Here is a 43,436-nt window from a genome sequence, read left to right as displayed (position 1 = left end):
GTGTACAGAAAGCGCCCAGCCACGGGGCGGCTGGGCGCTAATGATAGCTGATTACCAACAACAGTTGACAAAGAGCCAGTTATTGTTGATTGGGCTTTTTTTGGTACACGCGTTTTTACGCAAGCCATACATAAACTTTACAGCAAGTCGACACGATTGAAACGTTCATCTGGCATGATTTAGGAAGTGGTTGATTTGTTCAGACCACTAATAAATTGTTTGAGGGAGTAGGACAGATATGGGAATTGAATTGAAAGGCATCACTAAGACTTACGATCATAGCGACAAGCCAGTATTGAGCGAGGTAAACGCTGAAGTTCAAGACGGTGAATTATTCGTGATCGTTGGCCCTTCTGGTTGTGGGAAAAGTACTTTACTACGAATGGTTGCGGGGATCATTCCTATCTCGGACGGCATTTTAAAAATTAATGGTCAAGTGATGAACAATGTCCCGCCCAAGGATCGTAACTTATCAATGGTTTTCCAAAGTTACGCCTTATATCCATTTTTAAGTGTTGCAGATAATGTGGCCTTTGGTTTAAAAGCACGAAAAATGGCTGCGACTGAAATCACACAACGTGTTGATGATGCCTTGAAAATGGTCAATTTAACGCAATATCGTGACCGCAAGCCGCGTGAGCTTTCTGGTGGTCAGCGACAGCGGGTCGCGTTAGCACGAGCAATTGCGAGTGACTCAAAGATTTGTTTGATGGATGAACCACTGTCTAATTTAGATGCCCAATTACGGGTGCGGATGCGTTCAGAAATTCGTGAATTACAACGCAAGCTCGGTTTGACTTTAATCTATGTGACCCATGATCAAACTGAAGCAATGACGATGGCCGATCATGTCATGGTCTTGCATGACCAACATGTGCAACAAATTGACTCACCGTTAGGCATTTATAATCACCCAGCTAATCACTTTGTGGCGCAATTCTTTGGCACACCACAAATCAACCTATTAACTGCGACAACGAGTGGCAAAGCAGCGACGACACAACTAATCGTGGATGAATTCTTACAAGTTGAATTGGCAGCGCCAATTGCGACTGGGACTTACACCGTCGGGATTCGACCAAACCAACTCGATCTGAAACCCGTCACTGGCAATGAGGGCAATGCGACTGTGGTTAACGTCGAAGCGCTTGGTGATCAGACCATTATTGAAGCTGTATTGGATAACGACGTTGAAGTTCGAATTGTCAAAGATGGTCAAGTCCACATTGCGTTAGAACAACGCATCGCAGTTACCGCCATTGGGCCAGCCTTTGTCTTCGACGAAAATGAAGCCTTAATTGCGGAACAAGGAGGGGTTAAAGATGATCGAATCGTTGCCGTCAACTAAGCAACAACCAAAAGGCCCAGAAGCCAACGATAAACTTACGGCTAAGGTCAAAAGTTTCGAGTTAAAGAAGAATGATAAGTATTATGCCTGGTTGTTCTTAGGTCCTTCAATCTTGTTATTAACGGTGTTTGTGTTTTTCCCGATGTTACGGACTTTATATTTAAGTTTATTTTTGACGGATACATTTGGTAAGCCAACCGTTTTCGTAGGACTTAAAAATTATACGATTTTGCTGAAATCTGCCTCTTATATTGCTAGTTTAAAGGCCACTGGAACTTATGTTGTGAGCGTTTCTGTTTTTACCATTATTTTTGGACTACTGCTCGCGGCAATGGCTAACCAAAAGTTGCGTGGGATCGGGTTCTTCCGCAATATTTTTACAGCGACGATGGGTGTATCAGTGTCCGTTTCAGCCGTTTTCTGGTTATTCATGTTTAATCCGACACTCGGTATTTTAAACAAAGTAGTTATCGCGTTTGGCTTCCATCCAATTAACTGGCTAACAACGCCAGGGTGGGCAATGGTGGCAGTGATTGCAACGACTGTCTGGATGCATTTAGGGTTTACATTCTTGCTATTCTTCGGTGCGCTACAAGCAGTTCCTAAGAGCTTGTATGATGCAGCCGATGTTTCAGGTGCCACATCACGCTATCAATTCTGGCATATCACATTGCCGATGATCTCACCAACGATGTTCTTTGTCGCAGTGATCACTTTAATTTCTGGCTTCAAGAGCTTCGGGCTGATTGACTTGATGACTGGTGGTGGGCCAACTAATGCGACAAACTTATTAGTTTATCGGGTCTACAAGGATGCCTTTATGAATGGTAATTATGCACAAGCTAGTACGGAAGCAATTATTTTGACCGTAATTATTGCCATTATTACTTTTGTTCAATTTAAGTTGTTAGCAAAGCGGGTGAATTACTAATGGAAAATTCCATGATGAAACAAGTTGCCAAGAAACGGCTGCTTGGTAATAGTTTGAAATATATTCTTTTGGCACTGTTAGCGTTTATTGTGATTTTTCCGTTTGCACTTGGGATTTGGACGAGTTTCTTACCATCCATGGATATTGCCAAAGGGACACTTTGGGGTGGCGGGCAATTAACCTTGCACAATTACGTGACGGCTTTCACGCAAACTAAGATTTTACGTTACTTGTTGAATAGTTTGGTCATTGCGAGTCTAGTAACGATTGCCCACTTGTTTTTCTGTTCATTGGGCGCTTATGCGTTTGTATTTTTAGATTTTAAATATCGTGACTTTTTATTCTATGTCGTCTTAGGGACGATGATGTTGCCATTTGAAGCGGAAGTGATTCCAAACTTTGCAACGGTTAAAATGCTCGGGTTATTGAACCATTATTCCGTCATGGTCATTCCATTTTTAACCTCGGCATTTGGTATTTTTATGTTGCGGCAGACATTTAAACAAATTCCACGGGACTTAAAAGAGGCGGCGGATGTCGATGGTTTGTCACATTGGCAATTCTATTGGAAAGTGGTGATGCCATATTCCAAGATTAGTTTATGTACATTAGCAGCTTATAGCTTCTTAGGTGCCTGGAATCAATACCTCTGGCCAATGCTGACGACCTTTAGTGATCATTTACGCCCAGTTCAAGATGGACTGCGGCAACTCCAATCAGAAGAAACTTTCAATGATTGGGGCATGGTCCAAGCCAGTGCAGCAATCGTTGTGGTACCAACACTGATTGTCTTGTATATTGGTCAACACTACTTTAAATCAGGCTTAAATGAGGGATCCGTCAAATGAAAAAAATTAGTCAGTTCATTAAACGTTATTGGCAACTTTTTAGTGCTGCTGCGGTTATTCTGGTTATTGGACTCGGTGTTTTCGGTTATTCAAGGTCACAAGTACATGATGCGTCTGGCCGGACGCGGGTGGTATTCTGGCATGAAATGAAAGGCCCTGGCCAGAAAAAGCTAGTGACTTTTATTAATGAATTCAATAAATCACAATCGAAGTATGAAATTGTTCCTCAATTTCAAGGCGGCTACAATGATGTGATTCAGAAAATTATGAACACACATGGAACTGATGCCTCGCCAGCAATTTTTCAATCAATGGATATTTCAACGAGTCAAATGTATCACAGTGGTTTTACTGTCCCAATGCAAAAGTTCGTTGATAAAGAAAATTATGATGTCAGCAAGATTGCTTCTGTTGCCCGAGGCGTTGCAACGCGAAAGGGGACATTATTAGCAATGCCTTTTAATACGTCTCAAACGACGTTATATTATAATGCTGGGCTATTGAAAAAGTATAATATCACGCCACCACCGGTTGATCCAACCTATAGTGATATTACCAGAGTTTCGAAGCAACTTTATGATCGGTCAAATCATAAAGTGAAGGGAATTAGTGTTGAGTCCTATTCATGGTTGTTTGAACAATTTCTTTCAAATGCCAATGAAGAATTTGCGAATCAGCATGATGGTCATACTGGGATTTCAACAAAGGTAAACTTTACTGGTCCAACTGCAATTAAATCAATGACGTGGGTACAGGACCGCGTTAAATATGGTGATTTCATGAATTTTGGGTCCCATAAAAATGAAATGGCTGCCTTCTTGTCGAACAAGTTAGGAATTTACATGCAGACTTCAGCGGATATGAGTGTCTTGGCGAAAGGCTTAGGCAAAAATCTGGGAGTCACGTACTATCCACGGCCTGATGGCGTTAAAGCCAATGGTATTTCTGTTGGTGGTGCCTCACTTTGGATTTCAAATGATAAATCGGAGGCCGTTCAACAAGGTGCTTGGGAATTTACGAAGTTCTTGATTAATCCGAAAAACCAAGCACGTTGGGAAAAGGCTACTGGCTATCTGGCAATCAACCAGGATTCTGCAAATGAACCAATCTTAAAGCAGTCATACGAGAAGTTGCCAATGCTTAAGGTACCTAGTGATCAATTGAAGAGTGCCAAGGCAAATTACACGAACTCAGGGATTTTTGTGGATGGCGTGGTTGCAGCACGTTCATTGATTCAAAATGCCATGCAACAAATTTATGCTGGCAAAGATGTCTATAAATCACTCAAAGCTGCCGAAGATTCTTACAATAAAGTGTTAGAATCAAATAACCTGGCCAATGGCTGGACGAAATAACCGAAAAGAGTTGAAAGATGATGACAAGTCAATCGTTAATTTATGGTCATCGTGGCGTACCAGTGAAGTTTCCAGAAAACTCATTAGCTGGGTTCGCCTACGCGGTCGGTCAAAAGATTGATGGTTTAGAGTTTGATGTGCATCTGACAAAGGACAATGTCCCAGTCATTATGCATGATGAGAAAATTGACCGTACCACGGATGGGCAGGGCAAAATTTCAGCGTATACTTACGATGAATTGCGCCAATTCTCATTGGCAAATGGGGAACCAGTCCCGGCTTTGACTGAGTTACTAGAATTGGTAGCTGGTGAACCTGTACATTTGAATCTGGAGTTCAAAACGGATAAACATTATTATCAAGGAATTGAACGGATTGTTTTACGATTAGTACGACAAGCTGATCTCGTTTATCCGGTCGTATTTTCATCATTTAATCTGCATAGTTTAGAGCGGGGATACAAACTAGACCCAACCCAGAAGTACGCTTTTCTATCTTCTGCACGGATTGGTGATCCTGAGGGCTTCTGTGCAAGTGAACATCTGGAAGGCTTGCATTTAGAACATTATCAGGCGATGCCGCACGTTTCGGAACGGGTCTGGACTGTTGATGATCCAGATGAAATGCGTCAATTATTTAACAAGCAAGTGAGTGCCGTCATCACGAACGATTTTGAATTAGCTCGCGATGTTCGTGCCGTAAGTTAGATCGGTTCAAAAAAGCACTGTCGTTTACGGGAAATCCCGTGACGGCAGTGCTTTTTGCGTTAGACATTAGCTGGGTTGCGAATCTTGCCGAGTTCAGCATCAATTTGTGCCAACACAGCGTCTCGATTCTCAGGTTTTTCTAAGTTATATTTTTGTAAATCAATCTTCATCTTAGGACTGGCATCGTATTCATCGAACCATTTGCGATAGGCTGTCCACATCTTGTAGTAGTAAGATTCCAATTCAGGATTATTATCGAATTGTTCATAATCACGACCACGTTTTTTGATGCGATAAAGAATCGTTTCAAAATCGGTTTCTGAATAAACCATCAAGTCTGGTGCCTTTTTAGGTAATTCAGTTAGTTCAGTCATCATGTTGTCTAATAATTGCAGATAGACGTTTAGTTCGGTATCTGAGATATTGCCTTCAGCATTGTTTTCTTTAGTAAACAGGGCATCTTCATAGATTGAACGGTCGAGGACGTTGTTATCGTCTGCCAATGCCTGTTTGATCATGCCAAAACGTTTGTTTAAAAAATAAATTTGTAGTAGGAAACCGTAGTTCTTTGGATCCGAGTAATATAGTGGCAAGACTGGATTGTCACCAACGGGTTCGTAAAATGCTTTTGTATCAAGGTGGTCGGCGATTAAACCAGTTAACGTGGTTTTACCGACCCCAATCATTCCTGCTGTTATTATCACCATGATAGCCCCTCTTTATAGAAAATTGCACTACATATTGTATAACAAAAAAAGTTTCAATACCATATAGACATTTGGCAGAAACTTTGCTTGGCGTTATTTTTTAGCTTGTTCTTTCAATAAATCACGGATTTCACTCAGGTATTGTTCCGATAGGTCGGGGCTTTCTTCAACTTCTTCATCAGCAGGTTCAGTGCGGACAACCCGATTAATTATTTTGACCAAAAAGAAAACGACAATCGCAACAATGAAAAAGTTGATGACGGAATTCAAAAAGGCACCGTATTTAAAAGTTGCTTCACCGATGGTAAATTTTAAGTTAGATAAATCAATTTTGCCTAAGAAAATCCCAATCAACGGATTAATGAGATAATCCGTCAAAGATTTGACGATGGCAGTGAAGGCTGACCCGATGATGACCCCAACGGCCAGATCAATCACATTGCCGCGAGCAATAAAAGTTTTGAATTCTTCAATCATAGTTTGTAACTCCCTTCAGTTTTTGTCTTATTAAGTATAGCGAAAACACTAGGCGGCCTCAACCGCTTTGCTTAAAACCCGTCGATTCAAGTTAGTTTGCATGGTATCCAGTCAAATCGGCAATAAAAGCGGTTGCATTTATAACTTGAGTTCGCTAGAGTGAAAGTATGACTAAGAATTGAGAGGGACTTTTTGATGTATAAAATGATCGTATGTGATTTAGATGAAACGCTCATGAATGACGATGGCAGTTTGTCGGCAAAAAACGCTGCAGCTATCCAAGCAGCAACGGCTAAGGGTGTTTATTTTGTGCCTAATTCTGGCCGCAGTTACACGTCTTTTCAAAATGATTTGGAAAAAATGCAATTACGGAACCAACCCGGCCAATATTCAATTTCTTATAATGGTGGCCTAGTTTTAGAAAATGCCGGTAATCGTCCAATTGCCGTCAATGCCATGCCATATGACATGGCTAAGGCTGTTTTCGCCGCTGGTGTGGCAGAACCCCAGGCGGCAACGCATGTTTACACGCAGGACGTTTTATATATTTACAATCCACAGCCGGATGACTCGGCTTATTTGACCAACCGCGGCGTGTCTTTCGAAATTATGACCGAGCCCGATTTTGAGCGATTCAAAGATATGGCTGTCATGAAGGTGATTATGGCACTGCCAACAATGCCGGCGAGAAAACAAATGCAGCGCGCAGTTGAGGCACAAGTGGATCCAACGGAATTGGCAGTCACTTATTCTTCTGATCGCTACGTTGAGTTTAATCGTGCCGGGGTGAATAAAGGGTCGGCATCCGTCCAGTTAGGAAAATTGCTTGGCATTAAGGCTGACGAAATCATTGCAGCTGGGGATAATGGCAATGATTTGCCAATGTTAGCGGCAGTCGGTCTGCCAGTTAGTGTCGCTAATGGGATTGATAGCGTTAAAGCGGTGGCAAAATATGTGACGACTGCGGACAATAATCATGATGCGATTGCCGAAATAATTAATAAGTTTATTTTGTGAGATGCTAATGGTGTTAATGATCGGTATTCTCTGTTTGAATTGAAGCTTTTACAAGTGGTATGATAGACACTGAAAATATAATATAATATTTTTTGCCAGTGGTGACTCACTGGACATCAGTGAATGGGGGAACGCGCAATGAGTGCGATTCGAGACGATTTAGCCAAAGCAATCAAGACTAAGAACCTCGTTGAAATCTATGCAAAAGGGACCAACGAACAGTTCAGTGTCGGCTATGTCCTGCAACAAGACGAAAAGTTTGTCTTAGTCGAAGCCATTAATGTTGACGGTGAGTTAGATGGATTGGTTGTTTTCCGTAAGGCATCTTTAGCTAAGGTGGTCGCGACTTCTGATTACTTGAAGAGTATCACGACGATTGTTAGCTTAGCGCAACAGCGTGGCTACTATGACATTTGGAATACGGAACGCTTGGTGACTAAATTCCTGAAAAAGGAAGCTGAACACAAGCATTCATTGTTGAAAACCATGTTGAAGTTGGCCTTTAAGAAAGATCAAGTCATTCAGTTATCTGGGCGTATTAAAAAACACGGTGATACTTATACTGGCTTTATTCATAGTGAACATAAAAAATATTTGGAATTCAACTACGTCGATACTTTCGATTTAGCCAAGCGGCCACAAATTGCTGTTCGGTATGCTGAAATTGATGAAGCAAGTTTCCACAGTTTTGAAACGTTCAACATCACTGCAGTAATCGAAAGTTACATGCCGGGTGATTTTCATTAAATTAAATTGATTCTTAAGTACGCCAAGTTGGTTGAGTCCGCTTGGCGTTTTTATCTGTCAAAAATTGGGCAATTTAGGCAAAGAAACGCTTAAGTTTATTAAGTTTCACCAGATGAAATATACAAATGACGTCGATTTCGATACAATAAGAGTATTGAACTATCGGGTTACTGGGGAGGGGCGCACCATCGTTTATGTGTATTGGTACATCGCCGCATTTGACCATTGGTATTCGGTCATGCTGGTGTTTATGCTACAAATCTTAATCAATCGAGAGTTACGACAGCGGCGCGTCTACTTTACCGTTGTGATGATGGCCCTATTTTTAACAGGATTATATATGTGGTATGACGATTATTCGGATATTGCCACGTTCATCGTTAATTTGGGACTGTTGTGGTTTGTGCGCAATAAAAAGTATTTTATTGTGACCAGCTTGACGGCGACACTCTCCTATATTTTATTTAGCTTTTTTGGAAACTTTGCGACGGAGACCATTTTTCATCTCTTACATTTGGGATTAGATCAGTGGAGTGGCTGGTTATTTGAAGTGATTGGTGAAACAATCGTCACGGCTTGTATGTTGGCGGTGGCAATTAGCTTTCAAATTTTATACAAACGTCACCCACGTCAATTCAACGATGAAGTGTTATTGAATGTGATTGTTAGTGCGTTGGCAGTGGTCGCAATTGCGTTTTTTGCAGTCACGACTGCAGCGGATAATTATAATATTGGGTCTGGATTTTTAGGAATTCTCATGATTATCTTGGTGGCTATTTTGATCATCAACGGTGGCACGTTTATTTACTTATTTTATAGTTATACCATGCGAGTCCAGGCACATCGGCAATCGTTGGAGCGCAAACAGTATGATATTTACGTTAACAATTTAGAGAGTAGCTATCAAAATTTAAGAAAATTTCGGCATGATTACCAAAATATTCTGTTGTCGTTAGGGGAATATGTGCATGCGACGGATAATCCTGAGCTCATGCATTATTTTGATGAAGTGGTGGATCAGTCTAAAACGAGCTTGACCCGTGATTTTGGCCATTTTGACAATTTGGAACGGCTAAAAGACCGTTCATTAAAGGCGATTATTCAAAATAAATTCTCCGTGGCACGGCAAGCGGGCATCCAAGTGAGATTGGAGGCCAGTGAACCGGTTGACCAGTTGGCCATTGATCCGGTCACCTTGGCACGCGTGAGCGGCATCTTGTTAGATAATGCCATTGAAGCAGTCACAGGCGAAAGTGATGGTCAAATTGCCGTTGCCGTTGTAAAATATCCTAGAATGGTTGAATTGATGTTTACCAATTCACTAGCGTCACCAATTGAGTGTCCGGCAAAATTAATGATTGCCGGTCGGACTTCCAAGGGTGCTGGACATGGACAAGGACTAGCGACCGTCCGCGAATTGTTGGACCCGTTGGAAAATGTCACCTATGAACTGGGAACGAATACCCGATTTGAATTCATTATCAGTATTGAAAGTGAGTGAGGGGCTTGTTGAAGACCTTTGTTGTTGAAGATGATCCAGAGCAATTAGCAACCTTAAAAAAAATCATCACCAACCATATTATGATCAATGATTTTGATATGGCGTTGACCGTTGCAACCGGAACCGCACAGACCTTATTGGACTATGTGGACGCGCACACGGACATCGAAGGACTCTATTTTTTGGATATTGAGTATTCCGGTCAGCAATTAAATGGGCTTGAACTTGCTAGTAAAATTCGTGACCGCGATGTTAATGCAAAAATTGTCTTTGTGTCAACCCATGCTGAGATGGCCTTTTTAACGTTTGAGCGACGGATTGAGCCATTAGATTTTATCGTCAAGGATCTGGGGCAAGAAGCAGTCAAAGCTAAAGTTGAAAAAGACATCCGGATTGCTTATGAACGGTACAACAAGCAAGGGGTAGCGAGCAAGGCCATGTTTTCTTATTCGAAGGGCGGGCAGTTGTTCAATTTACCCCTGGCTGAAGTTTTATTTATCGAAACTGGGACGAGCCGGAATAAACTGGTTTTACATCTGGTTGACCGAATTGTGCAATACAACGGCAAAATAAGTGACGAAACGGTGGCACATCCGGAACTTTTTCGCGTGCATAAAAGCTTCTTAGTGAATCCCAAGATGTTAGTCCGCGTTAATAAGCAGCAGCAACTGGGTTACTTTTCGAATGGTGAAACTATTGATATTGCGATTCGCAAGATGCATGATTTACTGGCATTAATTAAGCAGTCGCAACTGCCGGTCAAGTTGAATTAGCGACTCTTATGTAACAAAATCGTTTAAGCAGGACAACTAAAGTTAACGTTGGTGCAAGCTATTTTAGGCTTTGCACCTTTTTTAGTTACTGGGAATTGGCCTCGCGTATGATAGCACTATCGACATAGTCAGTCATGGGGACTGATTAGAAGGGGGAGACATTAATGAAGCAATTTTGGTCGCTCGCATTGATGATCCTCGCTGGATGCTTATTAATTTTAGGTTCAGAGTATAGTTTACAAGGCGATAGTCATCGTTATCGCCATCAAGTGACCGCTACCATGACCTATGATGCAGCCAACGAGACTGCTACCATACATGGTCGTACTAAACATGGTGTGATTGTCACGACTAAAGCCGGTAAGAATGTTCGTCATGTGATTTCTAATAAGCAAAATGGCCTTTTTGCAGTGAAGCTGGTGGTCAAGAATGAACCGCGAGTTTTGGTGCAAGTGACAGGACTAAAAGAAAAAGTATTAAAAGTACCAGTAGCGTCAAAGCGTTAGGCAGCTATGGGGTTGATCCGAAAAGTCATTTTACGGATCTTTTTTTGCTAAAAAAGGGTTAAGCTTATTCTGGATTGGTAGGCGGCTTGCTTGAAATAGCGTATGGTTAATTTGACTTTAAAAAAGGAGTCGTGAAAATAAACCATGTTAGTCGTTAGCTTGATATTGGCCGTTGGTTTGATTGGTACCGGAATTTTGCGTTTTCGCTATCATTATCGGTTATCAATGGGGACGATTACTGAGACGGCCTTCGCATGTTCATTATTGAATATTGGTGTTTTTTTATTTTTTGTTTTATGGGGACAACTTTCCGGTCCAGTGGTGACGGGTTCCTTTTATTTGCCGATATACCGGTTATTACAAGGCGGCTTGATTCCATTGATTGGGCTAGTTTTGTCAATTTTTGGGATGGTTCGTGAAAAGGGATTAATGAATTGGTGGTTATTGCAATTTAATTTGTTGTTTTTAATCTTTGATATTTTGTTAGTTTGGTTCGGTGGCTATGCCAGTTAATCAGATATTATTATAAAAATTATCTTACAAAAGAGATTTTATTTAAAAATAATCAGGAAAAATATATGTTTGTTGATAATCTTCACACTTTCTTCACAATTATGTAATAGTATATACATGTACCTAATAATTATACACTTGTTCATTTTACTCCCCCAAAGTGGATGAACAAGTAAGTACAATCCCCCATATTGTACTTAAACCTAACTCTTTGGCCCTACTGCGACAAGCGGTAGAGTCATTTTTTTATGCTTGGTTGGTAACCAGCTGTCATTAGCACCCAGCCGCGCCGTGGTTAGGTTGCTTTCGGTATACCAAATACCAAATGAATTTGTAATCAGTAGTTTAAAAAGGCACAAGCCGACTCGCTTTTATTTATACTATACGGCATAAAAGGCACATAAAAAATCTATTGCCAGTAATCAATATTGATCTTGATTACCAACAACAGATATTATAGTGCTAAGTTTTTAGTCTCCTGTAATTTGAGTTAAAAAAGATTCGGAAAGCCTTCTGGTTAACGGGGACTTTTTAGTTAATGTCAGCATGCCATTTTGTGTGAGTGCAATTAGGCATTGCTTCACTTGAGTCCAATGGAAATCTTTAGTATATTGTTTTAGCTCTCTGTCCTCAATGCCAAAGCCTGTGTCGTTAAATAAAAATGCTTGTGCATACAGAAATAGGATTAATATTTCTAATTTATTAAAGGTGGAAGAAGAAATACTTTTGAAAAAATAATTCAATAGATCTTGCTTTTCTTTTAAATCATGAATAAGTGATTTTTGGCCGTTTGCCAATATTTCCATCATGGTTAATATGAAAAAAGTCATCTCCCCATAATTTCTAGAGTCACCTGCCTCACTAAATGCCTTGTAGTATTTTGTGCGATTTTTGTTGATTTCACTTGAAAAAGTGATCGCAGAAAGTGAATCTAACTTATACCCTAGATAAACACAAGCAATATATCTTCCAGTTCGACCGTTTCCGTCGTTAAACGGGTGCACATATTCAAAATAGTAGTGGGAGATAAAAGTTTTGATTAAAAAAGGTATACTATCGTCATTTATAAAAGAAATCCAATCTAACAAATCAGGTAAAAAATCATTTTCATGTATTTTAGGCTGATGTACTGTCGATAACTCACTTCCGATTCTTGCAAAACGGTTTCTAAACATTTTTCCATCAGGCATTTTATTGTCAGGAATTTCTCCTTCAAGCAAATAATCATATGTTTTTCTAATATCATCTATATTTTGGATTTGTAAATTTTCTTTATCCTTAATTTTAAGATACATGCGAGCAAAGGACTTTAACCTGGTCTTCCTTTTTGTGTTACTTTGTGCGCTAGCGATTGCTTCGTTGACTTCAGCATTAGTTGTTTTTACATCTTCAATTTCATTGGTACTTCTGATTTCATTTTTTAATGTATTAATAAAGAGCTGATTAGATGCAATCCCGGGTAGTTTATCCATTAACTTTGAAATCTGATTTGAATTTTGTTGAATAGTATCTTGTAGTTGTAAAAGTTGTTTTATCGGCATCGCAAACAGATTAAATGTTGTGCCTTGCCTGATGCCACGCTGCATAGGATTGATCTTAAGGTGAGTATTTATAGTTGCTGGAGAATCTATTCTTGCCTTATATTGAATATTAACATCTTCATCTGGATGTGAATACTTAAAAATTTGCAAGCTATGATAATTTTCAGACATTATATTACCTCAAAGTTTTGAATAAACCGCATTTTTTTAATTGTTGACTTACATACTACTACAAAGTCTTAAAAAACTACAGATAATTATCTGAACACGGCTTAAAAATCCTCGAAATTTAAACAACTAAGTTACTTTTATAAATGAACCGGAATCAGTTGATGAAATTTTACACATGTGAAACCGTGTAACTTGTTAACGGCTGCGGTAAAATTAATACAAAGGGGTGAAGTCCAATGCAAGTTGTTGATCGTGGTCTAAGTTGGGTATGGCGAGTGGGATTATTGATTGGGTTAATTATTGGCATTATTTTGCCGCCGATGTTATTACGACTGTTGAATGAATTGAGCGAAAATGATGGCTTTATCGGTTGGCAAATTGCGTTAGTCGTTGCTTATTTTGCAATTTTCGGCATTGTCATCGTTGCGGCTGGCATGGCTTATCGGCATTATAGTGGTGAAGTTCAATTGAAAAAGTTGCAGCATCAAGATATCGGTTATATTTTTGGTGGGTATTTAGCAATTCTAATCAGTGAGGGACTCTTTCAACTGATCAATCATCTTATGTATCAACAAAGCCAGACGCAAAATAATGCCGCGATTAAGAGCTTAATGAGTGGCAGTCCGATTTCGATGTGGATGATGGCAATTAGCGCCGTCTTTTTGACGCCAATTGTGGAAGAATTGGTCTTTAGAGGTGTGCTGACTAATTTATTTTTTAAACAAGAATGGTTAAAAATTGGGCTCAGTGGCTTGGTGTTCGGAAGCTTACATAGCAGTTCCACACTCCCAAGCTTTATGATTTATGTCGCGATGGGGCTGATCTTAGCGGCCGTTTATCGTTTTTCTGGAAAAATACAAAATTCAATTATTTTACATTTTTTAATTAATGCGGGTGCTATGAGTATTATGTTAATTAGTCTATTAAATTAAAAAAACAACTCGCAAATTGAAACGTTTGCGAGTTGTTCTGCTTATAATTCTGTGCCAGTGTAATCAATCTTCTTAGGATCAGCATTTTTAATGCGGTCAGAAGCAAAATTGACCGTGTCACGAGTATTAGCGTATGTTTCGGCATCCATATTCAGTAGTTCCATGCAAGAGTTAACATGTGCGAAAATATCTAATTTGGCGTCGATTGCTTTTTGTGAAAGTGAAATATTCACTTGGCGTTCATCGTTTTCATCACGATTACGTTCTACCCAACCTTGTGTTTGCATCCGTTTAAGCAGTGGCGTTAAAGTTCCACTATCCAAATTAACGTGTGAACCTAACTCGCGTACGGTCATTGGGCTATTTTCCCAAAGGGCTAAAAGCGTAATGTACTGCGGGTAGGTAAGCTTAAATGGCGCTAGTGCATCAGCATAAAAATGATTAAAACGTTTGCTAGCCGTGTATAAGGCAAAGCAAAGTTGCTCGTCCAGCAAGATATTCTTGGTTGGCGTTGCCATTAAACCAGCCTCCTTTTTTGTTATTCTAGTATATTGTACGCAATTAATTAGGCTTTTGCAATATGTATTAGTATTGGTAATAAAATAATTAAATTAATTGGACGATATAACCCATAGAAAAACAATCGGAGAACGATTTCGCCAGAAGATTGCGGTTAACGCGTTTTTCAAGTAAAATTAAGGCTAACAGGGGGTTATCGACATGTTTTTAACAACTGGTGATTTACAACGGTCACATATGATTAAGTCAGTCGTTTCTGCGACTGAGCATTTGATGTTTCAATCAGATGAAATTGATCAATTTGACCGTTTTGATGGTTTAATTGAAAAAGTAAAGCAAGACTTGATGGATAAAGCTGAAGCACAAGATGGTGATGGCTTAATTTATGTCAATTTCAATACTGAAATTGCACAGGTGAGTGTGGCACCACGTTACTTGATTGTGACGGGGTATGGCACAGTCGTGAAACTAGCCGAATAGCGCTATAACAACTAACAAGACAGCCAATTCAGTGCGAATTAGCTGTCTTGTTAGTTATCCTTGATTTCAAACATTGGGCTGCTGATCTAATCTTTATTGCAGTTCCGTCGTTCAGTGACATCGACTAGTGGGTCAAAAAAACAAGTTCCATTAAACCGAAGTTTAACAGAACTTGTCGATGCGAATTATGCCCCAGGCAGGATTCGAACCTGTACATTGTTGCCAATACAGCGACCTGAACGCTGCGCGTCTGCCAGTTCCGCCACTGGGGCAGCGGTTGTTCAACAACATATATAATTATAGCTAAAGTTGGGTTAAAAATAAACCTTTTTCTATTTTTAGCCACTAATTTACAGAAAATTCATTGGAAACAGGTCACAGTGCGTTATTTTAGTGTATACTAGTTGCTGTTGGGTATTTTAGATAACCCTGCTGGCGGTATTGGCGAAGTGGTTAACGCACCGGATTGTGGCTCCGGCACGCGTGGGTTCGATTCCCACATACCGCCCTAAGTAATCATGATTTAGTCATAGTAGTAATTCTGATGGTACAGACATTGGAATTACTTTTTTATTGTCAGCAATCAAACAGGAGACCGCCACGTGCCTAATTGCACGCGTGACGGTCTCCTGTTGTTTTCTAATTAGCTTGTTTAGTGGTGATGATGCCATCTGGATAAACAAAGTAACTTTGTAAAAAGGCCCCACGCTGGTTGCCGGCGCGCTTAGTGAAGGCATCGACTTGATAATAATGATGTCCTTGACCATCGACATTGACGCTAGGAATAGCTTGAAATAGTTCATCTTGTGGGGCTTTCAAAACTTGTTGCACGGCTAATGCCGCCGCGTCAGCACCTGTGATGTGATCATTACTAGCTTGGTATTGCTGGCCAGTTTGTTTTTCGGCGCTAGCGTCTTTCGCCTTTGCCTGTGAGTTTGCGACAGACTGACGGTTCGCCGCAGCAATTTCGTTAGCCTTCTGAGAGGTGATGGTTGGCTGTGCTTGGGCAGCGCAACCACTGAGCAAGCTGATTAGCGCCAAACTCAATACACTGACGAGCCCGACCAACTGCCGTCGCACAGTTCTGCCCGTCATTTAAGCTGACCTTGTGAGAGACTTGGATAGCTACTCTGATGGATCAATTGTACGTCAACGCGGGCCATCACAAGAATACTAATAATCAAGAGGGCAGCAATTAAAATTTTTTTCATGTTTAAGACCTCAATTATTTCCAATTAGGGACCCAGATAATCCGATCAATCTCGGTTGGCACTACGCTGATCTGTTGACCAGCATCGGGTCCAGCCTCAACGGCGACAATATAAGTGGTTGGTTCGGCTTCAACGGTCACTACCGAGCCACGCTGTCCCTTAACGGTATCAATCAAACTATACAATGGAATCTGATTAGTCGGAATCTCCATTTCGTATAACGTAAATTGTAAGAAATAAGATTTTTGTCCCGTCTTAATCTGCAAGGGGGTATCAACGGACCCGTAATCTGGCAAACGTCGATTCTGGGCGTTGGGATCATTCAGATAGTGCATTTCGTCCACGGCGTCAATTGCCATCTTCCATTGACCACCGGTAAGATGGGTTTTAGAAGAGAGTGTCATGACTGAGTTGGCGTAGATGTCAATCACGTTAAAGGCTTCGTTAACTTGCTTCTTCGGCAAATAGCCAATCACATAGCCATGTTCGGCGACTTTAAGTTCAACTCGGACGGAGCGCTTAGCGCCATCGACTTCTTCAACAAGTTGCACTTCACCAATGTTGGCATCTGCGTCGACGCGATACTTTTTATCATATAAATAATCGGCTTTTAGTCCTGAGTCGTTATAATCATCATAAGGTTTAAAATAACCCCGACGACTCGCGTCAGCTAAGGCTGCCTCAAATTCTTTTTGATAATAATCTAGTCCGACGACGTATGAGCGGAAAATAGCCCGAGAATTCGCGTTAATTCGCCGATTTTGGGGCACACTGACTGGCTTTGGACCAGGTTTGAGTAGCTTTTGCTTGTAGGCGTCGTTTTCGTCCTTAAGCTGGGCCATCGCAGTGTCTTGTTTTTGATTGGTTAAAGTTTGCCGCACTAAGCGTGTCCGAATGGATTTGAGTAAACTGGCTTGCTCTTTAGCAGACTGTTTTAAATGGTGGACATGGACCAGTAATGCGATTAAAATAATGCCTAGGATCAGACATCCCCCGGCCAGGCCGAGGACAATTGTTAAGGCTGTCATAAGTATTCACTCCAAAAATAAGTGCAGGTTAAGTTTCATTATAGTTGACCGCCAGACGTAACGCCAATATTGCGCTTGTCAGCGACCACTGAAATAGGTTATGATGTTCCATAAATGACTTTTTGTTATTTGCAAATTAGAAGAAACGGCGGCGACAACGGTGCAGGTGTTGATAAAAATTTACCGGCGATACCGATATTTTTGGAAATATGCAATTTTTGGCTTCATTGCCGCATTAGTGAACGTATTCGCCTTTTGGCTCTTACACTCAGTTTTATTGGAACATTATTTGTTTTCGAATACGATTGCGTGGATCTTAGCGACGTTATTTAGTTTTTACGTCAACAAAGCAGTGGTGTTTCAGTCTAAATCAAAAAATTTATGGCACTGGTGCCGGGAGTTCGCTGGCTTCATGCTAACGCGGGGACTCTCTTATTTATTTGATACTTTCTTAATGTTCATTGGTATTTCGGTGTTCTTCTGGGCACCGATGTTAGTTAAAATAATTGATCAAGTTTTAGTCGGAATTTTTAATTATGGGACCTCACGACTCATTTTCATGGAGCATAACCAGAAGATGCGAATGCGCCGTCAAATTTTAAAACGACTCAGTAATCGTAACGATTAGCGTTTGGCAAGCTTGCCAAGCGCTTTTTTTAGAACAGGTGACCGGCCAATAAATAATGTAGACCGAATCCACAAGCCACCGTCAGCACTAGTCCGGCCACTAATAAGGTAATCAATTGCGGACTAAGCCGGCTTTCTTGCTTGCGGGCAAAGGCAATTTCGATGAGGCCAATCGTTCCGATACCTAAGAGACCCTTTAAAATCGTGAGTCCCCAGGCAGCGCCGAAAGTTTTAGTACTAAGATAAACGCCACTGATAATTAATAGCAAATAACCGAGCCGACCTAAAATGAGATAGCGGTTCGTCGCCTTGACCGAATGACGGGTGAGTCCTGCGATGACCATAATCAGTAACCACAGCCAGCTAATCAGATGAATACTTAAAATCATTAAAACGCCTCCGTTCAACACTTCGAGTCTAATTTTAGCATGAAAGTGTTGAACGGAGGCGTTAAGTTTTTATTTGGTTAAGGTTAAATTTTTAGCTTGGACGTAATTGACGAGTTCAATGACAGTTTTGAAGCGATTGAAAGGGGTCACAATGTGGACGCCGTTAAAGCGGTCACAAATACCATCAATCAATTCTTTGGCAATTTGGAGTCCCACGGCGCGTTCGTTGCCATCAAGTTCAGCTTGCCCCATCCGTTCAAGCACGACTTTAGGTAGCCGAATGCCATGAACTTCATGATGTAAAAATTCGGCATTCCGTTTAGAAACTAAGGGCATGACACCGATAAAAACGGGAATATGAACTTGATTGGCTGCGAGGGCGTCTGCCAAGGCATCAACATTTGCGAGATCAAAGACTGGTTGGGTAATAATGTAATCACAACCATAACTGATTTTGCGTTCAATTGACTTGGTAGAGACATTAGTCCGATAGGCGTTCGGGTTAAAGGCACCGGCGACACGAAAATCGCTGGCTTGTTTTAACGAGTTACCGGTTGGTCCAATCCCACTATTGAATTGTTTAATCAATTTGATCAATTCTACCGAACGGACATCGCCAACCGAAGTCGCTCCCGGAAAGTCACCCAATTTAGCTGGATCACCCGTCACTGCGAGAATATCTTCAATTCCGAGACTGTGAAGGCCCATAATTTCAGATTGCAAACCAATCAAATTATGATCACGCGTGGTCAGATGGACGATTGGCGTAATCCCATAAGTTAGCTTCAGCTCTGCGGCAATCGTGGCATTGGCGATGCGGACTGTGGCCAGCGAGTTATCCGATAAGGTGATACCATCAACTCCGGCGGCCTTTAAGCGTTGAGCGCCTTTGAAAAATTTAGTCGTCTCAAAATCCTTCGGCGGGTCTAGTTCGACTAACGCCGTTTTTTGAGTAGCCACTTTTTGCAAAAACGGATGTTGTCCCACGGCTGGCGTGAGCTGAGTCGCTTTTTGCTGAACCACTTGCGACCGATGGGAAACGATGGCACGACTACTCAAGCCACGAACAAGCGCCGCGGTATGCAGCGGGGTGGTGCCACAACAGCCACCAATAATGTTTAAGCCGAGTTGACGAAAGCGTTCGGCGTATTCCTCAAAGTAACTCGGTTCACCATCATAGACCACGTGACCGTCTTGATCCGTACCGGGTAGGCCAGAATTGGGATAGACAGCCAATTTGACCGTTGCCGGAACTGTGAGGGTTTCAAACGATTGCGCAAGGTAATAAGGGCCCAGTCGACAGTTCGCGCCAATGACATCTGCACCGGCAGCCGCCAGTTGGCTAACCGCGTCAGCGAAAGTCGTCCCGTCTCGCAGCACGCCTGGCGCTAGCATGGAAACGTTGGTGATGACTGGCAAGTCGGTCTGTGTCTTGACGAATTTCAAAGCGGTTAGCAACTCAGCTAAGTCGTAGTAAGTTTCTAAGAGAAGTCCGTCGAGTTGCTCAGTGGCTAAGAGGGCCGTTAACTGTTCTGTTAAGCTGGCGGTTCTTTGAGCAGGCGTTGCCTGCAAGACCGTTTGATCGGTATCACCAGCGAGGCCGCCGATGGTCCCCAAAATGTAAACCGGGTGATCCGCCTGTGCGCGGGCTTGAACGGCCAGTTTAACGGCAGCCTGGTTAATGGCAGACACTTGGTCTTGCAAATCATAGCGGGTTAATTTAAGGCGGTTCGCGGCGTAAGTATTCGTCTGAATAATGTCGGCACCGGCGTTAATGTAAGATTGATGCACCCGTAAAATTGTATCTGGATGGGTCAAATTTAGATTTTCAAAGGCGGAGGAGATGCCATAGTTACCATATAAGAGGGTACCCATGGCCCCGTCCGCAACTAAAACGCGTTGTTGTAAAGCTTGTCGTAGCTCCATGGTGCCACCTCCTAATGGGTTGCGGTGCTGAGTTGTGCTTGAATCGCGTTACGGGCAGCAACCATATTTTTCAACGCGGCGAGTGTTTCGGGTTCTTGACGTGTTTTTAGGCCACAGTCGGGATTAATCCAAAATTGTCTTGGGTCAATCACACGTAAGGCGCGTTGAATGTTTGCTTCGATTTCGGCGACAGTTGGTACCCGTGGACTGTGAATGTCGTAGACCCCAAGCCCGATTTCTTGATCGTAGCCCGTTTGTTCAAAGGCGGAAATAATTTCACCGTGACTACGCGAGGTTTCAATTGAGATGACGTCAGCATCGAGTGCTTTGATCGTGTCAATAATGTCCCCGAAGTTCGAGTAGCACATATGCGTATGAATTTGGGTGTCATTGGCGACGCCAGTCGTGGTAATTTTAAATGAATAGACGGCTTCGTCTAAGTAAGCTTGCCAGTGGCGTTGTTTCAGGGGTAGCCCTTCACGCAAGGCTGGTTCGTCCACTTGGATAATTTTAATGCCCGCCTTTTCAAGATTTTGGACTTCTTGGCGTAAGGCTAAGGCAATCTGATTTTGCACTTGTGCTTTTGAGATATCATCACGGACAAAACTCCAGTTGATAATCGTTAGCGGTGCGGTCAGCATGCCCTTGACTGGCTTGTCTGTGAGACTTTGGGCGTAGACGGATTCCGCAACTGTAATAGGTTTAGTATAGGCAACATCGCCGAAGATGACCGGTGGCCGCACGCCCCGGGAACCGTAAGATTGCACCCAGCCATTTTGAGTGGCGTAGAAACCAGTCAACTTTTGACCGAAATATTCAACCATATCCGTTCGTTCAAATTCACCGTGAACTAAGACGTCTAGGCCGAGGTCGGTTTGCAAATCAATCCAGCGTTTGGTTTCGGCCTTGAGAAAGGCTTGATAGTCCTTGTCAGCCAGTTTACCTTTACGCCAGGCTGCCCGTTTAGTCCGCACGGTTGGACTCTGTGGGAAGCTGCCAATGGTCGTTGTCGGTAGCAGTGGCAACTGAAGCCGATCGTGTTGTAATTTGATGCGCGTCGCGAATGGGGCTTGCCGTTCGAACGTTTGGGTTGGCAAGGCCGCTTCTGCAGCGCGAACCGCGGCATTGTTACGATGGGTGGAGGCGTTGAGTGCGGTTAAGTTGGCCTGGTTACGATCAAAGGCCCCTTGTACCGCAGCGACACCTTGATTCGCGGCTTGCGTTAAGACGGCGAGTTCCTGTAGTTTTTGGTCAGCAAAGGCCAAACCACCTAATAAGACCGGATCAGCCTTAGTTTCATTTGCGGTGGTGATTGGGACATGTAGTAACGAGTTTGCTGGTTGGAGCCACAAGCGATCAGAGGTCACCAGTTGTTGTAATTCTTGAACCAATTGAAATTTCTGAGTTAAGTCGCTCGCCCAAATATTGTGGCCATCAATGAGTCCGGCCGCTAAAATCTTATCGGTTGGAAACCCACTTTGACGTAAATGCGCCAAGTTTTCACCATGATCATGAATTAAGTCGAGACCGATTGCCTGAACGGGGAAGTTGATGATTTCATCATATAAATCCAGACTGTCAAAATAGGTTTGGAGTTCAATTTTTAAGCCCGGCACGGCATCATGCAAGCGGTGCAAGGCGGTCCGATAGGGAACTAGTTCAGCCGAATCGGTGGTTTTAACTAAGGTCGGTTCGTCTAATTGAATCCATTGTGCCCCGGCCGCGGCAAGTTCTTGGAAAACTTGTTGGTAGAGCGGTAAGAGTTGCGGTAAGAGTTCCGCGACGGCGGCATCATCTAAATAGGCGCCGTGACGTTTGCCAAGCTTTAAGAAGGAAACTGGGCCGAGAATGACCGGTTTGCCATCAATATTGAGCGCGTCTTTGGCTTCCTGATAGTAGCGAAGCCAGCGATTGTCTAACAATTTAAAGTTGATGTCATCGAATTCGGGCACAATATAGTGATAGTTAATATTGAACCATTTCGTCATTTCGGCGGCGACAGCTGTTTTAGTTCCTCTGGCAATGGCATAATATTCTGATAGATTTAGCGCGTGATCAAAGTGCCCAAAACGAGTTGGTACCGCGCCAAATGCGGCCAAGGTGTCGAGCACATGATCGTAGTCCGAATTGTCGGCAACCGGAATGAGATCAACCCCCAGATCGCGTTCCTTTTTCAGGTTGGCCAAGCGTAACTTTTTGGCCGCGACATGAAATTCGGCATCAGTGAGTTTGTGCTGCCAATAATGTTCCAATAGATGTTTCCATTCGCGATGTTCACCTAAACGGGGATACCCTAAGTTGCTACTGATTACTGCCATATTGACCACTCCTTCGTATTAACTGATTAAAATAAAATTAGACGACAAAAAAACGACAACTTCTTCCGAAAAGGACGAAGCTGCCGTTCGTGGTACCACCTTAGTTTATCAATACCTCACGATATTGAACTTATCCCGTACATCTCATACGGTAGCTGGTTAACAGTAGCTGACTGTCATCACCTAGCATGCGCTCAGTGGTGCCGTTTAGAGGCCATTTTTCGGAAACAACAGGCTAACTTGGTTCACACTGGTCCAAGCTCACTTAGTAGCCGTCGTAACTTACTTTCCTCGTCAAGACGTTGTCATTGTTTTTTGTGATTGATTAGAAAATACCACCAATTTTGGTTGACGTCAAACCAAATTCTCATAAATTTGTCAGACTTATCATTTTAAATTAATTTAATTGTTCAAGGCAATTCGTTGTAGCCACAGATAAGACAGGTGGTCGAGAACCAGCAATGGGCTGACAAAAACAATTGTCTATCAGTTAATTAATTTTTTGAGCCAACCGGCCGATTTGAAGGAGTGTCACTAGAAATTTGAACCGTAGTGATTGCTAGAAAATTTGGTCAAAATCTTTCGAAAACAAATACTTTTATATTTTGGGGTAAATGACTAGTATTGCTAAGGTAAAGTTGTTATACTAACAAAGTTTGCTTGCGAACTGACGGGAAAGAAAACGGTTACCAAGTGACAAGTCTAATTAACGAAAGGAGCGTAAAAATGAACGATTTAACGAAGGGGAAACCGTTAAAACTAATTTTTTGGTTTACGATTCCATTATTGATCGGAAATATTTTTCAACAATTTTATAGCTTATCAGATACATTGATTGTCGGACAGACTTTAGGCGTTAAAGCCTTAGCTGCCGTCGGGTCCACAGGGAGTGTCCAATTCTTAATTATTGGCTTTGCCCAAGGGTTAACGGCGGGGTTGTCAATCTTAACTGCCCAACATTATGGCGCGAAAGATTATAAGGGCGTGCGACGTAGTTTTGCGATCAGTATCGTGGTTAGTTTGATTGTTGGTCTCATTTTGACGGTTATTTCATTGATTTTTGTTGATCATATTTTAATTTTAATGCAGACACCAAAAGATATTATCAATGACGCGCGGACCTTCTTACAAATCATGTTGGGTGGGATGTTGGCGCCAATTGCGTTCAACTTGCTCTCAAATATCATTCGTGCGCTCGGAGATAGTCGGACACCCTTGTGGTTTCTGATTGTGAGTTCGTTAATTAATATTGGACTGGAATTACTGTTTATCTTGGGCTTCCACTGGGGAATTGCTGGTGCTGGCTGGGCGACGATTTTGGCGCAATTAATCGCCACCTTGATGTGTGTGGTTTATATCATTGCGCGGGTGCCGATTCTGCATATTGGCCGCCGGCATTTCAAACTGCGGCGTCCCGAAGTGTCTGCCCATTTGAAGGTTGGCTTGCCAATGGCGTTTCAGATGTCAATCATTGCGATTGGGACCATTGTGTTACAGGCCGCGTTAAATAGTCTGGGAACGAATTCCGTCGCAGCGACGACCGCGGCACAAAAAATTGACCAAGTTGCGACGCAACCGTTAATGTCTTTTGGGGTGACCATGGCAACTTTTGCGGCGCAAAACTTTGGTGCCCATAAGTATGATCGCATCGTCAAAGGGGTTAAGCAGACGATGTGGCTTTCTGGTAGTTTTAGTGTTGCGGCTGGGTTAATTGAAATTATTTGGGGCAAGCAATTGGTCGGCTTATTTGTGGGCCATCAAGATATGGCCGTGCTTAATTTGTCACAAACTTATTTTAATGTCATCGGGAGCACTTATATTTTGCTCTCTATGTTATTCATCATGCGAAACACCCTCCAAGGTTTGGGTCGAAGTGCCATTCCAACCTTGGCCGGGGCGGCAGAACTGTTTATGCGAGTCTTTGCGGCCCTGATCATGGTGCGGCTGTTCGGCTACACGGGCGCTTGCTCGTCTGAACCTTTGGCGTGGCTAGGGTCGTGTGCGGTGCTCTTACCGGCATACGTGAAAGCGGTGCGTGAACTGCGAAACTTAGCGCGTTCAGAACGGCATATTCACGAAAACGTTGTTTCAACTGCGGAAACTTCTGTAAAAAATTAATCTTTGGGCTTGCAACTGTGGCGGTTATTTGATAATATTTGTTATCAATTTGAATGAGAAGGAGCTTTCTAATGACGGTAGAATTTAAAGTTGGCGATTACGTCCAAGGTAAAAAGTTTGCTTCACTTGAACATGATTTTAAAGGTGAAATTGAAAAAGTCTATGAAAACTCAGTTTTGATCTTAATCAAAGAGTTTACAAAATCTGATGAACCAATTGTTAATGAATACAATCATCGTGCGGTGGTCCGTAAGGCCGATGCTAAGATGATTAAAGCCGCACCAGCTCCGGTCGAGGTTCCAGAACCGGAGGCATAAATTTTTAAATTTGGCGATGACAAGGCAGAAAATATATGCTATACTATTTTCTGTTGTCAATGCGGGTGTAGTTTAGTGGTAAAATACAAGCTTCCCAAGCTTGAGTCGCGAGTCCGATTCTCGTCACCCGCTTAACATCCAAATCGGTTGACTAGTAACGCTGAGATCAGGTTACTAGTTTTTTTATGCCATTTTTTAGAGGAGTCCTCAAAATGTTAGCTTTTAAAACGATTCAGTTTGATCAATTAACGCCGCGACAACTGCAAGCAATTTATAAATTGCGTGTTCAAATTTTCGTTGTTGAACAAAATTGTGCCTACCAAGATGTTGATGATACGGATTTAACGGCAAGCCATTTGATGGGAACCGCTGCTAATGGACAACTCGTTGCCTATGCCAGATTAATGAAAGAACCCGATGATCAAGCACGGTTCGGGCGAATTGTGGTTAGTGCCGCAGCGCGTGGCAACGGCAATGGTCAAGCCCTAATCCGAGCCGCCATCGCTGAAATTCAACGGTTATGGCCGGCCACGACACAGATTAATATTCAGGCACAACATTATTTAGATCGTTTTTACCGGTCATTTGGATTCAAACCAGTTTCGGCAGTTTATTTGGAAGATGGGATTCCACATCAAGATATGATCTTAAAACTTTAGTGCCAAGAAAGTTTTCTAACTTAAATCACAGCCTAAATGCGCCGACACTAACTTGTGCCGGCGTTATTTGGTTGTGATTGCATGCTTAAGACCAACCGAAAGTGGTTGATTATGAGGCTGTTTTCCCACAAACTTGTTAGCGCTTTAATTATCAACAATTTGGAAGTCATCTTGTTAGGCCTAATGGGTAAATTATGCTATATTTGAAGTCGTTTTGTCACTGAAGCCGACTACGAGGAGGGCACAATGTCTAATTCTGATTTTATTGAAATTGTCAATGACCGGGAGAATAATCTCAAAAATGTGAGTTTACGGATTCCTAAAAATAAGTTGACGGTTTTCACTGGTGTTTCTGGGTCTGGAAAATCATCAATTGTGTTTGATACGATTGCACAGGAAGCCGGGCGTCAATTAAATAGTACTTATGATGCCTTTACTCGTTTGTATTTGCCAAAATACCATCGTCCGGATGTCGATGAGGTGCATAATTTGTCGACAGCAATTGTGATCGACCAAAAACCAATTGGTGGTAATGCACGGTCGACTTTAGGCACGGTGACAGATATTAATTCGATTTTGAGAATTTTATTTTCTCGGTTTGGTCAGCCGCATTATGGGACTTCAAGTGATGCCTTTTCATTCAATTCACCAACCGGGATGTGTCCGACTTGTGAAGGAATCGGTCAGACGTACGTGGTTAACCGCGCGGCAATTATTGATCAGACGAAGTCGCTTAATGACGGGGCAATTCAGTTGCCCGGCTACGGTAAGACGACGTTTATGTTTAAGCTATTAGCTGCCACGGACTGGTTTGATTTGGATAAACCGATTGTTGACTACGATGCGACTGAATTAGACCACTTATTAAATGGTGAGAAAAAAGTGACCGTTCAGTATAAAAATTCTGTTTTAGACGTTAACTTTGAAGGGGTCGAGCAAGGGTTTTATCGGCAAAACTTAAAAGTTGGCAAGGGCGTCAGTGAGAGCGCACGTAAACGAATTCAAAAATTTGCGATTATGGCGGCTTGTCCAGATTGTCAAGGTAAACGTTATCGTCCAGAAGTTTTAGCCACTAAAATTAATGGGTATAATATTTTTGAGTTGACTGAGATGCAACTGACGGATCTACAACAAACTTTGACGAGCTTTACCTTACCAGGCATGAGTAATTTGGTAGCCGAGGTACAGGCGCGTGTTGGTGGCTTAATTGATATTGGCCTGGACTATTTGAGCTTAACCCGTGAAACGACGACGCTTTCCGGTGGCGAATCGCAACGTGTGAAAACAGTCAAATATTTATCCAATAGTTTGACGAATTTACTCTATATTTTGGATGAACCAAGTACTGGGTTGCATCCGCGTGATGTTCATCGATTAAATGAGTTGCTGCTGAAATTGCGTGATAATGGTAATACCGTCTTGGTCGTCGAACATGATCCTGATGTCATCAAAATCGCCGATTATATTGTTGATATGGGTCCTAAAGCTGGGGTGCATGGCGGCGAAGTTACCTTTACAGGGACCTATTCGGAGCTGCTTGCTTCAAAGACGTTAACCGGTCGTTACCTTAACCGACATTTGCCGATTAAGCAAGCGCCCCGGCAACCGCAAGACTTTTTAGTCAGCCAACCTAGTGAGCGGCATAACTTAAAAGCAGCGGTGTTGAAGGTGCCCAAAGGTTTGTTTACGGTAGTGACTGGTGTTGCAGGTTCTGGCAAGAGTACCTTGGTCGAACAGGTTTTTGCCAAAGAGCATCCGGAAGCCATTCAGATTACACAATCGGGACTGCATGCGAATAGTCGGTCAAATGCCGCCACTTATCTAGGCGTCTTGGGCGATATTCGGAAGTTATTAGCGACAGCCAATGATGTTAGCGACAGTTTATTTAGTGCTAATTCCAAAGGCGCCTGTCCAAAATGCGCCGGCAAGGGTGTTTTAGAATTAAATCTCTCATTTATGGAAAATGCGACAATTACTTGTCCACTTTGCCACGGTGGGCGGTTTGATTCAGCAGTTTTAAACTACCGTTATCAAGATAAAAATATTCAAGAAATTATGGCGTTGTCGATTGAAGATGCGGTGAGCTTCTTTGGCGGCACGAAGATTGCCAGCAAGTTGAAACATTTGCAAACCGTTGGCTTAGCCTATATTACGCTAGGACAACCGCTGAGTACGTTATCTGGTGGTGAAGGGCAACGACTGAAAATTGCGAAGGAATTGACGCGACATGGTCAATTGTATATTTTAGACGAACCGACCACCGGGCTACATCCCTCTGACATTGAATTAATTATTGGAATTATTAATAATTTGGTTGATCGCGGTAATACGGTCATTGTCATTGAACATAATTTAGACTTGATGCGTTGTGCGGATTGGTTGATTGATATTGGTCCTGACGGCGGTGAAAATGGCGGTCAGGTATTATATGAAGGGCCAGTTGCCGGGATTAAGGCGGTCAAAAATTCAGTCACCAGTCAGTATTTATGAGTGTAGTGGGGCCTGAGTTTCATTAGCAGTTGCTGTTTTTTTACACGCACGGTCGTAAATTAGTAAACTGGTTTTACAAAATCGTTTTCGGCATAAGCTGTAAACGATTTTTTTGTAGCCGCAATTGATTGAACTCGGATAAGTGAGCGTTACACTTAAATCAACAATAAAGCTCGTCGGAGGGGATAACTGATGACTAGAAGAACCCAAGTGATGACAACAACCGAGATGCAGACTTTGGTGGCACAGCTCAGAATGGTGGGGACGGCTGTGAATCCAGCGCCCATTGTACAATTGAAAATTAGTTTTAAAACTGTTGAGACGGTCTCGATACCAGGAACGGCGATCAGCCGATTGGTGATTGTGCAAGGAAAACAAACGACGGAAAAGCCGTGTTTGGCCGGCTTCGATTTAATACTCAAAACGGAACAGCTTTCCACAGCGACCAATGACCGGCTGCAGAAGAATGCGGATATTGTGACATTAACGGTGATTACGCAACATCAAACCGTTGATTATGACATACCATGGTCACCGTTGTCTGCCGGCCTTTTCGAGAATGTGGCTCAGTTTTGGACGGTCACTTCGGGACAACTTGAAATTGCCACGAAGATCAGACGATTTTATGACTGGCACGAAATTTTAGTAGCTGCAGCTAACTCGGTTGTTCTGCAAAAAATGGCGGTGACATTGTCAGCTAAGACCAGTTATTCTGAGAATGAGTGTGTTGTGCTGCTTCAAACGATCATCACAGCTATGCAATCGGAACGAGCCGAGGTGGGTTCAACTGCTTATTTAGTCGTCCAGCATGCGCCAACGAATTCGGCCGAGTGGATAACCGTGATTTGCCAACCAGATGGGGCTGGGACTACTGGTCATGACGTTGTTGAGCTTGAAACTATTTCGAATGCCCAATTGTTGGCGATGCCAGTACGGGTGGCGGCGTCAACGGCTCAATTTTGGGAAGGTCTAGCTTGGTTGTTTTATCGGCGCTCATTGGACCGCATGACTGAAACGACAAGTCGATGAGACGATAAATCAGCATAAGCGGATGCAATGCCAGATATCACAAGGTTAATGTAAAATTTTTCTCAGTAGGAAGATTGGTTGATAAAGAAGCGCCAGTCTTCTCTAATTATGTTAATACACATCAAATAGCGCGAATCAATCTTTCATAGAAAAAGGTTAGCTATTCAATTTGGCAATTACGACGTTGTAAGTTTCTTTGTGCCTGTATCAACTACTGGCATGTAGACAGACGAACATTGACTATTCTATTGGCGACGATTACTTTTGAATGTTGATTTGTTCAGCAGTTGGACATCTAGTTAAGTTTTTTTGGGGGGAACTGGTTAATCAAAATAATGCACCTTTTTAGCCGTGAGGGGGTTTCGTTTGGGGCTCAGCCGTGGCATTTGACTTAGCGCGGTGGGTTGATCCGCGGTTAGTCAAAAACCAGCTTTTGAGACCGCCTTTTGGCTCAAAAATGGTTCATGGCGTTCCAGCCCCAAACGAAGCCCCCGGTAGGCGGAAATCAGCACTAGTCGTTAATCAATTGCCGAGTTGGAATTTGGATGAAAGCATTAACGGTAATGAATTTAGAGAGAACAGAGAAGAACTTGGCACATACTATCGCGAGACATGACTAGTCAAAATCGGTGAACTCTGTTATACTAACGCTTGTTTAAAACTCGTCTAATGAGAAAGAAAAGTAAGTCAGTTAACCTGTAAAGCAAGTCTGGGATGATGAGAGCCAGATCAGTAACCTGAGTGAAGCGCGCTTTTGAAGACAACCAGATAAATAATAAGTGGATATTATATCAATTAGAGTGGTACCGCGGGAATTCTCGTCTCTTACAAGTTTTAGGACTATGTAGGGGACTTTTTTTGTCCAATGACCATCGTGAAAAATTAGGAGGAAAATATGGATTACAAACAACAAGTTGCGGATGTCTTAGCACCAGCCTTGCCAGAATTGGCAATGGCCGACATTTTAGCCAAAATCGAACAACCTAAAACGTCAAAACAAGGGGACTTAGCTTTCCCAACGTTTGCATTAGCTAAAATCATGCATCGCGCTCCCCAGATGATTGCGGGCGATGTGGTTGAAAAAATTGATCAAACGAATTTTGAAAAAGTTGTGGCAATGGGACCTTACGTCAACTTTTTCTTCAAGAAAGCTGATTTTTCAGCCGATATTTTAGCTCAAATTATGATGGATGGCGCGCATTTTGGTGATGCCAAATTGGGCAATGCCGGGCAAGTGCCAATTGACATGTCGTCTCCTAACATTGCCAAACCAATTTCGATGGGACATTTGCGGTCGACAGTGATCGGGAATTCGCTGGCAAATATTTTATCAAAGATTGACTACAAGCCAGTTAAAATCAATCATTTAGGTGATTGGGGCACCCAATTTGGTAAGTTGATTACGGCTTACAAGATGTGGGGAAGTGAGGCCGAAGTTAAGGCCGACCCCATCAATAATTTGCTGAAATATTATGTGCGTTTTCATAAGGAAGATGTTGATCATCCAGAAATGGACGATGAAGCACGTGATTGGTTCAAAAAGTTGGAAAATGGCGATGAAGAAGCCTTGGCCTTATGGAAATGGTTCCGTTCAGAATCATTGAAGGCGTTCCAAAAAATCTATCAACGCTTAGATATCCAATTCGATTCATTTAATGGGGAAGCCTTTTATAATGATAAAATGGCCGAAATCGTTGATATTTTGGAATCAAAGAATTTATTGCATGAAAGCCAAGGGGCCGAAGTCGTTGATTTAAGTAAATATGATTTGAATCCGGCATTGATTAAAAAATCTGATGGTGCGACCTTGTATATTACACGTGACTTGGCTGCCGCGGTTTATCGGAAACGGACTTATGATTTTGTGCAATCGTTGTACGTCGTCGGTAATGAACAAACCAATCACTTCAAGCAATTAAAAGCCGTTTTAACTGAAATGGGCTTTGATTGGGCAGACGAAATTCATCATATTCCATTTGGGTTGATCACGTCTAACGGGAAAAAGTTGTCAACGCGAAGTGGTCGGGTCATCTTATTGGATAAAGTTTTGGATGATGCTGTAACCTTGGCACACCAACAAATTGATCAAAAGAATCCAGACTTGGCAAACAAGGATGCAGTTGCGGATGCCGTTGGGATTGGCGCCGTGGTCTTCCATGATTTGAAGAATGAACGGATGAACAGTTTTGACTTCAACTTGGAAGAAGTTGTTCGTTTTGAAGGTGAAACGGGTCCGTATGTCCAATATGCCCATGCGCGGGCTGAAAGTATTTTGCGTAAGGCCGGCAGTCCTAAATTGACAGCCGCTAATCAGCAGTTAAGTGATCCCGCAGCTTGGGACACGTTGAAATTGTTGAGTGAATTCCCAGCGACAATTGTGCGGGCAAGTGAGGCGTATGAACCGTCGATCATAGCAAAATATGCCATTCATTTGGCCAAAGCCTTTAATAAATATTATGGTAATACTAAGATTTTAGTTGAAGATGATGACTTGAACGCGCGCTTAGCGTTAGTTCAGAGTGTCAGCATTGTCTTGAAAGAAGCGTTGCGTCTATTAGGCGTTAAAGCACCTGACGAAATGTAATTAATGAGGACGGCTAGTGACTTACAATCTGTAAGTTGTTGGCCGTTTTTGTTTGGCAACTTTCAAGACTAAAACGCTGACAACCACTTTGCCAGCATCGCGTGCTAAGCTGGCGATAAGTTATGGGACGCTGACAAGAGTGGGGGCATACTATGAGTTATTTAAGTTTAGATGATATTCATAAATCATATTATATTGGCAAAACGGCTTATCCAGTTTTAAAAAGAATCAGTCTAAATTTTGAACTAGGTGAATTTGTGACAATTCTTGGTGAATCTGGTGGGGGCAAATCGACACTAATGAATATCATTGGCGGATTGGATCGCGACTTTGACGGCACGGTTAGTGTGCAAGATCAGCCCTTGGATCATCGTCATGATCGACAACTTGACCAGTATCGACGTGAAACGGTTGGCTACATTTATCAAGCCTATAATTTAATTAGTCATCTGACCGTTGTAGATAATGTGCTGTTATCGCTTGATATGACCAAGTTGCCGCATGGCGCACGGTTGAAGCGCGCCCGTGGGTTGTTAAATCAAGTTGGGTTATCAGATCAGTTGAAGAAATATCCCAGTCAACTTTCCGGCGGCCAAAAACAGCGAGTTGCCATTGCGCGGGCGTTAGCAAGTGACCCGCAAATTATTATTGCGGATGAGCCCACCGGCGCCTTGGATGCACAAAATACGATTGAAGTTTTAGCACTTTTAAAAAAGATTGCTGCCAATGGTCGACTGGTTATTTGTGTCACGCACTCAGAAACTGTGGCACACGCGGGGACCCGCATCGTCCAGTTGACCGACGGCAAAATTACCGATGATCAAGTGATCCAACCGGTTTCAAAGCCGGTCAGCACGCAACGAACCAAGTTGATGGCCCGGCCCTTGCCGTGGCATATCTCGATGTCAACCGCCTTTAAACATTTACGACATACTTGGAGCTGGAATACGCTAATTGTCTTAGGGACAGCGATTGGGCTATTTGCCGTGATGCTTTTTAATGGTTTGGGAAATGGCTTAAAAGGCTATATCAATCATCAAATTAATTCAATTGTTGATCCGCAATCAATCACCGTCATGCGCTACGTGAATAGTGCTAAAGCCCAAGAGGAACAATTTGCCGCCCAAGCTGATCCTGGCGAAGCGGGCAGTGTTGCCACGCACATGCCGACTTTTTCAACGAGCCAAGTGACAGCCCTGCGTGAGCTGGCACATGTTGTCAAAGTTGAACCTGGGATTGCAGCTAGTGATGCCATGATTACGATTGGTAAAACGAGTTATTCCGCACCACAACTGACGACGTGGACGAGTACTGATCAAGCTTCCAGTTTAAAGGCTGGGCATGTTGCAGGTGACAATCAGATTGTGATTGATAAGCGATCAATTGCCCAGAAATGGTCAACTGAAAATTGGCGAAAACTGATTGGTCAAAAGGTGACGGTTGCTTATCAGACTTTAAATAATCAAAATCAGTTAGTCACGGTTCAACGGCAACTAACTGTCGCTGGTATCGCGGATTCGCCAACTGGTGAGGGCTTAAATGCGGTTAACTATGCGACCATGCAAGCAATGCGCGCAGCGGCTAAAGTCACGACGTTGCCGACGTTTGTGACGGTCAGAATTAATGGCCGTCAACAAAATGAGGCGGTGGTGAGTGCCATTAATCATGTCAAAACCGGCGGCAAAAAGCAGTTTTCAGCCACTAGTATTTCAGCAGCCTTAACGAATGTGAATACTTATGTGAATTTAGCCACGACGATTTTAGCAGCCATTGCCGGAATCTCACTGGTAGTTTCGGCACTGATGATTATTGTGACGATGTTTATGTCTGTGAGTGCACGGATGAAGGAAATTGGCATTTTGCGCTCACTTGGTGAAAGTCGTCGGGACATTCGCCGGCTGTTTACGAGTGAGGCCTTGATGTTGGGTGTCTTGAGTGCCACCTTGGCGACTGGATTAGCTTATTTAATTGGGATGGGCTTAAATCATGTCTTGTATCGAATCGCCAGCTACAATCTGGTTCAAATCAAGCTAACAAATGTGATTAGTATTTTCATCATTGCACTCGTGATTGCTTGGTTAGCCGCAATTTTACCCGCACGTCGAGCCGCTCGATTAAACCCAATCACGGCGTTGGCAAGTGAATAGGGCCAACCAGCCGATACAGACTAATTAACTGGTGCCGCTTCCAGTCGCCACTGATAACATACGGTCGTGGGACCGGATCAAGCCTGAGAAACGTCTTGTCCCTCGCCCGGAACCCTTGCACAAATCGCAAGTGTTCCGGACCGTCCGTGGCGTAACGCCGGCAAAAAACATGCCGACCCAATGCCACCTTCACGGCCGATGCCATCAGCGGCGACTTTCAGCTAATTCAAGTTTTTTTAGGCTAGGTTTAGCGGAGGCACGCCTGAGCGGGATCACCACTAATTGGGAAGTTCCTGTCACCTATATGGCAGTATTTACGAGCCGTTTGATCTTTCAACCTTTAGCTAAATAGGCCAAAAACTGGTGAGTCGCAGTTTAATTCTGTGACTCACCTGTTTTTTATTTTGCCGCGACTAAGGTCGCAATATCAATCTTTTTCATAGCCATCATGGCTTGAATCTGGCCAGGGGTTTGTGTTAAGTCACCCATGTTTTTAGGAACGATTTGCCAAGAAACTCCGAATTGATCCTTAGCCCAGCCACATTGTTCGGCCTCGGAAACTTTTGAGAGCTTGGACCAGTAGTAATCAATCTCGGCCTGATCCGCACATTCGATCGTAAATGAGACAGCTTCGTTAATTCTGAATACGGGGCCACCATCGAGTGCCGTAAATTTTTGACCATCTAGTTTGAAGACGGCTGTCAGAATTTTACCGGCCATGCCAGCAAAGTGGGCATCTAATTCAGCCTCAGGGTAGCGACTAATACTTTCAATTTCAGAATTTGGAAAGACATCAACGTAATAATTAATGGCCGCCTCACAATTGTTGTCAGCAAACCATAAACTCGGCACGATTTTGTTCATAATAACCTCCGATTAGCATAATTGTTTTTCCTGGTGTAGCGAAAAATGAAAACGAATACAAGAATTAGCTCGCATATGGCCGATAAGTATTGTGCTTAGTTTCATATTCAGTTAGCCGAGAAATTTTGTCACCCTCAAAATCAATGACTGAAACGCCATCAAAAGCCGAGACAGTCTGTGTTTTGGCCTTGAAAAACCAAGTGACGACCACGCAATTATCACTGACGGGTAACACGCGTTGAATCTCCCAAGTCAAGACAGTTTGGCTGGCGAGTTGATGGTCAAGCCATTGTTTTAGCTCTGCAATCCCACGATAAGTTGCGCCGTAACACTCGCGGTACACGCAGTCTTTGGTAAAAAAGGTGGTCAACGGCGGAAAGTCCTGCGTGAGCCAGCAGTTAAAATACTGACGAATCAAGGTTTCATTTGCTGTCATTTTATTTACCTCCTGTTGGAAAATTCTGATCAATTAATTGCGTTAGAATTTTGATCCCACGTTCAAAGCGTTCGATAGATTCGTAGGAGAAACTCAGGCGAATATATTGATTGGGCTGGAAATCGTAAATGTTACCCGGATTAAAGAGGACGTTTTGCGCGGTTGCGAGGTCAAATAACTTGGGAATATTAATCCGGTCAGCGAGTCGAATCCAAAGGTAGAAGCCACCGGTTGGCGTTTGCCAAGTGGCGATGCCGTGTCCCCAATAGTTTTGTAAAATGGCTTCTGCCGCAGCGGCTTTTTTAGCCAGGGTCGCGCGAAAATTGGCTTGATAGTTGTCATAATCCGGGTCCGCCAAAATTTCCGCTAGGACGAGCTGTGATAGTGAACTGGCGCCATAGTCGGTTTGCATTCTGACGTCAGTTAAGCGGTCAATGACCGGTTTAGCAGCTACCGTCCAACCAAGTCGCAAGCCAGGCGCTAAGGATTTTGAAATACTCCCAAAATAAATCACGTTGCCGGTCGTGTCCAACGCTTTGAGTGGCTGTGGTGGTTGTTGGTCAAACCAAACGTCTTGATAGGCAGCGTCTTCCAAAATTGGCAGTTGATGGGCTTGTGCATAAGCTAAGACTTGTTGGCGGCGTTCAGTACTCATCACGATCCCGGTCGGATTATTAAAGGTTGGAATCGTATAGATAATCCCCTGTGATTCGGACGCTGGTGGCGTTAACTGCCAGTAAGCCAGTCCTTGATTATCCATTGGGACACCGGACAAGTGCGTATTGGCTGACTGAAAGACTTGCAACGACTTCACATAGGTCGGGGCTTCGGTGTAAATAGTCGCGTTTTTGGGAAACAGTGAGACCGAAACGAGTTGCAGTGCCTGCAACGAGCCCGAGGTAATTAAAATATTTTCGGGCTGAGTCTCAATGCCAACTTTTTCAAGATGGGTCGCAATTTGTTCGCGTAGCGCCAGGATACCAGCCGGTTCAGTGTAGTTGAGACTAGTTAGATTGGCACCAAGTTTGGCAAATGCTTTTTGGAATAAGGCTCGCGGAAACTGTTCAGGGGCGGGTTCGCCGGTACTTAAACGAATGACCGCGTCGGTTTCAAATTGATTGATTTTTTGAATGGCGTGGGTGTTGGGTTTAAATTGACCGGCGTGCACGTATTGAGACCAGTTAACTTGCTCTGCCAGCAAGCTCGACCAATGGTTACCAGAAACTGTCATCCCAGAGCCTTGATTGCTAGTGATGAGGCCAACGGAAACTAATTCGTCGAGCGCGGTGATTAGGGTGCTACGGTTGACGCTAAATTGTGTCGCCAGTTTGCGTTGCGCCGGGAGTTTTGCACCGGTTGGCCAATTACCGTTGGCGATTTCCTGCTGAAAATAATTAATAATTTGTTGATAGATTGGTGTGGCGACCGTTTTATCGGGCTGCCAGTCAATTGTCAATTCAGTCATATGAGCGCTTCCTTTTAAATGGTTGGGATGGAAAACTAGAATTGGTTGGGGACAATTAGTCTTGCCTCTATTATAATCATCTCATGATTTAAAGCCAGATAAGTGATGTGAAATTGTGAGTCGCTTAATTGGTTGGATAGGAGTTGGCAATTGATGGCTGTATTTTTACAAGGATTATTATTCGGGGTGGCGTACATTGCGCCGATTGGCATGCAGAACTTATTTGTTGTTTCAACGGCAATTGAACAGCCCTTGAAACGGGCCTTACAAGTGGCACTGATTGTGATATTTTTTGATACCTCATTATCATTAGCGTGTTTTTATGGGGTTGGCAAGTTATTGCAAACAACGCCATGGCTAGAATTAGCGGTATTGTTAGTTGGAAGCTTACTGGTGTTTTACATTGGTTGGGGGTTAGTTCGTCAAAAAGAAGTCGCGATGGGCACGATGGCCACGGCTTTTTCGTATAAAGCGACGATCATCACGGCGTTTTCAGTTGCTTGGTTGAATCCGCAAGCGTTGATTGATGGTTCGGTCTTATTAGGCGCGTTTCGCGTGTCATTACCCGCTGGCTTAACTCACTTTTTTATGTTGGGGGTCATTATTGCGTCAATAATTTGGTTTATTGGCCTAACGGGTTTGATTAGTAAATTTAAGCATTTAATGCAACCCAAAGTTTTACTCTGGGTCAATCGAATTTGTGGTATCGTCATTATTTTGTATGGTGTAAAGTTGTTGGCGACTTTTGTCACGAAAATATAGTTGCAGACGTGCGTCACAATCGGTATGCTAGTCGTATTGGATTTTTTTAGCTGAAACTTTAGCTAATTATGTAGAAGGGAACGATTAGTGTATGGAAATTGCCGGTTTTGGCGTAGAGGCCTGGTTAAATGAAAATGAAAGAAAGGCAACCACCGACATCAGTCAAAGTTCAATTGCAGCCTTAACAATGCAAGAAGTGGTCGATTTAGATGGACAGCATGGACAGCAATTTTATCAACAGTTAATGCAATCACGTTTAGATTACGGCTGGATTGAAGGATCACCAAAGTTTAAAACCTTGGTCAGTGGCTTGTACGAGCATGTGCCGGCAGCCAATGTCTTGCAAACCAATGGGGCAACTGGGGCCAATCATCTGGCGATCTACAGTTTGGTTAATCCCGGCGACCATGTCATTGCGTTGTATCCTAGTTATCAGCAGTTGTATGATATCCCTAAATCACTTGGGGCGACGGTTGATTATTGGCATATACAAGAATCCAAACAGTGGCAACCAGACATCGCGGAGCTCCGACAATTGATGCGGCCAGACACTAAGATGATTTTGCTGAATAATGCCGTTAATCCAACCGGGAGTTTATTGGATGCTGAACTGTTGAAACAGGTCGTGGCACTGGCGCGAGAAGTCGGTGCGTATGTCTTAGCGGATGAAGTTTATGAGCCGTTGGATGGTACGCCCTTTGTGTCAATTGCAGATCTGTATGAAAAAGGGATTGCTGTGAACAGCTTATCAAAAACCTATTCGGCACCGGGTGTGCGGATTGGTTGGACGGCGACACAATCGGCCACTTTGACTGAGCGCTTTCGAAAATATCGGGACTATACGATGATTTGTGGTGGTGTGTTCAATGATCAACTGGCGGTACTTATTTTGCAACACCGTGCAGAAATTCTACAACGCAATCGTGAAATTGTTAAGCGCAATCTTAAAATTTATACTGATTGGGTGACGCAAGAACCCCGTGCAAGCCTGATTGTGCCGCATGGCATTTCGGTGTCTTGTTTGAAACTTGATCTGCCGGTAGATGACGAAACCTTTTGTCGCCAGTTGCTTGCTGAGACGGGCGTCTTACTCGTCCCGGGCTCACGGTTTGACTTACCTGGACATGTCCGCTTAGGGTATTGCACCCAGACGGAAATTTTAGTCCGTGGCCTAACAAAATTAAAGGCCTTTTTACGGCAATATGATGCTTAAAAATTTATAGTTATGCAATTTATCAGTCGATTTATACAAACGTCTTCGGACTAAATCGGCTTTTTTGCGTTGAATCGTAGTTTACGGAGTGAATATTTGCTATAATAGGCTCATAATTTATCAGGGGAGGTTTCGCGAATGAAGAAGACTGATCGGCAAGCGGCAATTGAACAATTGATCAACCAGGTTCCGATTGCCACACAAGAAGAGTTAATGGCGCGTTTAAAGGCTGAGGGCATTGCCGCGACGCAGGCCACGATTTCGCGAGATATCCGTGAAATGCAGATTGTCAAATCGCCAGATGACAACGGGCATGCGCGTTATACGATATTCAAAGCTAGCAATCAAAATGAGCAAGATCGGCTATTTGAAAATCTGCATGATGTTGTGACCGGCGTTGATCGCGTCGAATTTATGACGATTATTCACACATTGCCTAGCAACGGGAATTTGTTAGCAGCAATCATTGACGATTTAAACTTGCCAGAAGTGAGTGGCACCTTAGCTGGACACGATACAATTTTCATTGTGAGTCCAAGTGTGGAAGTGGCTAAGTCCTTACATACGTTGTTAATGGCGCATGTTCAAACTGACGAAGAATTATAGGCTTATAAAGACACTTTGCGGGTGTCTTTTTTGCATTCGGCCTAAGTTCACGGTATAGTGAACCTATCTAATAAATCACAGTGGGAGGTGTTTTTTCATGAAGTATACAAAGAAACAAGCCGAGCGTAAAAATCAAAAGCAACGCGATGCGACTTTTGAAAAATTTAAGAAACAGCAAAATGAATTAAATGCCAATCGTCGCGGTGTGCGACGTAAATAAGCCTGGGGACAATTTAGTCTCGGGCTTTTTTAGTCTGGTCGGTTATTTTTGAAGATTTGGTCAAGGTTTCGTTCCGTCACTTGGTTTAATCGGATTTATGATACAATAAATCCAACGATTAAGACAGGTAAGCGGCAATCACAGCTGAACGACGATGCCAGCTGGTGAAGTTAGTGCTGATTACTGAACAAGGGGAAGATTATGCAAAAAAATGGTTTTTGGGCCACAATCAAAGATGGCCTCGGCGTCGTTGGTCAGTGGTTAAAGCCTTACTGGCAACGATTTTCTGCCGTTTTTGGCCGTCAGTGGCATCGACTACAACTGACGAGATGGTTAATCATCGCCGTCTTGAGTTTGATCTTAGTGGTTAGTGCTTATTTGACGTTTGAGGCTAAAACGGCGAAGGTCAGTAACTTACAGGCTGAATTAGAGAAAACGACTGAGATTTATGATAAAGATAATAAAAAAGCGGGTTCGCTGTATTCACAAAAAGGAACCTATGTCCATCTGAGTTCAATTTCGACGAATTTACAAAATGCGGTGATTTCGACTGAAGATCGTAATTTTTATAGTGAGCATGGGTTTTCAGTCAAAGGTATCGGCCGTGCTGGGTTGTTATTTATTATGAATAAAGTGCTGCGTCGCAATTATATTAGTGGTGGCGGGAGTACCTTGACACAGCAGTTAGTCAAGAATGCTTATTTAACGCAACAACAAACCTTCACCCGTAAGTTACGAGAAATCTTCTTATCAATTGAAGTTGAAAATGTTTACAGCAAGTCCCAAATCCTCGCCATGTATTTGAATAATGCGTACTTCGGCCATGGTGTCTGGGGGGCCGAAGATGCGGCCGAACGTTATTTTGGGGTGCATGCCTCTGAATTGAGCGTTGATCAAGCCGCAACGATCGCCGGGATGTTGAGCTCACCAAGTGGCTACGATCCGATTAACCATCCAGCCGCTTCGACCAAGCGCCGAAATATTGTTCTGAATAATATGGTCAATAATAAGAAGTTAAGTCAAAGTGAGTATAATTTATACTCGAAGAAAGCCATGACATTGTCAGATAATTATCATTATGATAGTGGCTATAATTATCCTTATTACTTTGATGCGGTCATTAGTGAAGCAATTAAAAAATATGGCTTGACCGAATCAGAAATTATGAACCGTGGTTATAAGATTTATACATCCTTAAATCAGGATGATCAAACACAAATGCAAAATTCTTTCAAGAATAGCAGTTTATTCCCGGCAGATGCTGATGATGGCACTAAGGTTCAGGGGGCTTCCATTGCGGTTGATCCGACAACTGGTGGCGTCTTGGCCGTGGTTGGGGGGCGTGGGACGCATGTCTTCCGTGGCATTAACCGCGCCACTCAAATTTCACGCCAACCAGGTTCGACAATTAAGCCGTTAGCAGTTTATACACCAGCGTTAGAGAGTGGTTATACTTATGACTCGCAACTCTCGAACAAGGAACAGACCTTTGGCGGAAACAAGTATGCGCCGAAGAATTACAATGCGGTTTATTCAACTGAAGTGCCAATGTACACGGCGCTGGCGCAAAGTATTAATATTCCAGCCGTTTGGTTGTTGAATAAAATTGGCGTAAACAAAGGCTACAAGTCGGTTAAAAAATTTGGCCTGACGGTTGGTAAAAAAGATGACAATTTGGCCTTGGCCTTAGGTGGCCTGACGACTGGGGTATCACCCGAAGAAATGACGAGTGCCTATACGGCGTTTGCCAATGGTGGGAATAAGACAACCTCTCATTTTATTACTAAAATTGTGGATGCCAGTGGTAAGACGATTGTAGATAATACCGCTACGAAATCCAAGCGAATCATGTCGGCGAGCGTTGCTAAAGAGATGACCAGCATGATGTTGGGTGTTTACAATAGTGGGACTGGGGCCGCTGCTAAGCCATACGGTTATACGATTGCTGGGAAGACTGGGAGTACTCAGGCGGATTATTCAACTGGTTCAGGGACGAAAGACCAGTGGATGATTGCGTACACGCCGGATGTGGTTGTTACGACTTGGATTGGGTTTGATAATACGAACAGCACGCATTACTTGAAGAGTTTGTCGGAAAATCAACTCTCGGCACTCTTCAAGCATGAAATGGGTAACATTCTGCCCAATACTAAGGGCACGAGTTTCGATACACAAGATGCGTCGACGCTGGCCCAACAAGGTTCGGATAACAGTTCATCTGGCAGCGGTTCTTCAGTTTGGAACGGTGTGGAAGATGGCGCGAATAAAGTTGGACAAGCGGTTAAAGATACTGCTAAAAATTGGTTCTCACAAGCTAAAAAATTGATTGGGAACTAGTGCTTGTGCTATTCAAGGGCTTTCAAAAATGCTAAAATAATTAGGACACATACTTGAGGAGGAACTTAACCATGGCCGTAAATATTTATGACACTGCAAATACTTTAGAACAACAATTACGTGAAACGAAAGAATTCAAAGAATTAAAAGCAAGCTATGACGCAATGAAGACGAACAAGTCCGCTTTTGATTTGTTTAAAGACTTCCAAGAGATTCAAATGCAATTGTCACAAAAGCAAATGAATGGCGAAGAACTGACGGATGACGAAGTTCAAAAAGCCCACGATTTAGCAGATAAAGTTGGCAATGTCGATGAAATTAAAGCCTTGATGGGTAAGGAACGAAACTTGAATCAGTTAATGAATGATTTAAACCAAATCATCACGAAACCAGTTCAAGAATTATATCGCGACTAATTCAATGAAGGTCCTGAGAGACAATGGCGAAACTTTTCGTGATTGTCTCTTTTTTCGTAAGGAGAAAAAAATGAAATTTATCCATGCTGCGGATCTACATTTAGATACACCGTTTCAAGGGCTACAAGGCTTGCCGGCTGAGTTGCAACAGCGGTTATTACGCGCGCCGTTGGCAAGCTTAGCCCGTTTAGTGGATTTGGCACTCAATGAACAGGTTGATTTTGTGCTATTGGTCGGAGATTTATTCGATCAAGCCCAACAAAGTGTTCAGGCGCAGGCGGCCTTAATGGTGCAGTTAGAACGGCTGAATGAGGCTCAAATTCCAGTGATTTTGTCATTTGGCAATCATGATTTTCAGTCAGATGAGGCCGACTGGCATTTTCCGGCCAATGTGCACGCGTTTTGCTCTCAAGTGGAAACCGTCACGTTGACTACCGCGCAGCAAACGCGAGTGGCGATTACGGGATTTAGCTATAGTCAGCGTTGGCTCACGACCGATTTGAGCGCTCAATTTCCACTCAAGTCTCCGACCGCAGATTATCAAATCGGCATGTGGCATGGTCAGACGGGAGTCGTTGGGGATCATTATGCCCCGTTTAGTGTCACCGAATTGCTTAGTAAACATTACGATTATTGGGCGCTGGGACATATTCACCAGCGCCAGCTATTGAATCAGCAGCCACCAATCGCCTATCCAGGTAATTCCCAAGGCCGTCAACGTAACGAGACCGGTGAAAAAGGGTGTTTACTAGTCACGAGTACCGCGGATCACAAGCTAACACCAGTTTTTAAACCGTTAGCGGAAATTATTTGGCAAGATTGGCAGCCAAAATTGGTCGGTGCCTTATCACGGGCGACGTTACTAGCCCAATTAACGGATCAGCTCAATGTTGCCATGACAGCGCCGACGCAGTTAGTGACGCTCACGTTACCAGCAACTTGCGAGCTGACACCGGCCGCACAGTTAGCGCTCTCTCAAGGAACGCTACTGCGCCAGCTACAACAAGCCACCACTGGCGAAATCTGGTGGCCAGTCGCGATTCAAGTTGCGACTGAACCTAGTAAACAACCATTGAGCTTTGGGCGTGAAAGTGTGACTTGGCAGGCGGTCGGACAAACGGTGGTCACCACGGCGGAAGTGGCGACACTGGCCGACCGATTGCTAGATGAAGATTTTTTGAACCGAGCGTTGTTGGATGAG

The 43,436-nt window shown here is 43.1% G+C and carries 40 protein-coding genes and 3 tRNA genes (1 of these 43 only partly in view); 30 read left to right on the top strand and 13 right to left on the bottom strand.

The window, feature by feature from the left end; all coding sequences use genetic code 11:
• Positions 1 to 238: 238 nt before the first annotated feature.
• The 5 genes from FFM74_RS06460 to FFM74_RS06440 are packed head-to-tail and all read left to right on the top strand — an operon-like array spanning position 239 to position 5,189.
• The gene (locus tag FFM74_RS06460; protein ID WP_137625807.1) at positions 239 to 1,348 is read left to right on the top strand and encodes an ABC transporter ATP-binding protein; all 1,110 of its coding nucleotides are present in this window, start codon (positions 239 to 241) and stop codon (positions 1,346 to 1,348) included.
• The gene (locus tag FFM74_RS06455; protein WP_137625806.1) at positions 1,323 to 2,279 is read left to right on the top strand and encodes a carbohydrate ABC transporter permease; all 957 of its coding nucleotides are present in this window, start codon (positions 1,323 to 1,325) and stop codon (positions 2,277 to 2,279) included. Before FFM74_RS06460 ends, FFM74_RS06455 begins: the two co-directional genes overlap by 26 nt.
• The gene (locus FFM74_RS06450; protein ID WP_171000667.1) at positions 2,279 to 3,127 is read left to right on the top strand and encodes a carbohydrate ABC transporter permease; all 849 of its coding nucleotides are present in this window, start codon (positions 2,279 to 2,281) and stop codon (positions 3,125 to 3,127) included. Before FFM74_RS06455 ends, FFM74_RS06450 begins: the two co-directional genes overlap by 1 nt.
• Complete coding sequence (locus tag FFM74_RS06445) at positions 3,124 to 4,482, top strand: ABC transporter substrate-binding protein (protein WP_137625805.1); 1,359 nt, start codon at positions 3,124 to 3,126, stop codon at positions 4,480 to 4,482. Before FFM74_RS06450 ends, FFM74_RS06445 begins: the two co-directional genes overlap by 4 nt.
• 20 nt (positions 4,483 to 4,502) lie before the next feature.
• A complete protein-coding gene (locus tag FFM74_RS06440) occupies positions 4,503 to 5,189 on the top strand; it encodes a glycerophosphodiester phosphodiesterase (RefSeq protein WP_137625813.1) in 687 nt (228 codons plus the stop codon).
• 59 nt (positions 5,190 to 5,248) lie between these two features.
• Here the strand turns inward: FFM74_RS06440 and FFM74_RS06435 are convergent, their stop codons facing one another.
• Positions 5,249 to 5,896, bottom strand: a complete 648-nt coding sequence (locus FFM74_RS06435; protein WP_137625804.1) for a deoxynucleoside kinase — start codon at positions 5,894 to 5,896, stop codon at positions 5,249 to 5,251.
• Between the two features lie 93 nt (positions 5,897 to 5,989).
• A complete protein-coding gene (gene mscL / locus FFM74_RS06430) occupies positions 5,990 to 6,373 on the bottom strand; it encodes a large-conductance mechanosensitive channel protein MscL (protein ID WP_137625803.1) in 384 nt (127 codons plus the stop codon).
• A 195-nt stretch (positions 6,374 to 6,568) separates the two neighbouring features.
• Between mscL and FFM74_RS06425 the strand changes: the two genes are divergently transcribed.
• The 6 genes from FFM74_RS06425 (at position 6,569) to FFM74_RS06400 (ending at position 11,430) form a co-directional block, all read left to right on the top strand.
• A complete protein-coding gene (locus FFM74_RS06425) occupies positions 6,569 to 7,390 on the top strand; it encodes a Cof-type HAD-IIB family hydrolase (protein WP_137625802.1) in 822 nt (273 codons plus the stop codon).
• 138 nt (positions 7,391 to 7,528) lie between these two features.
• Positions 7,529 to 8,137 (top strand): hypothetical protein, encoded by a 609-nt coding sequence (locus FFM74_RS06420; RefSeq protein WP_137625801.1) that lies wholly within the window; start codon positions 7,529 to 7,531, stop codon positions 8,135 to 8,137.
• Between the two features lie 112 nt (positions 8,138 to 8,249).
• On the top strand, positions 8,250 to 9,638 hold the full coding sequence (locus FFM74_RS06415; protein WP_223877184.1) for a sensor histidine kinase: 1,389 nt from the start codon (positions 8,250 to 8,252) through the stop codon (positions 9,636 to 9,638).
• 8 nt (positions 9,639 to 9,646) lie between these two features.
• Positions 9,647 to 10,411 carry a response regulator transcription factor gene (locus tag FFM74_RS06410; RefSeq protein ID WP_223877183.1) on the top strand — a complete coding sequence of 255 codons (765 nt, stop codon included), beginning with the start codon at positions 9,647 to 9,649 and terminating at the stop codon, positions 10,409 to 10,411.
• Positions 10,412 to 10,575: 164 nt separating this feature from the next.
• On the top strand, positions 10,576 to 10,917 hold the full coding sequence (locus FFM74_RS06405; protein WP_137625799.1) for a hypothetical protein: 342 nt from the start codon (positions 10,576 to 10,578) through the stop codon (positions 10,915 to 10,917).
• Between the two features lie 144 nt (positions 10,918 to 11,061).
• Complete coding sequence (locus tag FFM74_RS06400; protein WP_137625798.1) at positions 11,062 to 11,430, top strand: hypothetical protein; 369 nt, start codon at positions 11,062 to 11,064, stop codon at positions 11,428 to 11,430.
• A gap of 470 nt (positions 11,431 to 11,900) precedes the next feature.
• On the opposite strand, the gene FFM74_RS06395 is transcribed toward FFM74_RS06400, so the two are convergent.
• Positions 11,901 to 13,142 (bottom strand): Fic family protein, encoded by a 1,242-nt coding sequence (locus FFM74_RS06395; RefSeq protein WP_137625797.1) that lies wholly within the window; start codon positions 13,140 to 13,142, stop codon positions 11,901 to 11,903.
• Between the two features lie 236 nt (positions 13,143 to 13,378).
• Between FFM74_RS06395 and FFM74_RS06390 the strand changes: the two genes are divergently transcribed.
• Entirely contained in the window at positions 13,379 to 14,074 is a 696-nt protein-coding gene (locus tag FFM74_RS06390) for a CPBP family intramembrane glutamic endopeptidase (protein WP_137625796.1), read from the top strand.
• Between the two features lie 41 nt (positions 14,075 to 14,115).
• Here the strand turns inward: FFM74_RS06390 and FFM74_RS06385 are convergent, their stop codons facing one another.
• A complete protein-coding gene (locus FFM74_RS06385) occupies positions 14,116 to 14,592 on the bottom strand; it encodes a MarR family winged helix-turn-helix transcriptional regulator (RefSeq protein ID WP_137625795.1) in 477 nt (158 codons plus the stop codon).
• A 202-nt stretch (positions 14,593 to 14,794) separates the two neighbouring features.
• On the opposite strand from FFM74_RS06385, the gene FFM74_RS06380 reads away from it, so the two are divergent.
• A complete protein-coding gene (locus FFM74_RS06380; RefSeq protein ID WP_137625794.1) occupies positions 14,795 to 15,073 on the top strand; it encodes a hypothetical protein in 279 nt (92 codons plus the stop codon).
• 188 nt (positions 15,074 to 15,261) lie between these two features.
• On the opposite strand, the gene FFM74_RS06375 is transcribed toward FFM74_RS06380, so the two are convergent.
• Positions 15,262 to 15,345 (bottom strand) — tRNA-Leu (locus FFM74_RS06375).
• Between the two features lie 163 nt (positions 15,346 to 15,508).
• Between FFM74_RS06375 and FFM74_RS06370 the strand changes: the two genes are divergently transcribed.
• A tRNA-His gene (locus tag FFM74_RS06370) sits at positions 15,509 to 15,581 on the top strand.
• A 131-nt stretch (positions 15,582 to 15,712) separates the two neighbouring features.
• On the opposite strand, the gene FFM74_RS06365 is transcribed toward FFM74_RS06370, so the two are convergent.
• Both FFM74_RS06365 and FFM74_RS06360 read right to left on the bottom strand, forming a co-directional pair.
• A complete protein-coding gene (locus tag FFM74_RS06365) occupies positions 15,713 to 16,168 on the bottom strand; it encodes a hypothetical protein (RefSeq protein WP_137625793.1) in 456 nt (151 codons plus the stop codon).
• Between the two features lie 130 nt (positions 16,169 to 16,298).
• Positions 16,299 to 17,312, bottom strand: a complete 1,014-nt coding sequence (locus FFM74_RS06360; RefSeq protein ID WP_137625792.1) for a hypothetical protein — start codon at positions 17,310 to 17,312, stop codon at positions 16,299 to 16,301.
• A gap of 160 nt (positions 17,313 to 17,472) precedes the next feature.
• Here FFM74_RS06360 and FFM74_RS06355 point away from each other — a divergent pair, with 160 nt between their 5' ends.
• Positions 17,473 to 17,940, top strand: coding sequence for a GtrA family protein (locus FFM74_RS06355; protein ID WP_171000666.1), 468 nt, complete (start codon positions 17,473 to 17,475; stop codon positions 17,938 to 17,940).
• Positions 17,941 to 17,968: 28 nt separating this feature from the next.
• Here FFM74_RS06355 and FFM74_RS06350 read toward each other — a convergent pair whose 3' ends face one another.
• The 3 genes from FFM74_RS06350 to metE form a co-directional block, all read right to left on the bottom strand.
• Positions 17,969 to 18,328, bottom strand: a complete 360-nt coding sequence (locus tag FFM74_RS06350; RefSeq protein WP_137625790.1) for a DUF1516 family protein — start codon at positions 18,326 to 18,328, stop codon at positions 17,969 to 17,971.
• Positions 18,329 to 18,397: 69 nt separating this feature from the next.
• Positions 18,398 to 20,254 (bottom strand): bifunctional homocysteine S-methyltransferase/methylenetetrahydrofolate reductase, encoded by a 1,857-nt coding sequence (locus tag FFM74_RS06345; RefSeq protein WP_137625789.1) that lies wholly within the window; start codon positions 20,252 to 20,254, stop codon positions 18,398 to 18,400.
• A gap of 11 nt (positions 20,255 to 20,265) precedes the next feature.
• Positions 20,266 to 22,572, bottom strand: coding sequence for a 5-methyltetrahydropteroyltriglutamate--homocysteine S-methyltransferase (gene metE / locus FFM74_RS06340; protein ID WP_137625788.1), 2,307 nt, complete (start codon positions 22,570 to 22,572; stop codon positions 20,266 to 20,268).
• 726 nt (positions 22,573 to 23,298) lie between these two features.
• On the opposite strand from metE, the gene FFM74_RS06335 reads away from it, so the two are divergent.
• From FFM74_RS06335 to FFM74_RS06300, 8 genes are all read left to right on the top strand, one after another.
• Positions 23,299 to 24,690: an MATE family efflux transporter gene (locus tag FFM74_RS06335; protein ID WP_171000665.1), complete on the top strand. Its 1,392-nt coding sequence runs from the start codon at positions 23,299 to 23,301 to the stop codon at positions 24,688 to 24,690.
• Between the two features lie 71 nt (positions 24,691 to 24,761).
• A complete protein-coding gene (locus FFM74_RS06330; RefSeq protein WP_137625787.1) occupies positions 24,762 to 25,007 on the top strand; it encodes a DUF2187 domain-containing protein in 246 nt (81 codons plus the stop codon).
• Positions 25,008 to 25,068: 61 nt separating this feature from the next.
• Positions 25,069 to 25,139: transfer RNA gene (locus tag FFM74_RS06325), tRNA-Gly, on the top strand.
• A gap of 80 nt (positions 25,140 to 25,219) precedes the next feature.
• Positions 25,220 to 25,666: a GNAT family N-acetyltransferase gene (locus tag FFM74_RS06320; protein WP_137625786.1), complete on the top strand. Its 447-nt coding sequence runs from the start codon at positions 25,220 to 25,222 to the stop codon at positions 25,664 to 25,666.
• A gap of 246 nt (positions 25,667 to 25,912) precedes the next feature.
• The gene (locus tag FFM74_RS06315) at positions 25,913 to 28,156 is read left to right on the top strand and encodes an ATP-binding cassette domain-containing protein (RefSeq protein WP_137625785.1); all 2,244 of its coding nucleotides are present in this window, start codon (positions 25,913 to 25,915) and stop codon (positions 28,154 to 28,156) included.
• A gap of 192 nt (positions 28,157 to 28,348) precedes the next feature.
• Entirely contained in the window at positions 28,349 to 29,185 is an 837-nt protein-coding gene (locus tag FFM74_RS06310; protein WP_137625784.1) for a hypothetical protein, read from the top strand.
• Between the two features lie 895 nt (positions 29,186 to 30,080).
• Positions 30,081 to 31,769 carry an arginine--tRNA ligase gene (argS, locus tag FFM74_RS06305; protein WP_137625783.1) on the top strand — a complete coding sequence of 563 codons (1,689 nt, stop codon included), beginning with the start codon at positions 30,081 to 30,083 and terminating at the stop codon, positions 31,767 to 31,769.
• Between the two features lie 152 nt (positions 31,770 to 31,921).
• Positions 31,922 to 33,916, top strand: a complete 1,995-nt coding sequence (locus FFM74_RS06300; RefSeq protein ID WP_137625782.1) for an ABC transporter ATP-binding protein/permease — start codon at positions 31,922 to 31,924, stop codon at positions 33,914 to 33,916.
• Between the two features lie 399 nt (positions 33,917 to 34,315).
• Here the strand turns inward: FFM74_RS06300 and FFM74_RS06295 are convergent, their stop codons facing one another.
• The 3 genes from FFM74_RS06295 to FFM74_RS06285 all read right to left on the bottom strand — a co-directional run bounded on the left by FFM74_RS06295 (position 34,316) and on the right by FFM74_RS06285 (position 36,681).
• Positions 34,316 to 34,780: a VOC family protein gene (locus FFM74_RS06295; protein ID WP_137625781.1), complete on the bottom strand. Its 465-nt coding sequence runs from the start codon at positions 34,778 to 34,780 to the stop codon at positions 34,316 to 34,318.
• A 64-nt stretch (positions 34,781 to 34,844) separates the two neighbouring features.
• On the bottom strand, positions 34,845 to 35,216 hold the full coding sequence (locus tag FFM74_RS06290; RefSeq protein ID WP_137625780.1) for a nuclear transport factor 2 family protein: 372 nt from the start codon (positions 35,214 to 35,216) through the stop codon (positions 34,845 to 34,847).
• A 1-nt stretch (position 35,217) separates the two neighbouring features.
• The gene (locus FFM74_RS06285; protein WP_137625779.1) at positions 35,218 to 36,681 is read right to left on the bottom strand and encodes an aminotransferase-like domain-containing protein; all 1,464 of its coding nucleotides are present in this window, start codon (positions 36,679 to 36,681) and stop codon (positions 35,218 to 35,220) included.
• 153 nt (positions 36,682 to 36,834) lie between these two features.
• Between FFM74_RS06285 and FFM74_RS06280 the strand changes: the two genes are divergently transcribed.
• The 7 genes from FFM74_RS06280 to FFM74_RS06250 all read left to right on the top strand — a co-directional run.
• A complete protein-coding gene (locus tag FFM74_RS06280) occupies positions 36,835 to 37,443 on the top strand; it encodes a LysE/ArgO family amino acid transporter (RefSeq protein WP_137625778.1) in 609 nt (202 codons plus the stop codon).
• Positions 37,444 to 37,534: 91 nt separating this feature from the next.
• On the top strand, positions 37,535 to 38,656 hold the full coding sequence (locus tag FFM74_RS06275) for an aminotransferase (RefSeq protein WP_137625777.1): 1,122 nt from the start codon (positions 37,535 to 37,537) through the stop codon (positions 38,654 to 38,656).
• Between the two features lie 138 nt (positions 38,657 to 38,794).
• Positions 38,795 to 39,262, top strand: coding sequence for an arginine repressor (gene argR, locus FFM74_RS06270; RefSeq protein WP_137625776.1), 468 nt, complete (start codon positions 38,795 to 38,797; stop codon positions 39,260 to 39,262).
• 97 nt (positions 39,263 to 39,359) lie between these two features.
• Positions 39,360 to 39,482 carry a hypothetical protein gene (locus FFM74_RS13840; protein ID WP_137607394.1) on the top strand — a complete coding sequence of 41 codons (123 nt, stop codon included), beginning with the start codon at positions 39,360 to 39,362 and terminating at the stop codon, positions 39,480 to 39,482.
• A 201-nt stretch (positions 39,483 to 39,683) separates the two neighbouring features.
• Positions 39,684 to 41,819 carry a transglycosylase domain-containing protein gene (locus FFM74_RS06260; protein ID WP_137625775.1) on the top strand — a complete coding sequence of 712 codons (2,136 nt, stop codon included), beginning with the start codon at positions 39,684 to 39,686 and terminating at the stop codon, positions 41,817 to 41,819.
• Positions 41,820 to 41,890: 71 nt separating this feature from the next.
• Positions 41,891 to 42,235, top strand: a complete 345-nt coding sequence (locus tag FFM74_RS06255; RefSeq protein ID WP_137625774.1) for a YlbF/YmcA family competence regulator — start codon at positions 41,891 to 41,893, stop codon at positions 42,233 to 42,235.
• Positions 42,236 to 42,305: 70 nt separating this feature from the next.
• A protein-coding gene (locus FFM74_RS06250) for a metallophosphoesterase family protein (RefSeq protein ID WP_137625773.1) crosses the window boundary here: on the top strand, positions 42,306 to 43,436 show its 5' portion. The gene runs 96 nt beyond the window's last position; only the first 1,131 of its 1,227 coding nucleotides appear in the window; the start codon lies at positions 42,306 to 42,308; its stop codon lies beyond the right edge, outside the window.

It is taken from the genome of Lactiplantibacillus pingfangensis, assembly GCF_005404945.1.
Taxonomy (GTDB): domain Bacteria; phylum Bacillota; class Bacilli; order Lactobacillales; family Lactobacillaceae; genus Lactiplantibacillus; species Lactiplantibacillus pingfangensis.
This window is presented reverse-complemented; position numbering and strand designations above follow the sequence as displayed.

Bases quoted from the DNA above. Each gene is read 5' to 3' on its own strand.
- mscL (WP_137625803.1), bottom strand. From the start codon at position 6,373: ATGATTGAAGAATTCAAAACTTTTATTGCTCGCGGCAATGTGATTGAT.
- FFM74_RS06335 (WP_171000665.1), top strand. From the start codon at position 23,299: ATGAACGATTTAACGAAGGGGAAACCGTTAAAACTAATTTTTTGGTTT.
- FFM74_RS06315 (WP_137625785.1), top strand. From the start codon at position 25,913: ATGTCTAATTCTGATTTTATTGAAATTGTCAATGACCGGGAGAATAAT.
- FFM74_RS06405 (WP_137625799.1), top strand. From the start codon at position 10,576: ATGAAGCAATTTTGGTCGCTCGCATTGATGATCCTCGCTGGATGCTTA.
- FFM74_RS06380 (WP_137625794.1), top strand. From the start codon at position 14,795: ATGTTTTTAACAACTGGTGATTTACAACGGTCACATATGATTAAGTCA.
- metE (WP_137625788.1), bottom strand. From the start codon at position 22,572: ATGGCAGTAATCAGTAGCAACTTAGGGTATCCCCGTTTAGGTGAACAT.
- FFM74_RS06425 (WP_137625802.1), top strand. From the start codon at position 6,569: ATGTATAAAATGATCGTATGTGATTTAGATGAAACGCTCATGAATGAC.
- FFM74_RS06395 (WP_137625797.1), bottom strand. From the start codon at position 13,142: ATGTCTGAAAATTATCATAGCTTGCAAATTTTTAAGTATTCACATCCA.
- FFM74_RS06435 (WP_137625804.1), bottom strand. From the start codon at position 5,896: ATGGTGATAATAACAGCAGGAATGATTGGGGTCGGTAAAACCACGTTA.
- FFM74_RS06390 (WP_137625796.1), top strand. From the start codon at position 13,379: ATGCAAGTTGTTGATCGTGGTCTAAGTTGGGTATGGCGAGTGGGATTA.
- FFM74_RS06385 (WP_137625795.1), bottom strand. From the start codon at position 14,592: ATGGCAACGCCAACCAAGAATATCTTGCTGGACGAGCAACTTTGCTTT.
- FFM74_RS06445 (WP_137625805.1), top strand. From the start codon at position 3,124: ATGAAAAAAATTAGTCAGTTCATTAAACGTTATTGGCAACTTTTTAGT.
- FFM74_RS06255 (WP_137625774.1), top strand. From the start codon at position 41,891: ATGGCCGTAAATATTTATGACACTGCAAATACTTTAGAACAACAATTA.
- FFM74_RS06365 (WP_137625793.1), bottom strand. From the start codon at position 16,168: ATGACGGGCAGAACTGTGCGACGGCAGTTGGTCGGGCTCGTCAGTGTA.
- FFM74_RS06295 (WP_137625781.1), bottom strand. From the start codon at position 34,780: ATGAACAAAATCGTGCCGAGTTTATGGTTTGCTGACAACAATTGTGAG.
- FFM74_RS06275 (WP_137625777.1), top strand. From the start codon at position 37,535: ATGGAAATTGCCGGTTTTGGCGTAGAGGCCTGGTTAAATGAAAATGAA.
- FFM74_RS06360 (WP_137625792.1), bottom strand. From the start codon at position 17,312: ATGACAGCCTTAACAATTGTCCTCGGCCTGGCCGGGGGATGTCTGATC.
- FFM74_RS06290 (WP_137625780.1), bottom strand. From the start codon at position 35,216: ATGACAGCAAATGAAACCTTGATTCGTCAGTATTTTAACTGCTGGCTC.
- FFM74_RS06260 (WP_137625775.1), top strand. From the start codon at position 39,684: ATGCAAAAAAATGGTTTTTGGGCCACAATCAAAGATGGCCTCGGCGTC.
- FFM74_RS06320 (WP_137625786.1), top strand. From the start codon at position 25,220: ATGTTAGCTTTTAAAACGATTCAGTTTGATCAATTAACGCCGCGACAA.
- argR (WP_137625776.1), top strand. From the start codon at position 38,795: ATGAAGAAGACTGATCGGCAAGCGGCAATTGAACAATTGATCAACCAG.
- FFM74_RS06460 (WP_137625807.1), top strand. From the start codon at position 239: ATGGGAATTGAATTGAAAGGCATCACTAAGACTTACGATCATAGCGAC.
- FFM74_RS06350 (WP_137625790.1), bottom strand. From the start codon at position 18,328: ATGATTTTAAGTATTCATCTGATTAGCTGGCTGTGGTTACTGATTATG.
- FFM74_RS06330 (WP_137625787.1), top strand. From the start codon at position 24,762: ATGACGGTAGAATTTAAAGTTGGCGATTACGTCCAAGGTAAAAAGTTT.
- FFM74_RS06285 (WP_137625779.1), bottom strand. From the start codon at position 36,681: ATGACTGAATTGACAATTGACTGGCAGCCCGATAAAACGGTCGCCACA.
- FFM74_RS06310 (WP_137625784.1), top strand. From the start codon at position 28,349: ATGACTAGAAGAACCCAAGTGATGACAACAACCGAGATGCAGACTTTG.
- FFM74_RS06280 (WP_137625778.1), top strand. From the start codon at position 36,835: ATGGCTGTATTTTTACAAGGATTATTATTCGGGGTGGCGTACATTGCG.
- argS (WP_137625783.1), top strand. From the start codon at position 30,081: ATGGATTACAAACAACAAGTTGCGGATGTCTTAGCACCAGCCTTGCCA.
- FFM74_RS06415 (WP_223877184.1), top strand. From the start codon at position 8,250: ATGAAATATACAAATGACGTCGATTTCGATACAATAAGAGTATTGAAC.
- FFM74_RS06455 (WP_137625806.1), top strand. From the start codon at position 1,323: ATGATCGAATCGTTGCCGTCAACTAAGCAACAACCAAAAGGCCCAGAA.
- FFM74_RS06450 (WP_171000667.1), top strand. From the start codon at position 2,279: ATGGAAAATTCCATGATGAAACAAGTTGCCAAGAAACGGCTGCTTGGT.
- FFM74_RS06300 (WP_137625782.1), top strand. From the start codon at position 31,922: ATGAGTTATTTAAGTTTAGATGATATTCATAAATCATATTATATTGGC.
- FFM74_RS06420 (WP_137625801.1), top strand. From the start codon at position 7,529: ATGAGTGCGATTCGAGACGATTTAGCCAAAGCAATCAAGACTAAGAAC.
- FFM74_RS06345 (WP_137625789.1), bottom strand. From the start codon at position 20,254: ATGGAGCTACGACAAGCTTTACAACAACGCGTTTTAGTTGCGGACGGG.
- FFM74_RS06400 (WP_137625798.1), top strand. From the start codon at position 11,062: ATGTTAGTCGTTAGCTTGATATTGGCCGTTGGTTTGATTGGTACCGGA.
- FFM74_RS06440 (WP_137625813.1), top strand. From the start codon at position 4,503: ATGACAAGTCAATCGTTAATTTATGGTCATCGTGGCGTACCAGTGAAG.
- FFM74_RS13840 (WP_137607394.1), top strand. From the start codon at position 39,360: ATGAAGTATACAAAGAAACAAGCCGAGCGTAAAAATCAAAAGCAACGC.